The organism is Actinomadura atramentaria DSM 43919 (assembly GCF_000381885.1).
GTDB lineage: Bacteria > Actinomycetota > Actinomycetes > Streptosporangiales > Streptosporangiaceae > Spirillospora > Spirillospora atramentaria.
This window is the reverse complement of the sequence record NZ_KB907226.1, coordinates 1-57,316: the sequence shown is the minus strand read 5'-3', so window position 1 is coordinate 57,316 and position 57,316 is coordinate 1. Positions and strand designations below refer to the sequence as shown.

General features: G+C 74.6%; 53 protein-coding genes. 12 read left to right on the top strand and 41 right to left on the bottom strand.

Translation table 11 applies throughout. The features are described from left to right. Positions 1 to 1,079: 1,079 nt before the first annotated feature. Together G339_RS0130380 and dprA are read left to right on the top strand one after the other, a co-directional pair. Entirely contained in the window at positions 1,080 to 2,639 is a 1,560-nt protein-coding gene (locus G339_RS0130380; RefSeq protein WP_019634839.1) for a YifB family Mg chelatase-like AAA ATPase, read from the top strand. Further along, positions 2,636 to 3,808, top strand: a complete 1,173-nt coding sequence (dprA, locus tag G339_RS0130375) for a DNA-processing protein DprA (protein WP_019634838.1) — start codon at positions 2,636 to 2,638, stop codon at positions 3,806 to 3,808. Before G339_RS0130380 ends, dprA begins: the two co-directional genes overlap by 4 nt. A gap of 512 nt (positions 3,809 to 4,320) precedes the next feature. Here dprA and G339_RS0130370 read toward each other — a convergent pair. The 26 genes from G339_RS0130370 to G339_RS0130245 form a co-directional block, all read right to left on the bottom strand. Then, a complete protein-coding gene (locus G339_RS0130370; RefSeq protein WP_019634837.1) occupies positions 4,321 to 4,635 on the bottom strand; it encodes a DUF2469 domain-containing protein in 315 nt (104 codons plus the stop codon). Next, positions 4,632 to 5,357, bottom strand: a complete 726-nt coding sequence (locus G339_RS0130365; RefSeq protein ID WP_019634836.1) for a ribonuclease HII — start codon at positions 5,355 to 5,357, stop codon at positions 4,632 to 4,634. The genes G339_RS0130370 and G339_RS0130365 overlap by 4 nt, the downstream gene beginning before the upstream one ends. Before the next feature lie 195 nt (positions 5,358 to 5,552). After that, the gene (gene lepB / locus G339_RS35865) at positions 5,553 to 6,428 is read right to left on the bottom strand and encodes a signal peptidase I (protein ID WP_019634835.1); all 876 of its coding nucleotides are present in this window, start codon (positions 6,426 to 6,428) and stop codon (positions 5,553 to 5,555) included. 167 nt (positions 6,429 to 6,595) lie between these two features. Further along, on the bottom strand, positions 6,596 to 6,949 hold the full coding sequence (rplS, locus tag G339_RS0130355; RefSeq protein WP_019634834.1) for a 50S ribosomal protein L19: 354 nt from the start codon (positions 6,947 to 6,949) through the stop codon (positions 6,596 to 6,598). Positions 6,950 to 7,065: 116 nt separating this feature from the next. Continuing rightward, complete coding sequence (gene trmD / locus G339_RS0130350) at positions 7,066 to 7,848, bottom strand: tRNA (guanosine(37)-N1)-methyltransferase TrmD (protein ID WP_019634833.1); 783 nt, start codon at positions 7,846 to 7,848, stop codon at positions 7,066 to 7,068. A 30-nt stretch (positions 7,849 to 7,878) separates the two neighbouring features. Next, entirely contained in the window at positions 7,879 to 8,403 is a 525-nt protein-coding gene (gene rimM / locus G339_RS0130345; RefSeq protein ID WP_019634832.1) for a ribosome maturation factor RimM, read from the bottom strand. Between the two features lie 106 nt (positions 8,404 to 8,509). Then, positions 8,510 to 8,752: an RNA-binding protein gene (locus G339_RS0130340; RefSeq protein WP_019634831.1), complete on the bottom strand. Its 243-nt coding sequence runs from the start codon at positions 8,750 to 8,752 to the stop codon at positions 8,510 to 8,512. A gap of 1 nt (position 8,753) precedes the next feature. Beyond that, entirely contained in the window at positions 8,754 to 9,203 is a 450-nt protein-coding gene (rpsP, locus tag G339_RS0130335; protein WP_019634830.1) for a 30S ribosomal protein S16, read from the bottom strand. Positions 9,204 to 9,478: 275 nt separating this feature from the next. After that, complete coding sequence (gene ffh, locus G339_RS0130330) at positions 9,479 to 11,050, bottom strand: signal recognition particle protein (RefSeq protein ID WP_019634829.1); 1,572 nt, start codon at positions 11,048 to 11,050, stop codon at positions 9,479 to 9,481. A gap of 92 nt (positions 11,051 to 11,142) precedes the next feature. Next, complete coding sequence (locus tag G339_RS0130325; protein WP_019634828.1) at positions 11,143 to 13,488, bottom strand: [protein-PII] uridylyltransferase; 2,346 nt, start codon at positions 13,486 to 13,488, stop codon at positions 11,143 to 11,145. Between the two features lie 9 nt (positions 13,489 to 13,497). Then, entirely contained in the window at positions 13,498 to 13,836 is a 339-nt protein-coding gene (locus tag G339_RS0130320; RefSeq protein ID WP_019634827.1) for a P-II family nitrogen regulator, read from the bottom strand. Further along, positions 13,833 to 15,158 (bottom strand): ammonium transporter, encoded by a 1,326-nt coding sequence (locus tag G339_RS0130315; protein WP_019634826.1) that lies wholly within the window; start codon positions 15,156 to 15,158, stop codon positions 13,833 to 13,835. Before G339_RS0130315 ends, G339_RS0130320 begins: the two co-directional genes overlap by 4 nt. 336 nt (positions 15,159 to 15,494) lie before the next feature. After that, positions 15,495 to 16,658, bottom strand: coding sequence for a signal recognition particle-docking protein FtsY (ftsY, locus tag G339_RS0130310; protein ID WP_019634825.1), 1,164 nt, complete (start codon positions 16,656 to 16,658; stop codon positions 15,495 to 15,497). Positions 16,659 to 16,713: 55 nt separating this feature from the next. After that, positions 16,714 to 20,382, bottom strand: a complete 3,669-nt coding sequence (smc, locus tag G339_RS0130305; RefSeq protein WP_019634824.1) for a chromosome segregation protein SMC — start codon at positions 20,380 to 20,382, stop codon at positions 16,714 to 16,716. Between the two features lie 335 nt (positions 20,383 to 20,717). Then, complete coding sequence (locus tag G339_RS0130300) at positions 20,718 to 20,915, bottom strand: hypothetical protein (protein WP_019634823.1); 198 nt, start codon at positions 20,913 to 20,915, stop codon at positions 20,718 to 20,720. Positions 20,916 to 21,090: 175 nt separating this feature from the next. Beyond that, entirely contained in the window at positions 21,091 to 21,387 is a 297-nt protein-coding gene (locus tag G339_RS0130295) for an acylphosphatase (RefSeq protein ID WP_026341918.1), read from the bottom strand. A 1-nt stretch (position 21,388) separates the two neighbouring features. Next, a complete protein-coding gene (mutM, locus tag G339_RS0130290; RefSeq protein ID WP_019634821.1) occupies positions 21,389 to 22,273 on the bottom strand; it encodes a bifunctional DNA-formamidopyrimidine glycosylase/DNA-(apurinic or apyrimidinic site) lyase in 885 nt (294 codons plus the stop codon). Further along, positions 22,266 to 23,015 carry a ribonuclease III gene (gene rnc, locus G339_RS0130285; RefSeq protein ID WP_019634820.1) on the bottom strand — a complete coding sequence of 250 codons (750 nt, stop codon included), beginning with the start codon at positions 23,013 to 23,015 and terminating at the stop codon, positions 22,266 to 22,268. Before rnc ends, mutM begins: the two co-directional genes overlap by 8 nt. A 314-nt stretch (positions 23,016 to 23,329) precedes the next feature. Continuing rightward, on the bottom strand, positions 23,330 to 23,509 hold the full coding sequence (rpmF, locus tag G339_RS0130280; protein WP_019634819.1) for a 50S ribosomal protein L32: 180 nt from the start codon (positions 23,507 to 23,509) through the stop codon (positions 23,330 to 23,332). A gap of 1 nt (position 23,510) precedes the next feature. Further along, positions 23,511 to 24,119, bottom strand: coding sequence for a YceD family protein (locus G339_RS35860; RefSeq protein WP_019634818.1), 609 nt, complete (start codon positions 24,117 to 24,119; stop codon positions 23,511 to 23,513). A 165-nt stretch (positions 24,120 to 24,284) separates the two neighbouring features. Beyond that, entirely contained in the window at positions 24,285 to 24,761 is a 477-nt protein-coding gene (gene coaD, locus G339_RS0130270) for a pantetheine-phosphate adenylyltransferase (protein WP_026341917.1), read from the bottom strand. A 95-nt stretch (positions 24,762 to 24,856) separates the two neighbouring features. Further along, entirely contained in the window at positions 24,857 to 26,305 is a 1,449-nt protein-coding gene (locus tag G339_RS0130265; protein ID WP_019634816.1) for a penicillin-binding transpeptidase domain-containing protein, read from the bottom strand. A 63-nt stretch (positions 26,306 to 26,368) separates the two neighbouring features. Next, on the bottom strand, positions 26,369 to 26,932 hold the full coding sequence (gene rsmD / locus G339_RS0130260; protein ID WP_019634815.1) for a 16S rRNA (guanine(966)-N(2))-methyltransferase RsmD: 564 nt from the start codon (positions 26,930 to 26,932) through the stop codon (positions 26,369 to 26,371). Positions 26,933 to 27,059: 127 nt separating this feature from the next. Continuing rightward, on the bottom strand, positions 27,060 to 28,064 hold the full coding sequence (locus tag G339_RS0130255) for a HEAT repeat domain-containing protein (RefSeq protein ID WP_019634814.1): 1,005 nt from the start codon (positions 28,062 to 28,064) through the stop codon (positions 27,060 to 27,062). Positions 28,065 to 28,245: 181 nt separating this feature from the next. After that, a complete protein-coding gene (locus G339_RS0130250) occupies positions 28,246 to 31,464 on the bottom strand; it encodes a helicase-related protein (protein ID WP_019634813.1) in 3,219 nt (1,072 codons plus the stop codon). A 25-nt stretch (positions 31,465 to 31,489) separates the two neighbouring features. Further along, complete coding sequence (locus tag G339_RS0130245; RefSeq protein WP_019634812.1) at positions 31,490 to 33,100, bottom strand: DAK2 domain-containing protein; 1,611 nt, start codon at positions 33,098 to 33,100, stop codon at positions 31,490 to 31,492. A 242-nt stretch (positions 33,101 to 33,342) separates the two neighbouring features. On the opposite strand from G339_RS0130245, the gene rpmB reads away from it, so the two are divergent. Beyond that, positions 33,343 to 33,537, top strand: coding sequence for a 50S ribosomal protein L28 (gene rpmB, locus G339_RS0130240; protein ID WP_026341916.1), 195 nt, complete (start codon positions 33,343 to 33,345; stop codon positions 33,535 to 33,537). Positions 33,538 to 33,596: 59 nt separating this feature from the next. Here the strand turns inward: rpmB and G339_RS0130235 are convergent, their stop codons facing one another. The 4 genes from G339_RS0130235 to G339_RS0130220 all read right to left on the bottom strand — a co-directional run bounded on the left by G339_RS0130235 (position 33,597) and on the right by G339_RS0130220 (position 36,465). Further along, positions 33,597 to 33,848, bottom strand: coding sequence for a hypothetical protein (locus tag G339_RS0130235; RefSeq protein WP_019634810.1), 252 nt, complete (start codon positions 33,846 to 33,848; stop codon positions 33,597 to 33,599). A gap of 111 nt (positions 33,849 to 33,959) precedes the next feature. Beyond that, positions 33,960 to 34,772 carry a bifunctional hydroxymethylpyrimidine kinase/phosphomethylpyrimidine kinase gene (thiD, locus tag G339_RS0130230; RefSeq protein ID WP_019634809.1) on the bottom strand — a complete coding sequence of 271 codons (813 nt, stop codon included), beginning with the start codon at positions 34,770 to 34,772 and terminating at the stop codon, positions 33,960 to 33,962. Between the two features lie 38 nt (positions 34,773 to 34,810). After that, positions 34,811 to 35,416: a cellulose binding domain-containing protein gene (locus G339_RS0130225; RefSeq protein WP_019634808.1), complete on the bottom strand. Its 606-nt coding sequence runs from the start codon at positions 35,414 to 35,416 to the stop codon at positions 34,811 to 34,813. Positions 35,417 to 35,538: 122 nt separating this feature from the next. Continuing rightward, complete coding sequence (locus G339_RS0130220) at positions 35,539 to 36,465, bottom strand: thiamine-phosphate kinase (protein ID WP_019634807.1); 927 nt, start codon at positions 36,463 to 36,465, stop codon at positions 35,539 to 35,541. Between the two features lie 118 nt (positions 36,466 to 36,583). Between G339_RS0130220 and G339_RS0130215 the strand changes: the two genes are divergently transcribed. Beyond that, the gene (locus G339_RS0130215; protein WP_019634806.1) at positions 36,584 to 36,817 is read left to right on the top strand and encodes an Lrp/AsnC family transcriptional regulator; all 234 of its coding nucleotides are present in this window, start codon (positions 36,584 to 36,586) and stop codon (positions 36,815 to 36,817) included. A gap of 25 nt (positions 36,818 to 36,842) precedes the next feature. Beyond that, complete coding sequence (locus tag G339_RS0130210; protein ID WP_026341915.1) at positions 36,843 to 37,274, top strand: DUF3515 domain-containing protein; 432 nt, start codon at positions 36,843 to 36,845, stop codon at positions 37,272 to 37,274. Here the strand turns inward: G339_RS0130210 and G339_RS0130205 are convergent. Next, complete coding sequence (locus tag G339_RS0130205; RefSeq protein WP_019634804.1) at positions 37,271 to 37,819, bottom strand: MarR family winged helix-turn-helix transcriptional regulator; 549 nt, start codon at positions 37,817 to 37,819, stop codon at positions 37,271 to 37,273. The two genes, G339_RS0130210 and G339_RS0130205, sit on opposite strands and share 4 nt — an antisense overlap. A gap of 206 nt (positions 37,820 to 38,025) precedes the next feature. On the opposite strand from G339_RS0130205, the gene G339_RS0130200 reads away from it, so the two are divergent. The 5 genes from G339_RS0130200 (at position 38,026) to G339_RS0130180 (ending at position 42,888) form a co-directional block, all read left to right on the top strand. Beyond that, positions 38,026 to 39,096 (top strand): ABC transporter substrate-binding protein, encoded by a 1,071-nt coding sequence (locus G339_RS0130200; protein ID WP_084693501.1) that lies wholly within the window; start codon positions 38,026 to 38,028, stop codon positions 39,094 to 39,096. Positions 39,097 to 39,098: 2 nt separating this feature from the next. Further along, positions 39,099 to 39,893, top strand: a complete 795-nt coding sequence (locus G339_RS0130195) for an ABC transporter ATP-binding protein (protein WP_019634802.1) — start codon at positions 39,099 to 39,101, stop codon at positions 39,891 to 39,893. Beyond that, the gene (locus G339_RS35855) at positions 39,890 to 40,762 is read left to right on the top strand and encodes an ABC transporter permease (protein ID WP_019634801.1); all 873 of its coding nucleotides are present in this window, start codon (positions 39,890 to 39,892) and stop codon (positions 40,760 to 40,762) included. Before G339_RS0130195 ends, G339_RS35855 begins: the two co-directional genes overlap by 4 nt. Continuing rightward, a complete protein-coding gene (locus G339_RS0130185; protein ID WP_019634800.1) occupies positions 40,759 to 41,937 on the top strand; it encodes an alcohol dehydrogenase catalytic domain-containing protein in 1,179 nt (392 codons plus the stop codon). The genes G339_RS35855 and G339_RS0130185 overlap by 4 nt, the downstream gene beginning before the upstream one ends. 150 nt (positions 41,938 to 42,087) lie before the next feature. Further along, positions 42,088 to 42,888, top strand: coding sequence for a lipase family protein (locus tag G339_RS0130180; protein WP_019634799.1), 801 nt, complete (start codon positions 42,088 to 42,090; stop codon positions 42,886 to 42,888). 150 nt (positions 42,889 to 43,038) lie between these two features. On the opposite strand, the gene G339_RS0130175 is transcribed toward G339_RS0130180, so the two are convergent. From G339_RS0130175 to G339_RS0130165, 3 genes are all read right to left on the bottom strand, one after another. Further along, a complete protein-coding gene (locus G339_RS0130175) occupies positions 43,039 to 44,256 on the bottom strand; it encodes a zinc-dependent alcohol dehydrogenase (protein WP_019634798.1) in 1,218 nt (405 codons plus the stop codon). 81 nt (positions 44,257 to 44,337) lie between these two features. After that, positions 44,338 to 46,062 carry a glycoside hydrolase family 15 protein gene (locus G339_RS0130170; RefSeq protein WP_019634797.1) on the bottom strand — a complete coding sequence of 575 codons (1,725 nt, stop codon included), beginning with the start codon at positions 46,060 to 46,062 and terminating at the stop codon, positions 44,338 to 44,340. Further along, on the bottom strand, positions 46,059 to 47,081 hold the full coding sequence (locus tag G339_RS0130165; RefSeq protein WP_019634796.1) for an SDR family oxidoreductase: 1,023 nt from the start codon (positions 47,079 to 47,081) through the stop codon (positions 46,059 to 46,061). Before G339_RS0130165 ends, G339_RS0130170 begins: the two co-directional genes overlap by 4 nt. A gap of 106 nt (positions 47,082 to 47,187) precedes the next feature. Here G339_RS0130165 and G339_RS0130160 point away from each other — a divergent pair, with 106 nt between their 5' ends. Continuing rightward, complete coding sequence (locus G339_RS0130160; RefSeq protein ID WP_019634795.1) at positions 47,188 to 48,954, top strand: thiamine pyrophosphate-binding protein; 1,767 nt, start codon at positions 47,188 to 47,190, stop codon at positions 48,952 to 48,954. Positions 48,955 to 48,976: 22 nt separating this feature from the next. Here the strand turns inward: G339_RS0130160 and G339_RS0130155 are convergent, their stop codons facing one another. Both G339_RS0130155 and G339_RS0130150 read right to left on the bottom strand, forming a co-directional pair. Beyond that, entirely contained in the window at positions 48,977 to 50,062 is a 1,086-nt protein-coding gene (locus G339_RS0130155; protein ID WP_019634794.1) for an enolase C-terminal domain-like protein, read from the bottom strand. Then, complete coding sequence (locus tag G339_RS0130150) at positions 50,059 to 52,965, bottom strand: FAD-binding and (Fe-S)-binding domain-containing protein (RefSeq protein WP_019634793.1); 2,907 nt, start codon at positions 52,963 to 52,965, stop codon at positions 50,059 to 50,061. The genes G339_RS0130155 and G339_RS0130150 overlap by 4 nt, the downstream gene beginning before the upstream one ends. A 139-nt stretch (positions 52,966 to 53,104) precedes the next feature. Here G339_RS0130150 and G339_RS0130145 point away from each other — a divergent pair, with 139 nt between their 5' ends. After that, positions 53,105 to 53,464, top strand: a complete 360-nt coding sequence (locus tag G339_RS0130145) for a DUF3140 domain-containing protein (RefSeq protein WP_205625668.1) — start codon at positions 53,105 to 53,107, stop codon at positions 53,462 to 53,464. 289 nt (positions 53,465 to 53,753) lie between these two features. Here the strand turns inward: G339_RS0130145 and G339_RS35850 are convergent, their stop codons facing one another. The 5 genes from G339_RS35850 to G339_RS35840 all read right to left on the bottom strand — a co-directional run. Then, positions 53,754 to 54,431, bottom strand: coding sequence for an acetoacetate decarboxylase family protein (locus tag G339_RS35850; protein WP_019634791.1), 678 nt, complete (start codon positions 54,429 to 54,431; stop codon positions 53,754 to 53,756). A 103-nt stretch (positions 54,432 to 54,534) separates the two neighbouring features. Further along, positions 54,535 to 55,047 (bottom strand): cupin domain-containing protein, encoded by a 513-nt coding sequence (locus tag G339_RS0130135; RefSeq protein ID WP_026341913.1) that lies wholly within the window; start codon positions 55,045 to 55,047, stop codon positions 54,535 to 54,537. Positions 55,048 to 55,049: 2 nt separating this feature from the next. After that, on the bottom strand, positions 55,050 to 55,841 hold the full coding sequence (locus G339_RS0130130; protein WP_019634789.1) for an alpha/beta fold hydrolase: 792 nt from the start codon (positions 55,839 to 55,841) through the stop codon (positions 55,050 to 55,052). Further along, the gene (locus G339_RS35845; RefSeq protein ID WP_019634788.1) at positions 55,838 to 56,653 is read right to left on the bottom strand and encodes an aspartate dehydrogenase domain-containing protein; all 816 of its coding nucleotides are present in this window, start codon (positions 56,651 to 56,653) and stop codon (positions 55,838 to 55,840) included. Before G339_RS35845 ends, G339_RS0130130 begins: the two co-directional genes overlap by 4 nt. Before the next feature lie 133 nt (positions 56,654 to 56,786). Further along, a partial coding sequence (locus tag G339_RS35840) for a biotin/lipoyl-containing protein (RefSeq protein WP_033324814.1) occupies positions 56,787 to 57,316 on the bottom strand: 530 nt, incomplete at its 5' end.

Sequence of the window (57,316 nt, the reverse complement as noted above, 5' to 3'; positions counted from 1 at the left end):
ACCCACCAGACCGCCGCGAGCGCAGCGCCGGACCAGTACGACCGCGCAACCTGCGACCACGCAGCGCACGACGGCTAACCAACGCAGCGCCGAGCCAGCGCGGCCACGGCGACCAGGCCGGCCCAGGTTGGCCCAGGTTGGCGTGGCTCCGGCACCACCGCGCCGTACCGCAGCCGACTCAGCGTCAGCACTCCCGCGCACTGCGGCGACCGGACAACGCCGCGCCGGACAAGCACAGCCGCGCGGCGGCGAGCCAGCACAACGCCGGACCAACGCCGCCGCGCGCGGTGCTCGGCCGGCCCAGCGACGAACGAGCATGCCCGCGCACGCACGGAGGCGGTGGGCCGCCGGGAAGCTCTGCGGACAGGACGAGCAGCATGCCCGCGCACGCACGGAGGCGGTCCGGCGCAGCCGTGGCCGCCGGGCCGCCGGAACAGCGCGGCAACCGCCGCGCAGCCGCCGACGCCAACCGTCCCGTCCACCGACCCGGCTCGATCAGCACGATGCAGCGCAGCACGACCAGCGCGGTTAGCGCGGCGCGATGCGGTGCGGCAGCAGCCGCCGCGAGGCAGCGAACGCACACCGTCTCGTTCGTCAGTGCGGTGCGGCGCGGGCCAGTGCAGGTCGGTGCCGTCCAGGACGGCGCAGCCCGGGCAGCCCGGTGCGGGCCGAGGCGGCGCAGGGTGGGGCGGCGCGGGGTGGGGCGGCGCAGGGCGGGGGCGGTGGGTGCGGGGTGGCGGGGTCGTGCGGCGCGGATGCTCGCCGTCTCGTTCGTGCCTGGACCGATGCGGGTCGGCGCAAGTCGGCGCAAGTCGGCGCGGTGCGGGCCCGTACCGCAGGGCGCGCTCCGGGGTCGGCCCGGTCCGGCGCGAACCGGCCTGATGCGGCCCGGTACGGCCCGGTTCGGCCCGTGTGGGGCGGATCGGGGCGGTGGCTGTCGTGCGGTTGGGCGCTCGCTGGTCCGTGTGTCGGTCTGGTTCGGCGCGCGGCCGTGGCGGGGCGCTGGGCGGAAGTGCAGTGCTTTCCAGCAGTTCTTGTCCCTCGCTGGTCGCGAGGGGTCTCGATTCAAGGAGTTGTGCATGACACTCGCGAAGACCAAATCGGTCTCGCTGCTCGGTGTCGACGGTTATGTCGTGGACGTCGAGGCGGCCATCACGAGCGGCGTTCCCGGCCTCCATCTCGTCGGGCTGCCCGACACGGCGCTCAGTGAGGCTCGTGACCGCGTCCGTGCGGCGATCTACAACTCGGGCGAGGACTGGCCGAACCGCCACGTCACCGTGTCGCTCTTCCCGGCGAGCCTTCCGAAGAAGGGTTCGTTCTACGATCTCGCCATCGCCATAGCGCTGCTCGCGGCGGCGGAGGCGGTGCCGCCGCGGTCGTGCGCGGGGCTGGTCGTGATCGGTGAGCTGGGGCTCGACGGACGGGTCCGGGCCGTGCCGGGCGTGCTGCCCGCCGTCCTGGCCGCGGCGAACGCCGGGTGCCGCACGGCGGTGGTGCCGCTCGCGAACCGCGCGGAGGCGGCGCTGGTGCCGGACGTCGAGGTCATCGGCACCGCGACGCTGCGCGGGCTCCTGGCGATCCTGCGCGACGAGGCCCCGCCCGTCGAGGAGACGGACGCCGAGCCCGATCCGCCGCCCGCCGCCCACGACGGCCTCGCCGGGCGCGTGCCCGACCGCCGCGCCGTCCTGGACCTCTCGGACGTGCGAGGGCAGGCCGAAGGACGCCGCGCCCTGGAGATCAGCGCGGCGGGCGGCCACCACCTGTACTTCGCCGGACCACCCGGCTGCGGTAAGACGATGCTGGCCGAACGGCTCCCCACGCTCCTGCCGCAACTGGAGCCCGACGCGGCGCTGGAGGTGACGGCGATCCACTCCGTGGCGGGCACCCTCCCGCCCGGCCAGCCGCTCATCACGCGCCCGCCGTTCCACGCCCCGCACCACACCGCCAGCGCGGCCGCGCTGGCGGGCGGCGGCTCGGGCCGCGTCCTCAAACCAGGCGCGGTCTCCCTCGCCCACCGGGGCATTCTCTTTCTGGACGAAGCCCCGGAGTTCAGGTGGGGCGCGTTGGACGTCCTGCGGCAGCCCCTCGAAGAGGGCGAGGTCCGGATCTCGCGGGCCGAGGGAACGGCGTGCTTCCCCGCGCGGTTCACGCTGGTCCTGGCCGCCAACCCGTGCCCGTGCGCGGCGGCGACGCAGATGGACTGCTCGTGCGCGCCCTCCGCGCGTCGCAAGTACCAGTCGCGGCTCTCGGGACCGCTGCTCGACCGGGTGGACCTCAAGCTGGAGCTGGCCCCCGCCAGCCGCGCCGAACTGCGCTACGACCTGGAGTTCGCCGAACCCAGCGAGGTCGTCGCCGAACGCGTCGCCGCAGCCCGGGAACGGACGCTGAAGCGCCTGTCCGACACCCCGTGGCGGACGAACTCCGAGATCCCCGGCCCGGAGGTGCGGCGCGCCTTCACCCCGTCCGCCGCCGCGATGGGCGCGGTCGACGCCGCGCTGCAGAACGGAAGCCTCAGCGCGCGCGGCCTCGACCGGGTGCTGCGCGTCGCCTGGACCATCGCCGACCTGGCGGACCGCGACGAGCCGGACGCGGACGACATCGGCGGCGCGCTCGCCCTCTGGATGGGACGGCGATCATGAACACGAGCCACGACGATCCGACCGGCCGCGCCGCGCGAGCCGCGCTGACCGCCCTCGCCGAACCCGGAGACCGGCTGCTCAACGCCCTCATCGAGCGGGCCGGACCGCCGGGCGCGCTTGGCGCCGTCCGCTCCGGGACACTGCCGGACGGCGTCGCGCGAACGGCTGAGGACCAGCACCGCGCGCTGGCGCGGCTGGAACACTGGCGACTCCGGCTGTCCGCCGTGGACACCGACGCCGACCTGGCCGTCGCCGAGCGGCTCGGCGTCCGGCTCGTCTGCCCCGGCGACCCGGAATGGCCGACGACGCTGGACGACCTCGGCGACGAACGCCCCTACGCGCTGTGGCTGCGCGGCCCCCGCGACCTCCGCCACGGCTGCCTGCGGTCGGTGGCGATCGTCGGGGCACGCGGCGCGACGTCCTACGGGACGCGGATCGCCGCCGACCTCGCGGCCCGCCTGGCGGAGACGGACTGGACGATCGTGTCGGGCGGCGCGCTCGGCATCGACGCGGCGGCGCACCGGGGCGCGCTCGCCGCGGACGGACGGACGTTCGCCGTGCTCGCCAACGGCGTGGACGTCCCCTACCCGGCCGTCCACGAGGGCCTGTTCGCCGAGCTGGCGGGCCGGGGCCTGCTGGTGAGCGAGTCGCCGCCGGGGGCGAGCCCGCGCCGCTCGCGGTTCCTCGTGCGCAACCGCGTCATCGCCACGCTGACCCGCGGGACGGTCGTCGTGGAGGCGGCGTGGCGGAGCGGCGCGCTGAACACGGCGTCGTGGGCGCAGCGGCTGGACCGCGAGCTGATGGCCGTCCCCGGCCCGGTGGACTCGGCCGCGTCCGAGGGCTGCCACCGGCTGCTCCGCGACTCGCCGCCCGCGTTGCTGGTCACCCGGCCGGAGGAGGTCGTCGAGGCGCTCGGCAGACTGGGCGACGACCTGGCCCCGCCGCCGCGCGACCCCGTCCTGCCCCGCGACCGCCTGGACCCGGCGACGCGCGCGGTCCTGGAGGCGCTCCCCGCCCGCGGCCACGCGGGCCCCGCGCAGCTCGCCGCGACGGCCGGGATGAGCCTGGACGCGGTCAACGCGAAACTCGGGCTCCTGGCGGCGGCGGGCTTCGTAGAACGCAGTCCCGGCGGGTGGCGCCTCACGACCACAGCGCGGGGCCGCGCATGACGAACCCGATCCGCCCGCGAGAACCCCCGCCCACCAGGCACCCGGCCTAACGATCACGTTGGAAGCAAGAACGGTACGGGCCGCAGCGCGCGATGCGGCCCGCCGCCAAAGGCGAATCAACCAAGAGAAGGAGACCGGGCGCACCCGCTGAGCGAGCAGATGGGATGACGACGCAACTGCACGGCAGGTGAGTCGACGTGCGAGACAGCCTGGATGAACAGCGCGCCAACAAGCGGCCGACATGGAAGGGGAAACCGAACCAGCGCGCGACACGACTGCGGCGCGGTCTCTCGACCGGGCGCGTTGTGGGCCACCGGGGACGGACGTGTGGGGGTGACGGTAGGCGCGGTCAGGGTCTGTCTCAGAGTGCCTCAGCCGCAGCGCGAGTGCGTTGACTGGGCGGTGAAGCGAAGCCGGAGGCGAGCTTCGCCGGCCGATGCCGCGCTCGCACAGGCCCGGTGAGGCCTCGATCCGCCAGGCGAGGGCCGTGGGCCGGGACTTCGAAACACCGCCTAGTCGGCGGACGGCAGTTCGAACTCGCTCTTGGCGATCTCTTCGACGTTGACGTCCTTGAACGTCACGACACGCACGTTCTTGACGAAGCGGGCGGGCCGGTACATGTCCCAGACCCAGGCGTCCTGCATGGTGACCTCGAAGAAGACCTCGCCGTTCTCGGTGTCGCGGACCTGGAGGTCCACCGAGTTGGTGAGGTAGAACCTGCGCTCGGTCTCCACGACGTAGCTGAACAGCCCGACCACGTCCCGGTACTCGCGGTAGAGCTGGAGTTCCATCTCGGTCTCGTACTTTTCGAGATCCTCGGCGCTCACGTCCGTGCCCCTTCCGTCCGGCCACCACCGGAGACCTCCACGGCCTCCGCCCCCGAGCCCACCTCCCCATTCTTGCGCACGACCCGTCCGACGTTGACGTAGGAGAAGCGATGCTCCGGGCAAGGACCGTGCGCGTCGAGTGCCGCCGAGTGCGCGCGCGTCACATAGCCCTTGTGGACGTCGAACCCGTAGTCGGGGTAGCGCTCGTGCAGCTCGACCATGAGGCGGTCCCGGGTGACTTTCGCGATCACCGACGCCGCCGCGACGCACGCCGCCGCGCGGTCGCCCTTGATGACGGGCAGGCCGGGGACGTCGAGGCCGGGAACCCGGAACCCGTCGCTCAGAACGTAGTCGGGGCGCGTGTCCAGGGCCGCCAGCGCCCGGCGCATCCCGGTGATGTTGCAGCGGTGCAGGCCGATCCGGTCGACGTCGTGGCAGGGGATGACGACCGCGCTCCACGCCACGGCACGCCGCACGACCTCGCCGTAGATCTCCTCGCGGCGCGCGGGGGTCAGCAGCTTGGAGTCGGTGAGCCCGTCGATGACGCCCGCGCGCCCGACCGGGAGGATCGCCGCCCCGACGACGAGCGGCCCGGCGCACGCGCCCCGCCCCGCCTCGTCCACCCCGGCCACCCGCCGGAACCCGCCATGCGCGAGCGACCGTTCGAACGCGTACAGACCCGCGTCCCGGCGCGGCGTGAAACGGAGGGGGCGTTCCATCATGGTTCGCAGAGTACGTCCCCCCACGACCAATCGCCCACGCACCCACCGCACACGCCAGTGCGGCGCGCGCACCGGCTGCGGCCCGGCCGTTCAGCGCGCGCCGCGCTCAGGGACGTGCGGGGCTGCGGCGCGTGTGATGACGTCGCGCCCTGCCTCGGCGGGTGGTGAGGCAGGGCGCGGGGTCAGGAGGTGTTGTCAGGAGCGGTTCCGGCGGAAGCGCAGGCGGCGGGTCAGCAGGGTCACCGGGATCGCGCCGACCACGCCCAAGGCGACCGGCGTGGCGGGGAGAAGGGTCGACATCGCCCGGATTCCAGGCTGGTCGAAAGTCTTGGGGATGCCCAGGCCGCCCATGTGGCCGACCGGCCAGACCACCACGAACGCGCGGCCGATGACCTTGTCGACGGGGATCGCACCGCCGCCCGGGTCGCCCTGGTGCTCGCGGGAGTCCCACGACAGGGCGCGGTGGTCGCCCATGACCCAGATGTGGTCCTTGGGGACGATCTTGTCGAAGGCGGTCTCGGACGGCTTGTTGCGCTCGTGGGTCACGGGGTCGGTGAAGAGGTAGGAGTCCTCGTCGAGCGGCTTGCCGTCGACCGTGACCCGGCCCTGCGCGTCGCAGCACTTCACGCGCTGCCCCGCGACGCCGATGACGCGCTTGATGTAGTCCTTCTCGTTCGGCGCGACGCCGAACGCGGACCCGACGGCCCGCAGCACCTTCGACACCGGGTTGCCCGGCTTCGGCACGGTGGTCTCGGGGTCCCAGGAGTCGAGGCCGTTGAAGACGACGATGTCGCCGGGCTTGATGTCCCGCGTGTGGTAGACGATCTTGTTGACGAGGACGCGGTCGCCGACCCGGAGCGTGTTCTCCATCGACCCCGAGGGGATGTAGAACGCCTGGATCGCGAACGCCTTGATCACCAGGGCGAGGACGATCGCGACCACGATCAGGATCGGCAGTTCCTTCCAGAAGGAACCCTGCTTCTTCTTCGGCTTGTCCCCGGAGTCGGTGTCCTCACCGGGGGTCACGGTCTCTTCGTCTTCGGGCACCGCGCCCTCGGCCTCGGATCGCACGTCTCTCCGATCGTCCTCGTCTGTCATCAGGGCGAAAGCCTAGCGGCGCGGACGGCCGTCCACCGCGCGCATCCGCGTGTCGTCGCCGAAACGGCAACGCCCCGGGAACACGGGCGTGTTCCCGGGGCGGCGGCCGTGTCCGGCCAGCGGCGCGGCCGGAGGTACGGTCAGAAGTCGCGCTTCTCCTTGATGCGCGCGGCCTTGCCGCGCAGGTTGCGCAGGTAGTACAGCTTCGCGCGGCGGACGTCGCCGCGGATGACGACCTCGAGCTTCTCGATGTGCGGGCTGTTCAGCGGCCAGGTGCGCTCGACGCCGTACCCACCCTTGCTCACCTTGCGGACGGTGAAGGTCTCGCGGGCGCCGCCGTTCTGCCGGCGGATCACCACGCCCTCGAAGATCTGGACTCGGGTGACCTTGCCCTCGGTGATGCGCGCATGCACCTTGACCGTGTCACCGGGACGGAAGTCCGGGTGGTCGGTGCGCATCGCGGCCTTCTCGATCTCCTGGATCAGGGTGTGCATGATGTCCTCAAAAGTCGAACGCGGGCGTCGAGAGGCTCCGGGACGTGCGTGAGGTGGGGCGTCGCGCCGCGAGAGGTGGATCGTCGTCGTCCGGCGCGCTGAGCGCACGGGACGTTTCAGTGTGCCATATCTTCGCCGCCGACCGGAAAACCGGCCTCGGCGAGGACGGCCAGGTCGCGGGCGTCGAGGGCGGCGCGGTCGAGCCGGGCGAGCAGTTCGGGCCGGTGCCGCGCGGTGCGGCGCAGCGCCTCGTCGCGCCGCCAGCGGGCGATGGCGCCGTGGTTGCCCGAGAGCAGGATCTCGGGGACGGCGCGGTCCCGCCAGACGGGCGGTTTGGTGTAGACGGGGCCTTCCAGCAGCGACTCCATCGAGCCGGGCGCGAAGGAGTCGTCCACGGCGGACTCGGCGTTGCCGAGGACGCCGGGCAGCAGCCGCCCGATCGCCTCGACCATGACCAGGACCGCGACCTCGCCGCCCGCGAGGACGAAGTCGCCGAGGCTGACCTCGTCCACGCGCATCCGGGTGGACGCGTCCGCGACGACGCGCGAGTCGATGCCCTCGTAGCGTCCGCAGGCGAACAGCAGCCACGGCTCGCCCGCGAGCTCGGCGGCGGTGGCCTGCGTGAACGGACGTCCGCTCGGGGTGGGGACGACGAGCCGGGGCGTCTCGGGCCCGGGCGCGAGCGCGGCGAGCGCCTCGCCCCACGGCTCGGGCTTCATGACCATCCCTGGACCGCCGCCGTAGGGGGTGTCGTCCACGGTGCGGTGCCGGTCGTGGGTCCACTGCCGCAGGTCGTGGACGGCGACGTCGAGGATTCCGGTCCGCCGGGCCTTGCCCAGCAGGGAGATCTCCAGCGGCGCGAAGTACTCGGGGAAGATCGAGACGATGTCGAGTTTCATCGGGTTCCTAGGGCGGCCCGGCCGGGGCGGTCAGACGCCCTGGTCGTCCAGCAGGCCGGGCGGCGGGGCGACCACGAGGCGGCCCGCCCCGAGGTCGACCTCGGGGACGAGCGCGGCCACGAACGGGATCAGCGCGTCGCCGCCGCCGGTGCGGCGGACGACGAGCAGGTCCTGCCCGAAATGGCGGATCTCGGTGACGGTGCCGACGTCCTCGCCCCGGTCGGTGACGACCGCGAGCCCGATGAGGTCCTGGTCGTGGAACTCGTCGGGGTCGTCGGAGGGGGGGACGTCGGCGGGGTCGACGACGAGCCAGACGCCGCGGATCTCCTCCGCGGCGGTGCGGTCGTCGACCCCGGCGAAGCGCAGGAGCAGGCGTCCGGAGTGCCAGCGGGCGCGGTCCACCGTGAGGGGACCGGCCGCGGCCGGGTCGGTGGCGATCTCGGCGCCGGGGGCGAACCGGAGGTCCGGGTCGTCGGTCCGGACGTCGATCGTCACCTCGCCGCGGACGCCGTGCGGCCGTCCGACGCGGCCGACGACGAGCGGCTGCTCGCTCATCGGCGGCCGCCGGACGCCGGACGGCGGGCCGCCCGCCGGGGAGCGGACGGTGCCGGATCGGGGCCGCGACGCGCGCGGACGCGCCGCGGGCGCCGCGGTTCCACGGTCAGCGGACCTCGTTGACGTCGAGCAGGTCCACCCGCACGTAGCGGCCTCCGGAGAGGGCGCTCATCACGGTGCGCAGGGCCTTGGCGGTGCGCCCGCTGCGCCCGATGACCTTGCCCAGGTCATCGGGGTGGACGCGCACCTCCAGGACCCGACCGCCCCTGATGCGGCGGGCGCGGACCCGGACGTCGTCCGGGCTCTCCACGATCCCCCGCACCAGGTGCTCCAGCGCTTCTTCGAGCACGTCAGCCCTCGCCCTTGACTTCGCTGTTCTCGTCGGCGGCGGCCTCGGCCTTCTTCGGCTCGGCCTTCTTGCGGGTGCGCGTGGCGGGGGCCTCGCCCGCCTCGCCGCCGAGGGACTCCTTGACGGCGGCCTCGAACACGGCCTTCTTGTCGGCCTTCGGCTCGGCGACCCGGAGGGTGCCCTCGGCGCCCGGCTCGCCCTTGAACTTCTGCCAGTCGCCGGTGATCTTCAGCAGGTTGAGGACCGGCTCGGTCGGCTGCGCGCCGACGCCCAGCCAGTACTGCGCGCGCTCGGAATCGATCTTGATGAGCGACGGCTCCTGCTTGGGCTGGTAGAGCCCGATCTCCTCGATGGCCCGGCCGTCCCGCTTGGTGCGGGCGTCGGCGACGACGATCCGGTACTGCGGGTTCCGGATCTTCCCCAGACGCTTGAGCTTGATCTTGACTGCCACGGGTGTGGTGTTCTCCAGACTTGATACAGGGTGCCCGGTCCGCGCCAGGTGGGGAACACCGGCGACGGGCGGGCAGAGGACTCCGGCCGCACAGGACGAGAGAGGGCGCCTTGGCGGGTCCGGGGTTTCCAGCCTGCCATTCTGCCAGACGATCGGGGGTGGAAGTGCAATCGCGCGGTGACACGCGGCCACCCGGCGTGGCGGCGCGCCCGCAGACCGCCCCGAACCGCCGCTTTCCCGGCCGCGCGCCGGGGCGGGGCGCGGCCGGGACGCGGTCACTTCTTCTTGCGCCCCTGGAGTTTGCCCAGGTCGGGCATCTGGAAGCCGGGCGGGAGCTGGCCCGCGAGGCCCGGCGGGAGCTGCCCGCCGCCGAGGCCGGGCGGCAGGCCTTGCGGCGCGCCGTCGGGCAGCGCGGCGGGCTGGTCCTCGCCGCGCCCGCCGGCGGCGCGCTTGCGCGGGTCGCCGCTGCGCTGCTTGCCCTTCTTCTTGGCGGCCTTGGCCGCCTGCTTGGCCTTGCGGCGGCCGGGCGTGCCGGGCAGGCCCATGCCGCCCGCCATCTGCCGGACCATCTTCTGCGCGTCGAAGAACCGGGTGACCAGGCTGCTGACCTCGCCGACGCCGACGCCGGAGCCGCGCGCGATGCGCGCCCGCCGCGAGCCGTTGATGATCTTGGGGTTGGACCGCTCCTCGGGCGTCATCGAGCGGATGATCGCCGCGACGCGGTCGAGGTCCTTGTCGTCGATCTGGCTGATCTGGTCCCGGACCTGGCCCATGCCCGGCATCATCCCGAGCAGGTTCCCGATGGGCCCGAGCTTGCGGATCATCATCATCTGCTCGAGGAAGTCCTCAAGCGTGAAGTCCTCGCCCGAGGCGAACTTGGTCGACATCCGCTGCGCCTGCTCGGCGTCGAACGCGGTCTCGGCCTGCTCGATCAGGGTGAGGATGTCGCCCATGTCGAGGATGCGCCCGGCCATGCGGTCGGGGTGGAAGACGCTGAAGTCCTCCAGCTTCTCGCCGGTGGACGCGAACATGATCGGCCGGCCGGTGATGTGCCGGACCGACAGGGCCGCGCCGCCGCGGGCGTCGCCGTCGAGCTTGGTGAGGACGACGCCGTCGAAGCCGACGCCGTCCATGAACGCCTGCGCGGTGTTGACGGCGTCCTGGCCGACCATCGCGTCCACGACGAACAGGACCTCGTCGGGGCTGACGGCGTCGCGGATGTCGACGGCCTGCTGCATCATCTCGGCGTCGATGCCGAGGCGGCCGGCGGTGTCGATGACGACGACGTCGTGCAGGGCGCGCCGGGCGTGCTCGATCGAGCGGCGGGCCACGTCGACCGGGTCGCCGACGCCGCTGCCCGGCTCGGGCGCGAACACCGGCACCCCGGCGCGCTCCCCCACGACCTGGAGCTGCTGGACGGCGTTGGGCCGCTGGAGGTCGGCGGCGACGAGCAGCGGCGTGTGGTCCCCGGCCCTGAGCCAGCGGGCGAGCTTGCCGGCCAGGGTGGTCTTGCCCGCGCCCTGGAGGCCGGCGAGCATGATCACGGTCGGGGGGTTCTTGGCGTAGCGGATCTCGCGGGTCTCGCCGCCGAGGATCTCGATCAGTTCCTCGTTGACGATCTTGACGACCTGCTGCGCGGGGTTGAGCGCCGGGGAGGCCGCGACCTCGCGCGCGCGCTCCCTGATCCGCGCGATGAAGTCCTTGACGACGGGCAGCGCCACGTCGGCTTCCAGCAGCGCGACACGGATCTCGCGGGCCGTCGCGTTGATGTCGGCCTCGGAGAGGCGGCCCTTGCTGCGCAGCGACGAGAAGACCGTCGTCAACCGGTCGGAGAGCGTCTCGAACACGTGTCTGGACCCGTCCTTGGAAAGCTTCTGGAATCGCCCATCAGACTATCGGGTCGCGGCCGGTGGCGACCCGGCCGCGATTCCGCGCGGGCTCAGCGCAGCGCGGCCAGCACCTTCTGCCGGACGTCGGACAGGACGCCGGGGTCGGCGGGCGGCCGCCCGTCGGCGTCCACGACGTAGAAGACGTCGACGGCCTCCGCGCCGAGGGTGTCGACGCGGGCGGCGCGGACCTGCAGCCCGAACGCGCCGATGGCCTGCCCGACGCGCCACAGCAGGCCGGGCCGGTCGGGCGCGCGGACCTCGATGACGGCGGCGACGGCGGAGGCGTCCTCGACGACGGTGACGCGCGGCGGCGCGACGGGCGCGCCCGGCCGGACCCGGACGGCGGCGGCCCGCCGCTCCAGGCGGCCCGCGACGTCGAGCCGGTCCGCGAGCAGGCGGCGCAGGTCGGCCTCCAGCGCGGCCGGGTCGGGCGGGGAGCCGAACTCGGGGACGGCGGTGAAGTCCAGGACGGCCGTCCCGCCGGAGCCGCGCGGCGCTGCGGTGATGCGGGCGCTGCGCACGGCGAGCCGGTGCAGGGCGAGGACGCCCGCCGCGCGCCACAGCAGGCCGGGCCGGTCGGGGGCGGCGATCGTGACGCGGGAGCCCGCGACGCGGACGGCCGCGCCGTCGTGCCGGGCGAGCGCGAGGTGGTCGGGGGCGGGCGCGGGCGGCGGCGGGAGCGGTCCGCCCGCGAGGGCGGCGGCGGCGCGGCGGGTCAGCTCGGCGACCTGCCCGGCCTTCCACGAGCCCCAGGCGGACGGGCCGGTGGCGCGGGCGTCCGCGACGGCGAGGGCGGCGAGCAGGTCGAGCAGTTCGCGTTCGCGGCCGGGGGCGTCGCCGAGGGCGGTCAGGACGGTCTCGATCGTCGCGGGGTCGTCCAGGTCGCGGCGGGTGGCGGTGTCGGGGAGCAGCAGGTGGTGGCGGACGGCGGCGGTGAGGACGTCGACGTCGCCGGGGTCGAAGCCGAGCCGGGCGGCGATGCCGCGGGTGCGGGCGGCCCCGGTGACGGAGTGGTCGCCGGGCGCGCCCTTGCCGATGTCGTGCAGGAGCGCGCCGACGAGCAGCAGGTCGGGGCGGGCGACGTCGCGGGTGTGCGCGGCGGCCCCGGCGGCGGCCTCCACGAGGTGCCGGTCCACGGTGAAGCGGTGGAAGGGGTTGCGCTGCGGCCGGTTGCGGACGTCCGCCCAGTCGGGCAGGAGCCGGACGATGATCCCGGCCTGGTCCAGGTCCTCCCAGACGCCGATCGCGGCCGGGCCCGCGCCGAGCAGCGCGACGAGCGCGTCGCGGGCGGCGGCGGGCCAGGGCGCTTCGGGCAGCGCGGCGTGCGCGGCGAGCCGGTCGACGGTGGCGGGCGCGAGCGGGAGCCCGGCGTGCGCCGCGGCGGCGGCGACGCGCAGGACGAGCGAGGGGTCGCCGAGGTCCGCGCTCCGGGCCAGGACGACCTCGCCGTCCTGCTCGACGGCCCCGTCCCCGACCGGGCGGCGGTCGGCGGCGCGCTGGCCGCCGCCCGGTCGGCGCGGCGCGAGGAACCGGTCGACGCGGTGCCACAGGTGGTCGCCCGCGTGGACGACGACGCGGGCGGCCTCGGCGGTGGCGCGCAGGAGCCGGTCGGCGTCGCCGAGGCCGAGGGCTTCGGCGACGGCCTGCTGCTCCTGGAGGACGAGCCGGTCCGCCGACCGCCCGGTCTGCGCGTGCAGGGCGTGCCGGACGTCCAGCAGCAGGCCGTGCGCGGCGCGGACCCGCTCGCCGGGCGCGGACGCGACCCAGGACGCGGCGACGGCCCGCATGACGTCGACGTCGCGGAGGCCGCCGTGGGCCTCCTTCAGATCGGGTTCGAGGAGGAACGCGAGGTCGCCCTGGGCCGTCCAGCGCTCCCGGCACAGCACGGCGAGGTCCGCGAGGCGGGCGCGGGCGTCGGCGCGCCAGTCGGCCAGGACGGCGGCGCGCAGCTCGTCGGCCAGGGCGCGGTCCCCGGCGACGCGGCGCGCGGACAGCAGGCCGAGCGCGGCCTTGAGGTCGGCGCGGGCGACGGCGCGGGCCTCGGCGACGGTGCGGACCGAGTGGTCCAGCCGCGGGCCCGCGTCCCAGATCGGGTACCAGAGGCGGTCCGCGAGGGCGGCGACGTCGTCGCGGCGGCCGTCGTGGACCAGGACGAGGTCGAGGTCGCCGCCGGGGGTCAGTTCGCGGCGGCCGTGGCTGCCGACGGCGACGAGCGCGACCCCGGCGGGCGGCGTCCCGTCCGGGGCGAGGAGCCCGGCGAGCCAGGCGTCCAGTTCGGCGGAGCGCCCGGCCCGCGCCGCCGCGAGGGCGGCGCGGGCCGGGGCGGCGGGGTCCCCGGCGTCCGGTCCGGCCGGTGAGGGAGCCGGTCGCCCGGCCGGGCCGTGCGCGGGGACCACGCCCGCCGCCTAGAGGGCGTCCGGGCCGGTCTCGCCGGTCCGGACCCGGACGACCGTGTCCACCGGCACGGACCAGACCTTGCCGTCGCCGATCTTCTCGGTGCGGGCGGCCTTGACGATCACGTCCACGATGTCGTCGGCGTCCTCGTCGTCCACCAGGACCTCGATGCGGAGCTTGGGCACGAGGTCGACCTTGTACTCGGCGCCGCGGTAGACCTCGGTGTGGCCCTTCTGGCGGCCGTAGCCGCTGGCCTCGCTGATGGTCAGGCCCTTCACCCCGAAGGACTCCAGGGCCGCCTTGACCTCGTCGAGCTTGAACGGCTTGATGATCGCCGTGATCAGCTTCACGCTTCCGCCTCAACCTTCTTGTGCTCGCTGCTCTGCCCGCCGCCGAGGGCGGCGGCCACCGACGCGCCCGCGCCCGCGTGGACGGTGCCGAAGTCGTAGGCGGTCTCCGCGTGGGAGGCGCTGTCGATGCCGGTGATCTCGTCCTCGGCGCTGATCCGGAAGCCCATGACCAGGTCGATGACCTTCGCGATGACGTAGGTGACGACGAAGGAGTACACGATCGTCACGGCGACCGCGAGGGCCTGCTTGCCGAGCAGGTCGATGCCGCCGCCCGCGAACAGGCCCTTGGCGCCCGCCGGGTTGACGGCGGTGCTGCCGAGGAAGCCGATGAGCAGCGCGCCGACGATCCCGCCGACCATGTGGACGCCGACGACGTCGAGCGAGTCGTCGAAGCCGAGCTTGTACTTCAGGCCGACCGCGAAGGCGCACACGACGCCGGCGATGAGGCCGAGGACCAGCGCGCCGACCGGCGTGACGTAGGCGCAGGCCGGGGTGATCGCGACGAGCCCCGCGACGATGCCGGACGCGATGCCGAGCGTGGTGGACGCGCCGTCGCGGAGCTTCTCCACGACGATCCAGGCGAACCCGGCGGCGCAGGTGGCGACCAGCGTGTTGATCATCGCGACGCCCGCGATGTCGTTGGCGGCCAGCGACGACCCGGCGTTGAACCCGAACCAGCCGAACCACAGCAGACCAGCGCCGAGGAGGACGAACGGCAGGTTGTGCGGGCGCATCGGGTCCTTCGGCCAGCCGCGCCGCTTACCGAGGACGAGCGCGAGCGCGAGCGCCGCGACGCCGGCGTTGATGTGGACGACCGTGCCGCCCGCGAAGTCGAGCGCGCCGACCTTGTCCATGATCCAGCCGCCGCCCCAGACCCAGTGGGCGATGGGCGCGTAGACGACCGTGACCCAGACGAGCGAGAAGACGACCCACGCGCCGAACTTGGTACGGTCCGCCACGGCGCCGCTGATCAGCGCGACGGTGATGATCGCGAACGTCGCCTGGAAGGCCACGAACACCAGGGACGGGATTCCGGTGCCGTCATCGAGCGTGGCGGTCTTCTCCAGGCCGACCAGGCCCCAGTCCTTCAGTCCGCCGATGAACTTGTTGGCGCCGCCGCCGTCGCTGAACGCGAGGGAATAGCCGTAGAGCACCCACACCATGCCCGCGACGGCGATGCTGACGAAGCTCATCATCATCATGTTGAGGACGCTCTTGGCCCGGCTCATCCCCCCGTAGAAGAACGCGAGCCCCGGGGTCATGAGCAGGACGAGTGCGGTACTCGCCAGCATCCAGGCAGTGTTGCCGCTGTCGATTTTCATCTCGGGGGCTGTCCCTCCTCGGCCACAGGATTCTGATGGTTCAGAGACTCCGGCCTGGCGGTTTCGTCCCGAGTGCGCCGATGTTTCGGCAGTGTGAAACCACACCGCTTCGTGTTTCCAGGGCGTTTCCAACCCCTCACCACTCAGACTGACATGAAGGCGACATCATCAGTCATCGGCGGTGTCAGGCCCCGCTCCCCCGTCCCCCGCTGACAAAGAACGCCCCGCCCGCGCGGGATGCGCGGGCGGGGCGTCAAGAGCGCGGAGGATGCACCGCAGCGAAGCGAGGACGCTTCCCGCGCCGCGGGGGCGGGGAGTCGTCCCCCCGCAAGCGACTCAGTCCCCCAGGATCGCGTCCACGAACGCCTCCGGCTCGAACGGCGCGAGGTCGTCGGCCCCCTCGCCGAGGCCGACGAGCTTCACCGGCACGCCCAGCTCCCGCTGCACCTGCACGACGATGCCGCCCTTGGCGGTGCCGTCGAGTTTCGTCAGGACGACGCCCGTGACATTGACGACCTCCGCGAACACGCGCGCCTGCTGCATCCCGTTCTGGCCGGTGGTGGCGTCCAGGACGAGCAGGATCTCGTCGATCTGGCTCTGCTTCTCGATGACCCGCTTGACCTTGCCCAGCTCGTCCATCAGGCCGGTCTTGGTGTGCAGGCGGCCCGCGGTGTCGACGATGACCGTGTCGATCTTGTCGTCCACGCCCTTCTTGACGGCGTCGAACGCGACGCTGGCCGGGTCCGCGCCCTCCTCGCGGCGGACGACCGGCGCGCCCACCCGCGACCCCCACGTCTCCAACTGGTCGGCGGCGGCGGCGCGGAAGGTGTCGGCCGCGCCGAGCAGCACGGTGCGGCCGTCCCCGACGAGCACGCGCGCCAGCTTCCCGCAGGTGGTGGTCTTGCCGGTGCCGTTGACGCCGACGACGAGCACGACCGACGGCCGCGTCCCGTGCGGGGCGGTGTGCAGCGAGCGGTCCAGGTCGGGGCCGATCTGCTTGACCAGCTCCTCGCGCAGCAGCGCGCGGACCTCGTCGGGGGTGCGGGTGCCGAGCACCTGAACGCGGGTGCGCAGGTCCTCGGTGACCTGGCGGGCGACGGACACGCCCATGTCCGCGCCGATCAGGGTGTCCTCGATCTCCTCCCACGCCTCGTCGTCCAGCGTGTCGCGGGACAGCAGGCCGAGCAGGGCCTTGCCGAACGTGCCCTGCGAGCGGGCGAGGCGGGCGCGGAGCCGGACCAGCCGCCCCGCGCCGGGCGGCGGCTTCTCGATCTCGGGCGCGGGCCGGGCCGCCGGGACGGGCGGCGCGCGCTCGGCGGGCGGGGCCTCCGGTTCGACCGTCCCGGCCGCCGCGTCGGCGCGGGTCGCCCCCGCCTCCGGCCGTGGCGCCGGTTCGGCGGGCGGCCGCGGCGCGCGGCGGCGGCCGGGGCGCAGGAACAGGACGCCGCCGACGACGAGGAGCAGCACGGCGAGCACGGCGATGAGGATCACGTATTCCATAGCGTCCCCCAGTTTCCCAGACGGTCCGCGCTGCCCCGAACAGGCCCGGCGCGGCTCATTCGGCGTCGGGGTCGCGCAGGCGCTGGCTGATCACCTGCGTGACGCCGTCGCCGCGCATCGACACGCCGTAGAGCGCGTCGGCGCCCTCCATCGTCCGCTTCTGGTGCGTGATGACGATGAGCTGGGACGACTCGCGCAGTTCCTCGAACACCGTGATGAGGCGCTGGGTGTTGGTGTCGTCCAGGGCGGCCTCGACCTCGTCCAGCACGTAGAACGGGGACGGCCGCGCCTTGAACACCGCGACGAGGAACGCGATGGCGACCAGCGACCGCTCGCCGCCCGACAGCAGCGACAGCCGCTTGACCTTCTTGCCGGGCGGCCGCGCCGACACCTCGACGCCGGTGGTGAGCATGTCGTCGGGCTCGGTCAGCGACAGGCTGCCCTCGCCGCCGGGGAACAGCCGCGCGAAGATCCGCCCGAACTCGCGCTCGGTGTCGCCGTAGGCGGCGGCGAACACCTGCTGGACGCGGTCGTCGACCTCCTTGACGACGTTCATCAGGTCGCGGCGCGTCTTCTTGAGGTCTTCGAGCTGCGTGGTGAGGAACGCGTGCCGTTCCTCCAGCGCCGCGAACTCTTCGAGCGCGAGCGGGTTGACCTTGCCGAGCTGGGTGAGCTGCCGTTCGGCGGTCTTGGCGCGCTTCTCCTGGACGGCCCGGTCGTAGGGCGCGGGCGCGGCGTCCTCGGCGGCCTCGGGTCCGGGCGGGACGGGCTGGTCGGGGCCGTACTCGCCGACGAGCGCGTCGACCTCCAGCCCGAACTCCTCCAGCGCCCGCTGCTCGTACTGCTCCAGCCGCAGCCGCTGCTCGGCGCGCGCGACCTCGCTGCCGTGCGCGACGTTGACGAGCCGTTCCAGCGAGCTCGACAGCTCCCGCACCTGCCCGCGCACGACCTTCAGCTCGGCGTCCCGCGCGGCGCGGGTCCGCTCGGCCTCCTCGCGGCGCGCCACCGCCTCGGCCAGCGACCGCTCGATGTGGTCCAGCGCGGTCTGCGCGCCGCGCTGCACGGCGAGCGCGACCTTGGCCTGCCGTTCGCGGCGCTCCCGGCGCTGCGCCGCGCGCGCCCGCTCCTCCCGCTCGCGGCGCGCCCCGCGCTCCAGCGCGTCGGCGCGGCCCGCGATGGCGCGGACGCGTTCCTCGGCGGTGCGGACGGCCAGCCGCGCCTCCATCTCGGCGGAGCGCAGCTCGCGGCAGCGGCCGTCCAGCTCGTCGCGGACGGCGGTGTCCTCGCCCGCGTCGCCCGCGACCTCGGCCGCCTCCTCCGCTTCGGCGAGGCGGACGGCCAGTTCCTCGGCGGCCTCGGTGTCGGCGGCGAGCGCGTCGGCGGCGGCGTCCAGCGCCTTGGACAGCCGCTCGGCCTCGCCGGACGCGGCGCGGGCGTCGGCCTCAAGCCGCGCGGCGCGGCGCGCCTCCTGCGCGGCCTCGGCCTCGGCGGCGCGGACCCGCGCGCGGACCCGGTCGAGGTCGCCCTGCGCCTGGTTGACCGCCGTCTGCGCCTGGCCGGTCGCGGCCTGGGCGGCGTCGAGGTCGCTCTGGGCGCGCTGCTCGGCGTCGAGGGCCGCGGCGAGCGCGTCGGCGCTGGCCTCGGCGGCGGTCTGCGCGGCGGCCAGGTCGGCGGCGGCCTCGTCCAGCGTCGCGCGCATCTGCAGCAGGCCCTGCGCGCCGCCCGCCGCGCCGCCCTGCGCCCAGTGCGCGCCGACGAGGTCGCCGTCGCGGGTGACGGCGCGCAGCTCGGGCGCGCGGCGGACCAGCGCGGCGGCGGCCGCGACGTCGTCGGCGACGGCGACGTCCCCGACGAGGTGCTCCAGCGCGGGCCGGACGCCGTCCGGGACGGTCACCGCGTCGAGGACGTAGTCGGCGTCCGGCACGCGCGGCGCGGGCACGGCCGTCCCGCCGCCGACGAGCAGTCCGGCGCGGCCCGCGTCGCGCGAGCGCAGCAGCTCCAGCGCGGCCTCGGCGGTGTCGAGCGACCCGACGGCCAGCGCCTCGGCCGCGCCGCCGAGCGCCGCCGCGACCGCCGCCTCGTACCCGGGCCGGACGGTCAGCAGCGACGCGACCGTGCCGAGCACGCCCGGCAGCGTCCCGTCGCCCGCCGCCGCCAGCAGCGCCTCGCCGCCGTCCGCGGCGCCGGCCAGCGTCAGGTTCAGCGCCTCGATGCGGGCCTGGAGCGCGGTGACGCGCTGCTGCGCGGCCTGGTCGGCGGTGCGGGCGGCGGTGACGGCCGCGCGCGCGTCCTTCACCCGCGTCCGGGGGCCGTCCACCGCCGCGCGCGCCGCCTCGGCGGCGTCCTTCGCGGTCGCCAGCGCCTCCTGGACGGCTTCGTGCTCGGCGGCCAGCTCCGGGTCCGCGACGACCTCGGCCTCGAACGCGGCGAACTCCTCGCGCGCGACCTCGGCGCGCCGCTCGGCCTCCGCGCGGGCCTCGCGCAGCCGGCCGATCTCGGCCTGCCCCGCCTGCGCCTTGCTGCGCAGCGCCTCGACGCGGCCGCGCAGCCGGGCCAGGTCCTCGCGGCGGTCGGCGGCGGCGCGCGCGGCGGCCTGGAGGCGGCGTTCCTCGCCGGCCAGCGCCTCTTCCGCTCCGGACCGTTCCCGGACGGCCTCTTCGAGCCCGTCCTGCGCGGACTCGAGCGCCGCCTGCTGCATCTCCTCCTGCTCGCGGACGGCGGCGGCCTCGCGCTCCATCTCGTCCGGGTCGCGTCCGCGCCGCTCGTCGCCCGCCGCCTCGACCGCGCCCCGGTGCCGCTCGGCGGCGAGGTCCGCGACGCCGCGCAGCCGCTCGCGCAGCGCCGACAGCTTGAACCAGGTGTCCTGCACGGCCGCGAGCCGGGGCGCCTCGGCGACCTCCTGCTCCTCCAGCATCGCCTCGCGCTCCTGCGCCTCGGCCAGCGCGCGCTCGGTCTCGGTGCGGCGCTCGCGGACGCGTTCCTCGTCGGCGGTCTCCTGGTCGAGGCGGGTGCGCAGGGTGACCAGGTCGTCGGCGAGCAGCCGGGCGCGGGCGTCGCGCAGGTCGGCCTGGATGACGGCGGCGCGCCGGGCGATCTCGGCCTGCCGCCCGAGCGGCTTGAGCTGGCGGCGCAGCTCGCCGGTCAGGTCGGTGACGCGGTTGAGGTTGGCCTGCATCGCGTCGAGCTTGCGGAGCGCCTTCTCCTTGCGCTTGCGGTGCTTGAGGACGCCCGCCGCCTCCTCGATGACCGCGCGGCGGCCCTCGGGCCCGGCGTGCAGGACGCGGTCGAGCTGGCCCTGCCCGATGATGACGTGCATCTCGCGGCCGATGCCGGAGTCCGACAGCAGCTCCTGGATGTCCAGCAGGCGGCACGAGTCGCCGTTGATGGCGTACTCGCTCTGCCCCGACCGGAACATCAGGCGGCTGATCGTCACCTCGGAGTAGTCGATCGGGAGGGCGCCGTCGGAGTTGTCGATGGTGAGGACGACCTCGGCGCGGCCGAGCGGCGCGCGGTTGGCCGTCCCGGCGAAGATGACGTCCTCCATCTTGCCGCCGCGCAGCGACTTGGCGCCCTGCTCGCCCATGACCCAGGCGAGGGCGTCCACGACATTGGACTTGCCGGACCCGTTCGGGCCGACGACGGCGGTGATGCCCGGCTCGAAGCGCAGCGTGGTGGAGGACGCGAAGGACTTGAACCCGCGCAGCGTCAGCGTCTTCAGATACACGGCGGCCCCTGCCCTCCCCTGCCGGCGGTCCCCCGGGCGCGGTGCGCGGCCCGCCGGAGACCCGAGGAACGATACCGGCCGCGACCGCCGCCGACCGGCATCCTCGGGACGGACCCGGCGCGCCCGCGCCACGATCCCCCCGACGGGGGACGGACCGGAACGAACCGGGGCAATCGGGGACGATCAACGCGCCGGACGCCGCGGGCGGGCGGATTCACCGGTCCGCCGCCCGAACGGGTCTCCGGCGTGACCGAAAACACATTCAGGGCAGGGCAAAACAAAAGGGACGCCCACGGTGGCGTCCCTGTCGTTGTTGTTCTCGAAGTGGACGCCGATCAGGTCAGCGCCGGTTCACGGTCCTTCACCGCGAGCGACATCACGTCGTCGTCCGCCGCCGTCGCGAGCGCGTCGTTCTCCTCCTGAAGCCGTACCAGTTCGGCTTCCAGATCACGTACGCGCTGCTGAAGGCGCCGCATCTCCGCGACCATCCGGGGGTCGGGACCGCCGACGTGGCCGAGTAGAGCCTTCGCCATGACTAAGGGTCCTCCACGCTGAGTAACCAGCAGGAATCGCGCCCGAAGAAGAGTTGCCGGTGCGCGTTTCATCTAGAGTCGCACCGGCGAGCGCCCTGGTCAAGATGGACATCACGGGCCGGTAACAACCTGTCTTCTCTAGTTTAGCATGCGCAAACCGGGTGTCCTTACCCGATCACCTCTCCACGAAACCGCGCAGGCCCCCGCGCGGCGGGGACCAGCGGGCCGCCGCGCCGTCCGCGCGGCCCGGCCGCCCGGGCGCGTCCGGCGCGTCCAGCAGCGCGAACAGCGCCGCGCACGCTTCGCGCCGGCCCTCCGCCACGACCTCGACGCGGCCGTCCCGCAGATTCGACGCGCTGCCGACCAGTCCGAGCTCCAGCGCGCGCGAGCGCACCCACCAGCGGAAGCCGACGCCCTGCACCGCCCCGCGCACCCAGGCGGTGAGGCGCACGGGCTCCTGGGACTCGTCCACCTCAGAACACCCCCCGGCGCGGCCGGGGCTGGCAGACCGGGCAACTGAACGACGACCGGTTCATGAACGCGTCCCGGCGGATCGGCGCGCCGCACCGGCGGCACGGCTCGCCCTCGCGCCCGTAGACCTCCAGCGCCCGCGCGAAATAGCCGCTCTCGCCGTTCACGTTGACGTACAGGCTGTCGAACGACGTGCCGCCCGCGGCCAGCGCCTCGGTCATGACCTCGCGCGCGCCCGCCAGGACGCGCGCGGCCTCGGCGCGGCGGAGCGTCTCGGTCGGCCGCGCCCAGTGCAGCTTCGCGCGCCACAGCGCCTCGTCGGCGTAGATGTTCCCGACGCCGCTGATCAGCGACTGGTCGAGCAGCGCGCGCTTCACACCGGTGCGGCGGGCGAGCATCCGGCGGACGAACTCCTCGTCGTCGAACGCGTCCTCCAGCGGGTCCGGCGCGATGTGCCGGATCGGCTCGGGGACCGCGCCGTGCGGCCCGTCCACCAGGTCCGCGACGAGCAGGTGCCCGAACGTCCGCTGGTCCACGAACCGCAGGTCCAGCCCGCCGTCGCCGAACGACAGCCGCACCCGCAGGTGCTTCTCCCGCGCGCGCTCCGGATCGCCGACCAGGAGCTGCCCGCTCATCCCCAGGTGCGCCAGCAGCGCCTCTCCCGGCGCGCCCGCCGGCTCGGTGAGCAGCGGCAGCCACAGGTACTTGCCGCGCCGCCGCACGGCCGCGACCTCCGCGCCCGCGAGCCGCCCCGCGAAGTCCCCCGCGCCCTCGGTGTGGCGGCGCACCGCGCGCGGGTGCAGGACCTCGGCGGCCGCGATCGTCCGCCGGGCCGTCCAACGCTCCAGCCCGCGCCGGACGACCTCGACCTCGGGCAGCTCAGGCATCGGCCGCGGGCGCGTCCGGCGCGGCGGCGCGGCGGACGGCCTCCTCGCGGATCGCGTTCCAGGCCGCCTCGGCCGCGTGCTGCTCGGCCTCCTTCTTGCTGCGGCCCTCGCCCGCGCCGTACGTCTCGCCGCCGACGCGCACGGACGCGCGGAACGTCTTCTGGTGGTCGGGGCCGCTCTCGGTGACGTGGTACTCGGGCACGCCCAGTTCCTCGACGGCCGTCAGCTCCTGCAGCGAGGTCTTCCAGTCCAGGCCCGCGCCGAGCCCCGCCGAGCGGGCGATGAGCGCGTCGAACAGGCGGTGGACGAGCGCGGCGGCCTCGTCCAGGCCCCGGTCCACGTACACCGCGCCGATCAGCGCCTCCAGCGTGTCGGCGAGGATCGACGCCTTGTCGCGTCCGCCGGTGCCCTCCTCGCCGCGGCCGAGGCGGATGTGCGCGCCCACGCCGAGGGCCCGCGCGACGCCCGCGAGCGCGCGCATGTTGACGACGGCGGCGCGGAGCTTGGCGAGCTGCCCCTCGGGCAGGTCGGGGTGGCCGCGGAACAGCGTGTCGGTGACGACCAGGCCGAGGACGGAGTCGCCGAGGAACTCCAGCCGCTCGTTGGTCGGCAGGCCGCCGTTCTCGTAGGCGTAGCTGCGGTGCGTCAGCGCGCGGTCCAGCAGCTCCGGGGTCACCACGACGCCGAGCGCGCGGGTGAGTTCCCCGGTGTCGGCGGCGTGGCCTGGCTTCTTGGCGCTCACGGGCCCTCCTCACGAGGCCGGGCGACCGCAACGCGCGGTCGCCGGTGCGGCGCGTGACGAGGGGGAGCCCGGCGGCCCGGGAGGGTCCGCGGAGACGAGGTGCGCGCCGGTGGCTCGGGGCCGCCCGGCGTGTACCACGGCTCCGGGCGCGGTACCCGGGGGAACGGCCCGGCACCGGCGTCACCCGCCGATGGTGGCACCGGACGGCGGAAGCCGCCCGGATCGGGCGCGGTCACCGCGGGCGACCGCGCCCCGGCATCCGAAGGGCGGCCGGCGCGCGTTGCGCGGGACCGCCCCCGGGATGCGCGGACGCGTCAGGACGACGGGGAGACGACCTGACGGCGGTCGTAGGTGCCGCACGTGGCGCACGCCGTGTGCGGCAGCTTCTGGTCGCGGCACGTCGGGCACTCGACGAGTGTCGGCCGGGCGGCCTTCCACTGCGAGCGCCGGTGCCGCGTGTTGCTGCGGGACTTCTTCCGCTTGGGGACGGCCACCTCAGCCCTCCTGCTTTCCTTCTCGTGGGTCGAATGGTCCGCGAGGGCGTTCGCCCCCGCTCCCCCCGGAGGAGGAGCCCGGCGCTGCGTTCGGCGCGAGGCCGCCGCCGGTCAGGTCCTTGAGCGCCGCCCATCGGGGGTCGGCGACATCGTGGTGGTGGTCGGGCCCGACGTCGGCGAGCCGTACACCGCACTCCGCGCACAGGCCGGGGCAGTCGTCCCGGCAGAGCGGCGACAGCGGCAGCGCGAGCACCACCGCGTCCCGGAGCACCGGTTCGAGGTCGATCAGGTCGTCCTCGAGCCGGAGTTCGTCGTCCTCGGCGTTCCCGCCGGAGCGGGTGTCAGAATAGACGAAGAGTTCCTGGAAGTCCGCCTCGAACGCCGAGGAGATCGGGTCCAGGCAGCGGGCGCACTCGCCTTCCAGGGGCACCCGCGCCGTGCCGCTGACCAGCACGCCCTCCAGCACCGCCTCCAGCAGCAGGTCGAGTTCGATCTGCGCGCCCGCGGGCACGCCGACCATCTCGACGCCGAAGTCCGCGGGCGCGGGGACGCGCAGCGTCTCGCGCCGCGACGTGCCCGGCTGCCGGCCGAGGGTCCGCGTGTCGAGCACGAGCGGGGCACCTGGATCGAGGCGGGACAGCGGAGACTCCTGCGCTTGGCGGGACGCCGCGACCGCGGACGCCCGGAGATGAGGCATGACGAAGGGCGGCCGTCGTTGCGGCCGGTACACCAGGGTAACCGACCCGGCGGACCGCACCCAACTCGCGGCGCGCCGCTACTCCTGGAGGCGCGCGGCCAGCCGCTCGTGGACCATCTCCGGGATGAGGCCCGTCACGTCGCCCTTGTACTTGACGATCTCCTTCATGAGGCTGGAGGAGAGGTAGGAGTAGAGCGGGTTGGTGGACATGAACATGGTCTCCACGCCCGCCATGCGGTGGTTCATCTGCGCCATCTGCAGCTCGTACTCGTAGTCGCTGACCGCGCGCAGGCCCTTGACGATGACGGGGATGTCGTTCTGCCGGCAGAAGTCGACCAGTAGACCGTGCCAGGTGTCGATGCGGATGTTGCCGTACTCCCGGGTGACTTCCCGGAGCATGTCGACGCGCTCGTCGATGGTGAAGAGGCTCTTCTTCGTCTTGTTGATCAGAACGGCGACGACCACCTCGTCGAAGAGGCGTGAGGCCCGGCTGATGATGTCGAGGTGTCCATTGGTCACGGGGTCGAAGGACCCGGGACAAACGACGCGGCGCACGCGGTGGCTCCATCCTGGCGGCTCTGCCTTCGTGCAGGTGAGGACCCTGCGGCGCGACGGTACCAAATCCGGATCATGCCGCTTTCACCCGGGTTTCAGTCCTTCAGGGACGCCAGGACGCGCGCCGCGATCTTGCCCGACTCGAGGCCGTAGCCGTCCGCCTCGGTCATCACCGCGACGGCGTACTTCGGCCTGCTCCCCGATTCGAACCCGATGAACCAGCGGTCGTTGTAGGCGACGCCGTCGATGTCGGCGGTGCCGGTCTTGCCGCCGCCGACGCGGCTGCCCTGGAGCTGCTTGCCGGTGCCGGTCCGGACGACCTCGCGCATCATCGCGCGCATCGCGTCGGCCTGGTCGGACGTGAGGGGGCGGGCCATCCGGTGCGGCCGCGCGGACTCGACCGTGCTCCCGTCGCCGCCGCGCAGCTTGTCGACAAGGTAGGGCTGCATGACCTCGCCGTCGTTGATCGTCGCGGCGGCGACCAGGGCCATCTGCAGCGGCGTCGCGACCGTGCTGCCCTGCCCGATCGAGCCGAGGGCGCTCAGCGACGGCTGGTCGGTGCGGGGGAACGAGCTGGGCGCGGCCGACATGCCCTTCTCGATGTCGATGCGCTGGTAGAAGCCGTACTTGGCGGCCTGGTCCGCGATGGCGCCGTTCCCCGGGCTCTCCGCGCCCATCCGCGCGAACGTCGTGTTGCAGGACTGCGCGTAGGCGTCCAGGAGCGGGATCGCGGGCCGGTCGCACAGGCCGCCGATGTCGCCCTCGTCGTTGTTGATGGGCTGGCCCGCGCCCGGCGGGCGGTAGCTGCGGCCCGTCCCGACCTGCGTGGCGGTCGTCGCGCCGCCCGCCAGGTCGGCGGCGGACACGATCGTCTTGAACGTCGAGCCGGGCGGGAAGACCTCGCCGGTCGCCTTGTCCAGCATCGGCTTGAGCGGCGCGGCGTTCAGGCGGCGGAACGCCTGGTCGGCCTGTTTGGCGTTCAGCGTGGAGACGTCGTTGGCGTCGAAGGACGGGTAGGACGCGAGCGTGCGGATCGCGCCCGTCGAGGCGTCGATCACCACCGCCGCCGCCCGCCGGGCGCCGCTGGCGCGCAGCGCGGCGTAGGCGGCGCGCTGGGCGCGCGGGTCGATCGTGGTCTCCACCGTGCCGCCCGGGACGTGGTGGCCGAGCAGCCTGTCCACCAGGCTCGTCGTGGCCAGGCGCGCGTCCGTGCCGTCGAGGATGCGGTTCTCCGCGCCCTCGACGCCGCTCTGCGAGTACAGCGAGAAGTAGCCGGTGATCGGCGAGAAGACCGCGCTGTCGACGTATTTGCGCTGGTAGCGCTTGTCCCCCACCTTCACCGAGTACGCCAGGCGCTCGCCGCCCGCCGTGATCGGGCCCCGGTCCAGCGTCGTGCGGCCCGCGAACTGGCGCGCGTTGTTCGGATCGTCGCGCAGCGCCTGCGCCTGGAACCCCTGCACGTACGTGACGTTCGCGAGCAGGGCCAGCGCCAGCAGCAGCGCGATGATCCAGACGCGGCCCAAGGCCTTGTCGATGCCGAGCATGACCGACTCCGTCCCCCCGGAACACGGTGATCACACATGATCATCACGTTCGGGGGCCGGACGTCAATCCGTGGCGCGCCCGTACCAGAAGACCGCCTCGCCGTACCGGCGGTCGCGCTCGGCCTCGAAACCGTCCGGCCACGCCAGCGCGGGGCCGCGCGCGGACCGCTCGACGGCGACCAGCGCGCCGCCCGCCAGCCAGCCGCCGTCGCGCAGCGCGGCGAGCAGGTCGAGAACGGCGGCGTCGGCCAGCGCGTACGGGGGGTCGGCGAAGACCAGGTCGTAGGGCGCGGCCGGGGGGCGGCGCACGACGCGCTCCACGCGGTCCGCGACGACGTCCGCGCCGGGCAGGCCGAGCGCCGCCGCGTTCTGCCGGACGACCTTCACCGCGCGCGGATGCGACTCGACCAGCAGCGCGTGCGCCGCGCCGCGCGACAGCGCCTCCAGGCCGACCGCGCCGGACCCGGCGAACAGGTCCGCGACGCGCAGGCCGTCCAGCGGGCCGAGCAGGGCGCCGATCGTGGCGAACAGCCCTTCGCGGGCGCGGTCGCTGGTGGGGCGGGTGTCCCGGCCGGGCGGGACGGCCAGCCGCCGTCCGCCCGCCGTGCCCGCGATGACCCTGCTCATGCCCCTCAGTATGGGCCAGCGGTGAGGGCGGGCGAGGCGTCCCCACCCCAGGGCGCCCCGCCCGCCGCTCGCCGGTCCCGGACCCGCGGGGTCCGGGACGTCGCGGCGCCCGCTCGCGCGGGCCTGGTCAGGCCAGCGCCCAGCGGGCCTGCGTGCGGACCCCGGGGTCGGGGTCGCCCAGGGTCTCGGTCAGCGCCGTGACCGCGTCGGGGATCTCGCCCGCCCACTGCTCCAGCGACTGGACGGCGGCGCGGCGGACGTCCACGATCCCGTCGCGCAGGGCGCGGCGCAGCGCGGGGACGGCGACGTCGGGGTCCGCGGAGCCGAGCGCGAGGACGGCGCGGCGGCGGACCTGCCAGCTCCGGTGCGCGGTCGCCGCGACGACGCGGACGTCCAGCGGCTCGGGGACGCCGAGCCCGGCGGACGCGTCGAGCGCGGCCATCCGCACGACCGGGTCGTGGTCGTCGAGCAGGTGGCCGAGGGCGTCGAGCGCGCCCACGGCGATACCGGGCGCGGGGTCGCCGGGGACCGGTTCGGCGAGCCGGGCGAGGCCGTCCGCGACGGCGACGCGGACGGCGCGGGACGGGTCGTCGGCGGCCTGCGCGGTCTCGTCGGCGGCGCGCAGCGCGACGAGACCGATGACGGCCTGGACGCGGATCTGGACCTCGTCGTCCTGGAGGCCCTGCGCGTACAGCTCGGCGGCCGCGCCGACGAGCTTGGCCAGCACCGTCGCGGCGGCGGCGCGCGCCTGCGCGTCGGGGGCGCGGTGGACGGCGCGGTGCAGCGCGGCGACGCCGTCCGCTCCGAGGGACACTTCGGCGAGGCCGTGCAGCAGCCGGGCGGCGAGGCGGCGGACGTCGCGGTCCTCGTCCGACAGCGCGCGGGCGAGCGCGTCGCCGGTGGCGCGGTCGCCCGGCTCGCCGCCGCGGCGGACGGCGCGGCCGAGGACGCGCAGCGCGGCGGCGCGGACCTCGGGCTCGGGGTCGGCCAGGTACGGGGCGAGTTCGGCGCCGTCGGGCGCTTCGAGGCGGTGCAGGTCGATGACCCGGTCGAGCAGGCCGGGGGAACGGGTCTCCCGCGCGCGGTGGGCGCGGCGCGGGCGGGCGGTGCGGGTGCGGTCGGTGAGCGTCATGGCGGTGGCCTCCGGGGAACCGTCGGAATCTCGTCGTGGGAACGGGATCAGCGACGGGAACACAGCGCGCTCGCCTGCCGCCGGAGGTCCACGTGGCGGCGGACGGTCAGGAGCTCGTTCGGGGTCACGTCCCCTATCGTGACGCACGGCCCGGCTATAGTCAACTTATCAAGTAGGAAATCTAGGTCTTTTCGAGGAACTCGGCGCGCTCCTCGTCCAGCAGCGTCGCCAGCTCCGCCGCCAGCGCCGGATGCCGCGCCAGCTCCGGGTCGTCGGCCACCAGCGCCGCCGCCGCGTCGCGCGCCGCCGTGACGACCTTCTCGTCGGCCAGCAGGGTCAGCAGCCGCAGGCTCCGCGCCCGGCCCGCCTGCGCCGCGCCGAGCACGTCGCCCTCGCGGCGCTGCTCCAGGTCCAGCCGGGACAGCTTGAAGCCGTCGGTCGTCGAGGCGACCGCGTCCAGCCGCTCGCGCGCCCGGCTCCCCGGCTCGGCGTCGGTGACCAGCAGGCACAGGCCCGGCAGGCCGCCGCGGCCGACCCGGCCGCGGAGCTGGTGGAGCTGGGAGACGCCGAACCGGTCGGCGTCCATGATGACCATGACGGTCGCGTTGGGGACGTCCACGCCGACCTCGATCACCGTCGTCGCGAGCAGGACGTCCAGCTCGCCCGCCGTGAAGCGGGCCATCACCGCGTCCTTCTCGTCCGGCGCGAGCCTGCCGTGCAGGACGCCGATCCGCAGGCCCGGCAGCAGGTCGGCCAGGCGGGGCTCCAGGTCGGAGATGCCGAGCGGGGCGCGCCGCGCGCCCTCCTCGTCGACCGGGACGGCGTCGGTCTCCTCGCCCTCCCCGATGCGCGGGCACACGATGTAGACCTGCCGACCGCCGCGCGCCTCCTCGGCGATGCGCTCCCAGACGCGCGTCAGGAACTGCGGCTTCTCCGGCGGCACGACGACGGTCTGGATTCCCGCGCGGCCCGCCGGGAGCTGGCCGAGGACGGACGTCTCCAGGTCGCCGAAGACGGTCATCGCGACGGTCCGCGGAATCGGCGTCGCCGTCATGACGAGCACGTGCGGGCGGCCCGCCCCGGCCTTGCCGCGCAGCGCGTCCCGCTGCTCGACGCCGAACCGGTGCTGCTCGTCCACCACGACGAGCCCGAGGTCGGCGAACGACACCTGGTCCTGCAGCAGCGCGTGCGTCCCGACGACGATGCCCGCGCCGCCGGACGCGACCTCCAGCAGCGCCGCCCGCCGCGCCTTCGCCCCCAGCGACCCGGTGAGCAGCGCGACCCGCGTCGCGTGCTCCTCCCCGCCGATCTGCCCGGCCTGCCCCAACCCGCCGAGCATCTCCCGGATCGACCGGTAGTGCTGCTGCGCGAGCACCTCCGTCGGCGCGAGCAGCGCCGCCTGCCCACCCCCGTCCACCACCTGCAACATCGCCCGCAACGCGACGATCGTGTTGTGCGTGGGCGTCCAGCCGTCGGTCACGTACTGCCGGTCGGGGTGGGCGACCGAGATGCACCGGACGGGTTTGCGCCCGACGTGCTCGATGGCGCGGATCGCCTTGCGGCGGCGCTCGTACTTCGTGCGCGGCCGCAGCCGGTCCGCCTTGCGCGCCAGCCGGAACGGGCGGACGGAGTTCGGCAGGGCGACGCTCGTCATCCAGTACCGCGCGCCCATCTTCACGACCGGGCGACAGCGCGCGTACCCGCCGAGGGACCGGGTGAGCCACGCGACGTCCTCCGCCAGCCGCCGCGACGCCGAGACGAAACTGACGTCGCGGCCTTCCGCGCGGAGCGTGCCGTCGGTGTCCATCAACCCCTGAAGGAGCGCTTCGCGGTCTTTCGCGGGGGCGGCGAGGTAGGACGGCGGGACGAACTTGTCGTGGGCGCCGAGACCGTAGACACCGATCTCGCGGAGCGCCGCGAGCAGGGGGTTCCCCGCCCCGCGCCGCTCGCCCAGGATCGACCAGTCCAGCGGGCGGGACTCCGAGCGGCGCAGCACGCAGCCCGGCGGCAGGAGGTTCGCGACGGCCGCCACGATCTCCTCGTCCGCGCTCGACACCGTGACGCGCCCGTACTTCAGGCAGCCGTCCCCCAGGAGGACGCCGAGCAGGTACGGCGGGACGGGACGGCCACCGCGGTCGTCGAGTTCGGGAGCCTCGACGAGCGGCAGGTACCACTTGCTCCCGCCGTTCGCGCGCAGCAGGTCCGCCCGCAGCTCGCGGGTCGTCAGGATCTTCAGCGGGCTTCCCCGGTGCCAGCCGGTGTCGGTCTTGACGGGCCACAGGTGCTCGTCGTCGCACTCGACGGACGTGCCATCGGAGAGCGCCAGTGCGTACACGTCCCGCTCGCCCTGCGGGAACACGCCCGTGACGACCGTGACCTCGCCGGACGGCGTGACGACCTCCTGCCCGACGCGCATCTCGCCCATCGGCCGGAAACCCTCCGGCGTCAGCACGAGCGCGTCCAGCGGCTGGGCCTTGCCCGCTCCGACGTCGCCCTGGAGGAGGCGGTGCATGGGGTGGGAGCGGGAGAGGTCGGCGGAGATCTCGGTGCCCACCTGGCGCTGGCCGCCGGTCAGGGTGAAGGGGAGGCGGGTGTCGAAGGCGTCCAGGAGGCCGCCGGGGACCGGGGGGCGCGGGGTCGCGGGGAGGGCGGCGGCGGCTCGGCGGCGTTGGGCCAGGGCCACCTGGACCACGAACGCCTCGTCCCATTTGAGGCGGGCGCGGGCTCGGGAGAGCTGGTCCCAGTCCTTCGGGCGGTGGATGCCCTCGTAGGCGTCGCGCAGGGGGATCAGGCCGCGTTCGGCGAGGATGCCGGCGGGCATCGGATCGGGGCCGAGGTCGGCGCGGTCCAGGGCGACCTCGACGGACTTGCCGATGGTCTCGATGTCGAGGCCCTTGGTGGACGGGTAGATCGGGATGATCTCGTCCGCCCACTCCTGCGCCGCCGCCTCCCCCGCGCGGTCCGGGACGACCTTGTACTGCGGGTGCGCGAGCTGGCGGCGGGGTCGGCCGCCGCGCGGCCGGTAGGTGCTGATCTTGCCCGCGAACAGGCCGCGCGTGCCGGGGGCCAGGTCCTTCTCGGGCCGGTAGGAGCCGCGGCGGCCGAAGAAGCTCAGCGACAGCTCGCCGGTGCCGTCGGTGACGGTGATCTCCAGGACGTAGCCGGGGCTGCGGGTCAGCGTGCGGCCCTGCACCTTCACGACCTCGGCCATGACCGTGACGTGGTCGTCGTCGCGCAGCTCGGCGAGCGGCGTCAGCTCGCCCCGGTGCGCGTAGCGGCGCGGGTAGTGGTGCAGCAGATCCCCGAGGGTGTGCAGGTCGAGGCCCTTGGCCAGCACCTTCGCGGTCTTGTCGCCGAGCACCTTGTGCAGCGGCTCGTCGAGGTTCGGCACGGGGTCCATTCAAGCCCATGCCGGGGACACCGGCTCATTCCACGCCGATGAGGAGCGGATAGAGGACCTGGCCGCCGTCGTAGACGCCGACCTCGACGTCGGGGTGCTGCTCGCGCAGGTACTTCTCGACGGACGCGACGAGGGCGTCGTCGGCGTGCGCGCCGCCGATGAGCGTGACCAGCTCGCCGCCGCCCGACAGCAGCCGGTCCAGGACGCGGCGCGCCGCCGGGAGCTGGCCGGACTCGATCAGCGCGACGTCGCCGTCGATGAGCCCGAGGACGTCGCCGGGCCGGCACAGGCCCGCGCTGGTCACCGCCTCCTGCGCGGCGACCTGGAGGTGGGCGAAGCGGGTCGCGCCCGCCGCGCGGGTCATCGCGATGACGTCCTCGCCGAAGCGGCGCAGCGGGTCGTGGACGGCGAGGGCCGCGATGCCCTGCACGGACGCCTTCGTGGGGACGACGGCGATGCGCGCCCCGGCGTCGCGGGCGCGTTCGGCGGCGGCCTCGGCGAGGGCGAGGACCTCCGGCTCGTTGGGCAGGACGGCGACCTCGTCGCCCGCCGCCAGGATCGCCTCGGCGAGGACGGCCAGCGGCGGGACCGCGCCGGGCTCGCGGCGGACGACGCGCGCGCCGCAGCTCTCGAACAGGGCGGCCAGTCCCCCGGCGGCGGTGACGGCGACGACGGCGCGGCCGCTGTGCGGGCGGTCGTCCTCGTCGGGCGGCGGGGCGTGCAGCGAGGTGACGCGGATGCGGTGCGGGCGGCCCGCCGCCAGGCCCGCCTCGATCGCGGCCCCGGCGTCGTCCACGTGGACGTGGACGTTCCACAGGCCGTCGCCGCCGACGACGACGAGGGAGTCCCCGAGGCCGTCGAGGGTCTCGCGGAGGCGCGGGACGGCGGCGTCGGCGGCGTCGAGCAGGTACATGACCTCGTAGCCGGGGCCGCGCGGCGCGGGCGGCGCCGGTTCGGCGGCGGGCGCGGCGGGGAGGCGGCCGGGGACCTCGTAGCGCTCGGGGTACTCGTCGGTGACGACGGCGGCGAGGGCGTCCAGGACGACGCAGAGCCCGGCCGCGCCCGCGTCCACGACGCCCGCGGCCGCGAGGACGTCGAGCTGCGCGGGGGTGGCGCGCAGCGCCTCGCGCGCGCCCCCGGCGGCGGCGCGGACGACGGCGGGCAGCCGGGCGGGCGGCGGGGTCGCGGCGGCGGCCGTCGCGGCGGCCGCGAGGACGCTGAGGATCGTCCCGTCCACCGGGTGCTCGACGGAGCGGCGGGCGAGCCCGGCGGCGTGCGCGAGGGCGGCGACCAGGCCCGCGCCGTCCGCGGGCCCGTCGGCCAGGCGGTCGGCCAGGCCGCGCAGGACCTGGCTGAGGATGACGCCGGAGTTGCCCCGCGCGCCGAGCAGCGCGCCGCGCGCGAGCGCCCGCCAGACCTCGGCGGCGGGCGCGCCGGGCGGCGCGCCCGCGACGGCGTCGGCCGCGCCGAGGGCGGTGAAGTGCAGGTTGGTGCCGGTGTCGCCGTCCGGGACGGGGAAGACGTTGAGGGCGTCCAGGTCGTGCCGGACGCCGCCGAGGGCGTCGGCGGCGAGCCGGCACCAGCGCCGCACCGCCGCCCCGTCGAGAAGGTCGAGACCGCCGAGCCCGTCGTCCACGCCCGCTCCCCTCACGTCGCCGCGCCCGCGATGGGCTCGCGTACCCCGGCGTCCTTCTCTGTACCGCGCGGGACGGGGTGTTGGGAACGGCTCGCGCCGATTCGCGTCCCGGACCCGCGGTCGGCTAGTCTGGCCTTTGCCTCGCGTGAGGCGAAGTTCAGCGAGCGCTCCGGCCGCCCCCTTCCCGGGTCCGGCTCTGCGGGGCGCTCCGTTTCAGCACCGACACCCACTTGGAGTTTCCCGTGGCTTCCGTTTGCGACGTCTGCGGCAAGGGACCCGGTTTCGGCATGCGCGTCTCCCACTCGCACCGCCGCACCCCGCGCCGCTGGAACCCCAACATCCAGCGCGTGCGCGCCGTCGTGAACGGCGGGACCAAGCGCATCAACGCCTGCACGTCGTGCATCAAGGCGGGCAAGGTCGTCAAGCCGACCGTCTAGGCGTCCCCCGACGTTCGACCGGCCCCGCGGCTGTGCCGCCGGGCCGGTCTTTCGCGTTCTCAGCGGGCGGTGACGTCGGAGACGAGCCGGACGCCGGGCGCGTCGCGGACGGGCTGCGGGGTGACCTTGGCGGGCGCGGGCCCGCTGCCCCGGCCGAGGCCCGCGTCGCGGGCGAGCAGGGCGAAGACGGTGGCGCAGCCGATCAGCAGCACGGCCAGGACGATCGCGGCGATCCGCGTCGAGCGCGTCGAGGCGGGGCGCTCCGCGGGCTCGGGTTCGGGGGCGCCGCCGCGTCCGAGTACTGCCGCCACTCCGGCACCCGCCTTCCCGGCCGGTCCGTCCGGCCCGGGGGCATCATGGCATGGATCGGGAGGTTACCGGCGGGGTCCGTCGTCCGGTGAGCGCGGCCGGCCCGGCACCGCTCACCGGGGTGAGCGGTCGCCGCGCAGCCGCCAGCCGTGGTCGACGGGGCCGATGCCCGCGCCGAGCGGGAAGCCCGCCGCGATGGCGCCGGTGACGTACTCCTTGGCGCGGGCGACGGCGTCCGGGACGTCCGCGCCGAGCGCCAGGTGGGACGCGATGGCGGAGGCGAGCGTGCAGCCGGTGCCGTGGGTGTGGCGGTTGTCGTGGCGGGGCGCGGTGAAGCGGTGCTCGCGCTCGCCGTCGAACAGCAGGTCGGCGGGCTCGCCGGGCAGGTGGCCGCCCTTGACGAGGACGGCCCGGGGGCCGAGGGCCAGGACGGCCTCGGCGGCTCCGCGCAGCCCGGACTCGTCCACGACCTTGACGCCGGTGAGCTGCTCGACCTCCCACAGGTTCGGGGTGACGAGCGTCGCGACGGGCAGCAGGACCGAGCGGACGGCGTCCACGGCGGCGGGCTGGAGCAGCGCGTCCCCGTGCTTGGAGACCCCGACGGGGTCGACGACGACGGGCGCTTCGACGCCGTCGAGGCGTTCCGCGACCGTCTCGACCAGCGCGGCGGACGCCAGCATCCCGGTCTTGACGGCGTGGACGCCGATGTCGCCGAGCACCGAGTCGAGCTGCGCGCGGACGGCCTCGGGCGGCAGCTCCCAGTAGCCCTGCACGCCCACGGAGTTCTGCGCGGTGACGGCGGCGACGACGCTCATGCCGTGGACGCCGAGCGCGAGCATGGTCTTCAGGTCGGCCTGGATTCCGGCGCCGCCGCCGGAGTCCGAGCCCGCGACGGTGAGGACGAGCGGCGGGGCGGTCTGGGGCATGGCACCCACCTTACGGGCGTCCGGGCGGAATGCCCGACTCAGGCCCGGGTGCAGGCGACCCGGTTGATCACGCACGCCGAGGGGCCGGCGGCCTTCCCCGACGCGCGGAAGACGACCTTCACCGACTCCCCCGGCTCCAGCGCGGGCGAGCCCTTCGGGCTGCGGACCCAGCCGCGCCGCCCGGTCTCCACGACCTCCGCGCCCGTCGCCGACAGGACGCGCGCGTGCGGGATGACGAACGCCAGCGACCAGCGCGCGACGGGCTCGGCGCCCCGGTTGGCGACGGTGACGCTGGCGGTGAACCCGGCCGTCCGCCGCTCGACGAGGCGGAACGCGACGGTCAGCCCGCCCTGTTTCCCGTGCCGTGAGACCTGGCTGTCGCGGACGCCCTCGGCGTGCGGCTCGCGGGCGGGCGCGGCGAAGTTGAGGGAGATCTGCTGGGTGCTGAACGCGTAGGAGACGACGCCGATCGCGACGACCAGCGCGAAGATCGGGAGCAGCGGGACGGGGACGCGCAGCCGCCGCTTCGCCGGGGCGGGCGCGGGGTCGGCCGGGCCGGTCACCGGGGTGCCCGGGCCGGGGAGGCCGCCGACGCCGGACGCCGGTTCGTCATCCGGCTCCTGGAGTCTGGTGTGTCGTCCCATCCCGTCCCTCTTCGATCAGAGGATGTATACCAAAGCGTCCTCAACCGTGCCTACCGGTTGGGGAATCGCGCGCGCCGCCGTGCTGTCCGCCGTATACCCCCGTCGATGTCCCGTTATCTGCGCTATTCAGCGAAATGATCCCATCCCCCGGCCGCCACCGGACGCCCGTCCACCAGCACGCCCGGCTCCCCCGCCGCGACGCGGCCGACGACCGTCCACGACGCGGGCGCGCGGCCGGGCGGGAACGTGGCGGCGAACCCGTGGTCCTCGCCGCCGGTCAGGACGTGCCGCAGCCCGTCCGGGCCGAGGTCGGGCGGGACGGGCAGCGCCGCCGCGTCGAGCTCCACCCGGACGCCGGACGCGGCCGCGATGTGCCCGAGGTCGGCGGCCAGGCCGTCGCTGACGTCGACGAGGGACGTCGCGCCCGCCGCCCGCGCCTCCGCGCCCGCCGCATAGGGCGGCCGGGGCCGCCGGTGCGCGTCGAGCAGCGCGGCCGGGCCGGTCGCGCCGCGCCGCAGCAGTTCCAGCCCGGCGGCGGAGCGGCCGAGTTCGCCGCGGACGGCGACGAGGTCGCCCGGCCGGGCCCCGGCGCGGGTGAGCGGGGGCGCGCCGCGCAGGTCGCCGAGCGCGGTGATCGCGAGCGTGACGGCGGGCGCGCGCACGACGTCGCCGCCCGCGACGGACGCGCCCGCGGCCGCGCACTCGGCGGCGAGCCCGTCGTACAGCTCCTCGACCCAGGCGACCGGCGTCTCGGGCGGCAGCGCCAGTCCGACGAGCAGCGCGGTCGGGGCCGCGCCCATCGCGACGACGTCCGCGAGGTTCTGCGCGGCGGCCTTGCGGCCGATGTCAGCGGGGCCGGACCAGTCGCGGCGGAAGTGGCGGCCCTCGACCAGCAGGTCCGTGGTGGCGACGACCCGGCCGTCCGGGGCGGCGACGACCGCCGCGTCGTCGCCCGGTCCGAGCGGGACGGCCGGTCCCGGCGGGAGCCGCCGCGTCAGCCGTCTGATCAGCGCGAACTCGCCCAGCGACCCGACCGCGCCCGTCGACACCCGCCCGCCCCCCGCCTCCGCACCGGTAACAGAACCCCCGCGACCCGGGGGTCGACAGCGGCGCTCAACACGATACGGTGACCGCTCGACGGCATTTTCTCCGCCCGGGGAGGACGTGATGGTGCGGGCCTACATCCTCATCCAGACCGAGGTGGGCAAGGCGGCCGAGGTCGCCGACCAGATCTCCGGAGTCGCGGGCGTCACGAAGGCGGAGGACGTGACCGGCCCCTATGACGTGATCGTGCGAGCGGAGGCCCGTGATGTGGACGAACTGGGCAGGCTCGTCGTCGCGCGCATCCAGCGGATCGAGGGCATCACGCGCACTCTCACCTGCCCGATCGTCCGCGTCTGAGCGCGCGTTCCGGGCCGCCGCGGCGCTGGCCGCGGCCGCCGCGGTACTCGTCGGCTGCGGGGAGGGCTCGGTGCGGGTCGCCGCGCCGACGCCGGACGCGGCCACGGCCCGGCTGTGCCGGGGGCTGCGGCTTCCGGCGACCGTCCACGGGCAGCACGCCCGGGACGTCTCCCCCGACTCGCCGCTGACGGCGGCGTGGGGCTCGCCCGCCATCGCGCTGCGCTGCGGGGTGCCGCTCCCGGCGGGGCTGCGGCCGACGTCGCAGCTCCAGACCGTCAACGGCGTCGACTGGTTCGGCGTCCCGGAGGACCGGCCGGTCACCTGGACGGCGGTGGGCCGCCAGGCGTACGTCGAGGTGACGATCCCGCCGAAGTACGCGCCGCCCGGCGACGTCCTCATCGAGCTGGGCGACGAGATCACCAAGACGATCCCCGCCAAGCCCGAAGGCCAGATCTAACCGCGGGCTCTCGGGACGCGGCGGCGGCGGGTGCGCGGCCGGTCGGCGGCGGCCGTCATCGCGCGTTCCAGCAGTACCAGCGCGTCGGTGATCTGGGTGCGCTGCTCGGGCGTGAGGCCGTCGAGCAGTTCTTCCTCGTTGGCCAGGTGCAGCGGGAACAGGGTGTCGATCAGCTCCAGCCCGGCGTCGGTCAGCTCGGCGAACATGACGCGGCGGTCGCTGGGGTGGGCGGTGCGGCAGATCAGGCCGGCGCGCTCCAGGCTGTCGAGGCGCCCGGTCATCGCGCCGCTGGACAGCAGCGAGGACTCGGCCAGTTCCGAGGGCGTCTTGCGGTAGGGCGGGCCGCCGCGCCGCAGGTTGGCGAGGACGTCGAACGCCTTGGGCGTCAGGCCGTGCTCGCCGAGGTAGGACTCCAGCTCGTGCCGGGACATCTCGGCCACCCGGCGCAGCCTGCCGAAGATCCCGACCGGGGAGGGGTCCAGGTCGGGGCGCTCGCGCCGCCAGTCGTCGAGGGCCTTCTCGACCGTGTCCATCGCACCGTCCATCGCGCAGTTCTCCAGGGGCTGGTCCGTCGCGCGGAAGACTAGCGCGAGCGAGATACCTTGACACAAGTAATTCGGAATTAAGATACTTTAAACTAAGCGAACATGCGGACGTCGCCCCGGCGGCGGACCGCGGACCGGACGGCGGGACCTGCGACGCGGCACGGCCGCGTACAGCACCGCCCGTACAAGCTCTCAACGAGGTCACGATGAACACACCCCTCGCAATGCTCCGCAAGCGCCGCCGGACGGTCCTGCCGGGAGTCGCGATCGTCCTCACGGCGGCGCTCGCCCTGAGCGCGTGCGGCGGTTCCGACGACGACACGTCCGCCGGCGGCCTCACCAAGGTGAACGTCCGGACGGACGTCTTCTTCACCGGCTCGGTCCTGCCCCTGATCGCGGGCGTCGACCAGGGCATCTACAAGAAGCACGGTCTCGACGTCACCCTCAACGCGGGCAAGGGCTCCACGACCACGCTGCAGACCGTCGCCAACGGCTCCGACGACATCGGCTACGCCGACGGGAGCGCGCTCGTGCAGGCCGCGGGCAAGGGCGTGCCGGTCCAGATGGTGGCCGGGATGGTCCAGCGGTCGCCGCTGGCGATCTTCACCCGGTCGGACTCGGGCATCCGCACCGCCAAGGACCTCGCGGGCAAGACCGCCGGGTTCACCGCCGGGTCCGCCGCCGAGACGGTGTTCCCCGCGTTCGCCAAGGCCAGCGGGCTCGACCCGGACTCGGTCAAGCTCAACAAGGTCGACGTGCCGACGCGCGACAGCCTGTTCGTCCAGGGCAAGACCCAGTTCACCTTCGGCCTGCTGAACGTCACCGAGCCGAACATGAAGGTCAAGTGCAACTGCGACCTGAGCGTGCTCAGCTACGCGGACGCGGGTCTGGACGTCCTCAGCTCCGGGATCGTGACGTCCGACAAGTACGCCAAGGAGCACCCGGAGACCGTCAAGAAGTTCCTCGCCGCGACCGCCGAGGCGGTGCAGGCCGCGAACTCCAACACGGACGCGGCCGTCGAGTCGTTCTTCAAGTTCGTCAAGACCAGCACGCTGTCCAAGCCGGTCGTGAAGCAGCAGTGGGAGGCGTCGGCCAAGCTGCTGACCACCGACCGCACCAAGGACCAGCCGTTCGGCTGCACGTCCGAGCAGGACTGGAACAGCACGATCAAGGTCATGGAGCAGTACGGCGGCGTCGCGGGCGGCAAGCTCAAGCCCGCCGACGTGGCCAGCAACAAGTTCCTGACCGGCTGCACCGACACCCTCGGGAACGCGTGATTATGGCGGCGACCACCACTCCCTTCGTCGAGTTCGACCGGTTCACCAAGTCGTTCGACACCGGCGGCAGCGTCGTCACGGCCGTGAACGAGATGTCGTTCCAGTTGGAGCGCGGCGAGTTCCTGGCGATCGTCGGGCCGTCCGGCTGCGGCAAGAGCACCCTGCTCATGGCGCTCGCCGGGCTGACGCAGCCGACGTCCGGGCAGGTCCGGGTCGACGGGACGCCGATCCTCGCGCCGTACACCGACGCGGGCATCGTCTTCCAGAACGCCGAGCTGCTGCCCTGGCGGACCGCGCTGCAGAACGTGCTGCTGCAGGCCGAGGTCCGCAAGGCCCCCAAGGCCGAGTCGGAGGCGCGCGCCCGCGAACTGCTCGCGTCCGTCGGGCTGAAGGGCTTCGAGGGCCGCTACCCCGACGAGCTGTCCGGCGGAATGCAGCAGCGCGTGTCCCTGTGCCGCGCCCTGCTGCACGATCCCGACATCCTCGTCATGGACGAGCCGTTCGGCGCGCTGGACGCCCTCACCCGCGACCAGATCCAGATCGACCTGCAGCGGCTCTGGATGGAGCGCCGCAAGACGGTCGTGTTCGTCACCCACAGCATCGACGAGGCCGTGTTCCTCGCCGACCGCGTCCTGGTGTTCTCGCCCCGGCCCGCGCGCATCGCCGCCGAGTTCCGCGTCCCGCTGGCGCGGCCCCGGCACCTGTCGGCGCGCGCCGGACGCGAGTTCGGCGACCTGGTCGGCGAGATCCGGGGCGTCTTCGAGACCCTCGGCGTCCTGTCGGAAGGAGAGCGGTGAGCACCGTGCAGCAGGAGACCGTGCAGCAGGAGAAGGCGGCGACCGGCGCGGCGCACGCGGCGCCCGCCCGGCGGCGCAGGAGGTTCCTGGAGACGCGGTGGGCGGACTGGCTGCTGCCGCTCGCGCTCGTCGTCGTGATCGTCGCGGTGTGGCAGGCGGTCTGCGTGTGGGGCGGGCTGGAGGAGTACGTCCTGCCCAAGCCGTGGGACGTCGTCCACAAGATGTTCGCCGACCTCGACACCTACGCCGACCAGTCGGTGCCGACGATCGTCGCGATCTTCGCCGGGTTCGCGCTGGCGATCGTCGTCGCGCTGCCGATCGCCGTCGCGATGGTCTACAGCGAGGTCGTGCGGCGGGCCGTCTACCCGCTGCTGATCATCGCGCAGGTCGTCCCGAAGGTGGCCATCGCGCCGCTGTTCATCATCTGGTTCGGGTTCGGGCAGCTCCCCAAGGTGCTCATGGTGGCGCTGATCTGCTTCTTCCCCGTGGTGATCGACTCGCTCGTCGGGTTCAAGGCCGCGCGGCCGGAGAGCCTGATGCTGGTGCGGTCGATGGGCGCGAACCGGTGGCAGGCGTTCTGGAAGGTCCGCTGGCCGTGGGCGCTGCCGAGCATCTTCGCGGGCATCAAGGTCGGGATCACGCTCGCCGTCGTCGGCGCGGTCGTCGCCGAGTTCGTCGGCGCGGACAAGGGCCTCGGCGTACTGCTGATCACGGCGCGCGGCGACATGGACAGCCTGACGGTGTTCGCGTCGATCGGGTGGCTGACGGTCATCGGGTTCGTGCTGTTCCTGCTGGTCGAGGTGCTGGAGCGGGTTCTGGTGCCGGGGCGCAGGAGCGGGCGGTCCTTCGAAGCGTCCGGGTCGCTGTGACCGGGACGCAGCGGGCCGTGGTCCTCGCCGGGCCGGGACGGGCCGAACTCGGCACGGCCCCGGCCCCGGCGCTGGACGTCCGGCCCGCGCCGGGCGTCCTGCCGCGCCGCTGCGGCCACGGCGTCATCGTGGAGACGCTGGCGACGTGCGTGTGCGGGTCCGACCAGCACACGCTGCACGACCCGAACGCGACGCCGGGCATGGTGCTCGGGCACGAGCTGACCGGCGTCGTCGTCGAGACGGGCCGGGACGTCGAGCGGGTGAAGGTCGGGGACGTCGTCGCGGTGCCGTTCAACGTCGCCTGCGGGCGGTGCGCGAACTGCCGCGCGGGCCTGACCGGGCACTGCCTCACGGCGAACCCGGCACGGCCCGGCGCGACGTACGGGATGGGCGACGGGTTCGGCGGCTGGGCGGGTCTGCAGGCCGAGCGGTCGCTGGTGCCGTACGCGGACTTCAACCTGTACGTCTTCGCCGATCCGGACGCCGCGCGGGAGCGGCTGCTGGACGTGGCGCTGCTCGGGGACGTCCTGCCGACCGGCTACCACGCGGCGCTCGGCGCGCGCGTCGGCGCGGGCTCGACGGTCTACATCGCCGGGGCCGGGCCGGTCGGCCTGGCGTGCGCGGCGGCGTGCCGGCTGCTGGGGGCGGCGCTGGTCGTCCTCGGGGACTTCAACGCGGAACGGCTCGCGCACGCGGCGCGCGCCGGGTTCGCGACCGTCGACCTCTCGGCGGGCGACCTGCCCGACATGATCGCGGAGCTGGCGGGGACGCCGCTGGTGGACGCGGGCATCGACTGCGTCGGCGTGTCCGACGCGGCGCTGGCCGCCGGGCGCGAGTCGGGCCGGACGCCGGTCGCGGCGGCGCTGGACGCGGTCATCGGCGTCGTCCGGCACGGCGGGGCCGTCGCGGTGCCGGGCGTGTACCCGGCGGGCGCGCCGGGCGCGCGGCCCCCGGTCGGCGTGTGGCTCGGCGGGCTGTGGTCGCGGGCGATCACGCTGACGGCGGGCGCGACCCCGGCGCGGCGGCACATGGACGTCCTCGCGACGGCCGTGCTGCGCGGCGGGCTGGACGCGGCGTCGGTCGTCGCCGCGACGGCGGTTCCGCTGGACGAGGCGGCCGACGCCTACGCGCGGTTCGGCGCGGGCGAGGGACGCAAGTTCGTCCTCACGCCCTAGTGCTCGGGTGCCGCGCGGCACGGCCCCGTCCCCGCGCGGCACCCGTCCCGACCTCGGGCGGGCGAGCGGGTTGTGTCCTCGCAGGCAGGCTCGTCCGCTCTCACGCTTCGTAGTTTGGAAGGACGTAACGTCACCTCCCCGGAGGGCGTCATGTCCGAGATCGTGTTCGATCACGCGGTCCGCGAGCTGAGCACCGCGCACGCGCGATGCCTGGCGGCGGCGGCGAAACTGGCCTACGCGGGACCGGACGCGGTCCGCGCGCAGGCGGCCCGGTGGGGCTTCGACGACGTCCGCACGTTCTGCGTCCGGCACGGCGACGAGTTCCCGCTGCCGGACACGCAGGGTTTCTCGGCCGCGTGCGACCGGATGGTCGTCGTCGCGTTCCGGGGCACCGAACCGGACCAGTTGCGCGACTGGCTGTCGGACGGCGAGGCGCTGCTGATCCCGCACGCGTCCGGGCGCGGTCGCGTCCACCAGGGCTTCCACCTGGCGCTCGACGCGGTGTGGCCGCAGGTCGCGGACGCCGTCGCCGCGCCGGGCCGGACGGTCTGGTTCACCGGCCACAGCCTCGGCGGCGCGCTGGCGGTGCTCGCCGCCGCGCGGCTGTACTTCGCCGACCCGTGCCGGAGCGCGGACGGCGTCTGCACGTTCGGCCAGCCCCGCGCCTGCGACGCGGCCCTCGCGGACGCCTACGACGAGGCCCTGCGCGGCCGCACGCACCGCTTCGTCAACAACAACGACCTCGTCGCGCGACTCCCGCCGGACCCCTTCTACCGCCACGTGGCCGAGGAGAAGTACATCGACGCGGACGGCCGCCTCCTTCCGAAACCCCCGTCGCTCCTGGCCCGGCTGGCCGACGAACTCGAAGGCCACCTCCAGCGCTTCCCGTCCCTGACCGACGCCCTCGACGACCACGGCATCGACCGCTACCTGGCCTCTTTCGGCGCCTGAACCGGACGGGGTTCCACCACGCGCCGCCGCCCGTTCCGCTGCCAAGATCTCGATAGCTGCAGCGCCCCCTGGCGGATCACGGTCTCCGACGACGGCGTGCCCGACGCCGGGCGGTGAGGCGCGGCGGGTGCGCGCCCCACGGCTCGGCGGTCAGCCGGCGACTTCGAGGGTGACCTTCGTCCAGCCGGGTTCGCGGCGGTCGAAGGCCTCGAAGGCGTCGACGGCGTTCGGCAGGGGCTCCTGCTGGGTGATGATCGACGTCGGGTCGGCCGCGCCCGTGGCGATGCGGGACAGCAGGCCCGGGACGTAGCGGCGGTGGTTGCAGTTGCCCGCCTGCACGGTGAGGTTGCGGTTCATGACCGTGCCGATCGGGAAGCGGTCGAAGTTCGGCGGGTAGACGCCGACGACGCCGATCGTCCCGGCCTTGGCGACGGCGTCCACGGCCCAGCGCAGCGCCTGGCTCGGCCCGTCGCCCGGCACCCACAGGTCGCCCTCGGGGTTGGCGTCGGGCGCGGTCTCCTGGACCTCGTCGTCGAAGAGGTCGGCGATGGGGCCGCCCTCGCGGTCGGCGGCGGGTCCGCCGGACGGCCGCTGCGCGTCCACGCCGACCGCCTCGATGACGCGGTCCGCGCCGATGCCGCCGGTCAGGTCCTTCACGACCGCGACCGGGTCCTCGGCGTTGAAGTCGATCGCCTCGGCGTTCTGGAGCTTGGCGGTCTCCAGCCGGTCGGCGTCGCCGTCCACGATGAGGACGCGGCCCGCGCCCTGGATGCGCGCCGACAGCGCCGCGAGCTGCCCGACCGGGCCCGCGCCGAGGACCAGCACCACGTCGCCGGGCGACACGTCCGCCAGCCGCGCCCCGAACCAGGCGGTGGGGAAGATGTCGCTGACCATCAGCGCCTGCTCGTCGCTGACGCCGGACGGGATCGGCACGAGGTTGGTGTGCGCGTACGGGACGCGCGCGTACTCGGCCTGCAGCCCGTCGAACGGGCCGGTGGAGACGGGGCCGCCGTAAAAGGACGTCCCGGCGTCGCGGCCCTGCGGGTTCACGACGTCGCACTGCGCGTAGTACCCGGCGCGGCAGTACACGCACCGGCCGCAGCCGAGCGTGGACGGGATCACGACGCGGTCCCCGACCGCGAGATTGCGCACGTCCGGGCCCAGTTCCTCCACGACGCCGACGGCCTCGTGCCCGAGGATCGTGCCCGGCCGCATCCCCGGCATGGTGCCCCGCACGAAGTGCAGATCCGTGCCGCAGATCGCGCTGCCGGTGATCCGGACGGTGGCGTCCGCGGGTTCCTGCAACTTGGGCTCGGGGACGTCCTCCAACCGGATGTCGCCGACGCCCTGCCAGATCACGGCCTTCATCTCGTCGTCCTCCCGTAGTGGCTGTTCGGATTCGCCCGCCCCTTGCCAGTGGCGCGGGGGCTGACACATGCCCGGGCGGGATCAGCCGGGGCCGAGGCGCGCGGCGGCCTGGAGCAGGAACGCGTGGACGAAGCCCTGCGGAAGGTTCGCGCGGAGCTGCCGCTGCGCGACGTCGTACTCCTCGGTGAACAGGCCGGTCGTGCCGCAGCCGGAGCGGACGCGCTCGAACCGGGCGCGGGCGGCGGCGGTGTCGCCCGCGCGGTGCTCGGCGAGGGCGAGCAGGAATCCGCAGAGCATGAACGCGCCCTCGGCGTCGCCGAGGGGCCGGTCCCCGACGCGGTACCGGTACACGAAGCCCTCGTCGGTGAGGCCGTCGCGGACGGCGCGGACGGTCGCGGCGGTGCGCGGGTCGTCGGGCGGGACGGCGTCGCGGACGAGCGGGACGAGCAGGGCCGCGTCGGCGCGGTCGTCGCCGGGCGCGCGCCGCCAGCCGCCGCCGGGGCGGGCGCCGGTGCGGCGCGTCCGGTCCAGGATCGCGGCGGCGAGCCCGTCCCAGGTGCCGCGCTCGTCGGGCGCGGCGAACGCGGCGGCGGCCGCGCGCAGGCCGCCGACGCAGACGAGCCGGGAGTGCGTCCACAGCGCGGGCCGGGTCTCCCAGATGCCCGCGTCGGGCTCCTCCCAGCGGCGCGCGACGGCCGCGACGGCGACGCGCGCGGCGCGGGCGGCGTCGTCGGTGAGCCGCCCGGCGGCCGCGGCCGTGGCGAACAGGTGCAGCGCCTCCCCGAGCGCGTCGAGCTGGAACTGCCCGGCGGCGTGGTTGCCGACGACGACGTCGGAGCCGGGGTAGCCGGGCAGGTCCAGGCGGCGTTCGGCGGGGACCGGGTCGCCGTGGACGGTGTAGGCGGGCGCGAGGCGGTCGCCGTCCGCGAGGACGCGTTCGGCGACGAACGCGACGGCGGCGTCGAGCAGGTCGGGGCGCGCGCCGTGCGCGGCGACGGCCTCGCCCGCGTAGCACTGGTCGCGGATCCACGCGTACCGGTAGTCGTAGTCGCGGCCCGCGCCGGTGCGTTCGGGCAGCGAGGTGGTCGCGGCGGCGGCCATGCCGCCGGACGCGGCGGTGAGGCCGGTCAGGACGGCGTAGGCGAGGCGCGCGTCGGCGGGCGCGGCGGTGTCGGCGCAGTCGGGGACGGCGCGCCGCCAGTCGGCCTCGGTCGCCGCCCACAGCGCGCGGGGGTCGGGCGGCGCGGCGTCGGGCGCGGTGCCGAGTTCGAGGACGAGGTCGTGTTCGGCGCCTTCGCGCAGTTCGACGACCGCTTCGAGCCCGCCGTTCGCGGACGCGTGCGCGGCTCCGGTGAAGCGCAGGTGCAGATCGCCGCAGCGACCCGTCCACACGCCGTCCGCGCACGTCAGGCCGGTGAGGGGGCGCGCGCCGAACTCGGCGCGCGGGTCGAGCCGGACGCGGACGGCCGCCGCCCCCCGCACGGCCCGGACGCGCCGCAGCAGCACCAGCCGGTCGGGCGCGGCGGGCCGCGCGAGCGCCTCCCGGCACTCCACGACGCCGCCGGACGTCACCCAGCGCCGCCGGAAAATCAGCGTCCCGTCCTCGTAGGCGCCGCCCCAGACGCGCCAGGGGTCGGCGGGCGCGACCCGGTAGTCGCCCCCGCCGCCGAGCAGGCCGGCGAAGACGGCGGGCGACTCCCACGACGGGACGCACCCGAACGCGCAGTCGCCGTCCGGGCCGGTGAGGACGCCGCGCTCCCCGTCCGCGAGCACGGTGTACTCGCGCAGGGCGTAGGGCCCGTTCACCGGCGGCGGTCGCGCGCCAGCGCCGCGCCGGCGAGCCCGGCCGCGCCCATCGCCCCGGCGGCGAGCAGCCCGCGGTGCTCGGACGCCCAGCGCTGGAGGCTGCGCGGGTGCGCGCGGTCGTCGAAGTCGCCGTGCGCGCCGAAGTCGCGTCCGCCGGACCCGTCGGCGGGCCGCCACAGGTTGTCGGGCGCGTCGGGGTCGCGCGGGCGGCCGGTCTGCTGCGAGCCGAAGCCGGTGCGGGCGAGGTAGCGGTCGAGCAGGCCGGGCGCGATCCGGTTGCCGAGGATCGTGCCGACCGTGCTGCCGCCGACCCAGTACTCGCGGCGGCGCGGACGGTCGGCGGCGCGCAGGAGCGCGCGGGCGGCGACCTCGGGCTGGTAGATCGGCGGGACGGGCTGCGCGTGGTCGGGCAGCCGGTTCTCCACCCAGTCGAACTGCGGGGTGTTCACGGCGGGCAGGTGAACGATCGTGGTCCGGACCCGCGTCCCGTAGTGCAGCAGCTCCGTCCGCAGCGACTCGTGCAGGCCCTGGATCGCGTGCTTGGCCCCGCAGTACGCCGACTGGAGCGGGATGCCGCGCCGCGCGAGCGCCGATCCGGTCTGGACGATCGTGCCGTGGTCGCGGGGCAGCATGTGGTCGAGCGCGGCGCGCGTGCCGTACACGAAGCCGAGGTAGGTGACCTCGGTGACGCGGCGGAACTCGTCGGGGTCGATCTCGGTGAACGGCGCGAACACCGAGGTGAACGCGACGTTCACCCACACGTCGAGGGGGCCGAGTTCGCGGACGGCGCGGTCGGCGGCGGCGCTGACCTGCTCCCAGTCCGACACGTCGGTGGGGATCGGGAGCGCCCGGCCGCCCGCGTCGCGGATCTCGCGCGCGGCCGCGTCCAGTCCCGTCGTGCCGCGCGCGAGGAGCGCGACCCGGTCGCCGCGTTCGCCGAACATGCGCGCGGTCGCGCGTCCGACGCCGCCGCTGGCACCGGTCACGACGACGACGCGGGGTGCCTTCCGCCGTCCCATCTGCTCCGCCTCTCCTGCCGTCCGGACATGGTCCGGGCGGCCTACCCGGACGTCCTCCCGGCTAACGGCCCGTGTCAGCGGCGATTTCCCGGGCACGGGGGGACACATGGGGAAAATCGCATCGGAATCGCTGATCGAACGGCTCATCGACTGGAACGTCGACACGATCTTCGGGCTCCCCGGAGACGGCATCAACGGGATCATGGAGGGGCTGCGGCGGCACCGCGACCGCATCCGGTTCGTGCTGGTCCGGCACGAGGAGGCCGCCGCGTTCATGGCGACGGGGTACGCCAAGGCGACCGGAAGGCTCGGCGTGTGCCTGGCGACGTCCGGGCCGGGAGCGGTCCACCTGCTCAACGGGCTCTACGACGCCAAGCTCGACCACACGCCCGTCCTCGCCATCACCGGGATGCAGGAGACGTCCGTGCTCGGCACCGGCTACCAGCAGGAGGTCCACACCGAGCACCTGTACGAGGACGTCGCCGAGTACAACCTCGTCGTGGACAACCCGGCCCAGCTCCCCGGCGTGGTGGACATCGCGATCCGGACGGCCATCGCGCGGCGCGGCGTCGCGCACCTCAGCCTGCCCAATGACATCCAGGTCGCGGACGCGGACGCGGACCCGTACCAGCACGTCGCCCCGGCCCGGCCGCCCGCGACCGCGCCGGTCTACCTCCAGCCGCCCGGCCTGCCGCGCGAGGCGGACCTGCGGGCGGCGGCGGACGTCCTCAACGCCGGGAACAAGGTCGCGATGCTCGTCGGCGTCGGCGCGCTGCACGCCCGCGACGAGGTCCTGGCGGTCGCGGAGGCGCTGGGCGCGCCGGTCATCAAGACGCTCCCCGGCAAGGCGGTCATCCCCGACGACTCCCCGTACGCGGTCGGCGGCATCGGCCTGCTCGGCACGAAGCCGGGCGAGGAGCTGATCGAGGACTGCGACACGCTGTTCATGGTCGGGACGAACTTCCCGTACACCCAGCACCTGCCGGAGCCGGGCAAGGTCCGCGTCGTGCAGATCGAGGCCGATCCGTCGCGCGCGGGCGCGCGGATGCCGACCGAGGTGCCCGTCATCGGCGACGCCAAGGAGGGGCTGGCCGCGCTGCTGCCGCTCCTGCACCGCAAGAAGAAGCGGTCGCATCTGGAGAAGTACCAGAAGGCGATGGGCAAGTGGCGCAAGCAGATGGACGCGCTGGAGAACGGCAAGCGCAAGCCCATCGCGCCCCAGTACGTCATGGGCGTCATCGACGAGCTGGCCGAGGAGGACGCGATCCTCACCTGCGACAGCGGCACGATCGCGACGTGGGCGGCGCGGCACTGGACGATCCGCGGCGACCGCGGCTTCTACCTGTCGGGCAACCTCGCGACGATGGCGCCCGGCCTGCCGTACTCCATCGCGATCCAGCACGCGTTCCCGGGCCGCCAGGTCATCGCGTACGTCGGGGACGGCGGGTTCTCGATGCTGATGGCCGACTTCCTGACGGCCGCGACGAACAACCTGCCGATCAAGGTGATCATCAACAACAACAGCTCGCTCGGGCAGATCCTGTGGGAGCAGATGGTCCTCGGCTACCCCGAGTACGGCGTGCGGTACCCGACCGACCCGGTGTCGGACTTCTCGGGCTGGGCGCGGTCGTGCGGGGCGTGCGGGCTCAAGGTCACCGATCCGCGGGACGTGGAGAAGGCGGTCCTGGAGGCGTTCAACCACGACGGGCCCGCGCTGGTGGACATCCAGGTGGACCCGGACGAGCCGCCGATGCCCGGCAAGATCGAGTACGACCAGGCGAAGAAGTTCGCGAAGGCGTTCGCCAAGGGCCAGCCGCGCCGCGCGTCGATCGCGACGACGCTGGCCAAGGACAAGATCCAGCAGTTCAAGTGAGCGGTCGCGGTGCCGGGCGCGGTCAGCGCGTCCGGTACCGCTCGGCGTCGGCGCCGCGCAGCCGCAGGCCGTGGCCGGGCGCGTCGGCGCGGGGCCGGACCTCGCCGTCCGCGACGGTCAGCGCGCCGTCGAACAGCAGGCCCTCGACGCGCTCGTGGTCGTGGAACCACTCGATGTGCCGCGCGTTGGGCAGCGCGGCGAGGACGGCGGCGTGCAGGTTCGGCGCGCAGTGCGCGGACAGCTCGCGGTTGCGGGCGCGGGCGAGCGCGCCGACGCGCAGGAACTCGGTGACGCCGCCGACACGGGTGACGTCGGCCTGCGGGGCGTCGATCGCGTCCAGCAGCCGCTCGAAGTAGGGCAGGTCGTAGCCGTACTCCCCCGCCGCGACCGGGCAGTCGACGGCGGCGCGGACCCGGCGCAGGCCGTCCAGGTCGTCGGACGAGACGGGTTCCTCGAACCAGCCGAGCGGCGGCGCCTCGGCGGCGACGCGGATCGCGGCGGGCGCGTCGTAGGCGCCGTTGGCGTCGGCGTACAGCTCGGCGCGGCCCGCGAGCACGTCGGCGGCGAGGCGGAGCCGTTCCAGATCTCGGTCCTGCCGGGTGCCGCGCGCCTCGCCGATCTTGATCTTGACGGCCGTCATGCCGCGGGCCAGCCAGCCTTCGAGCTGGGCGCGCGTGCGGGCGTCGTCGTAGGTGGTGAAGCCGCCGGAGCCGTAGACGCGGACGGACGCGTCCGGGTCCGCGCCGAGCAGCCGGTGCAGCGGCACGTCGAGCAGCCGCGCGTGCAGGTCCCAGAGCGCGCAGTCCACGGCGGACAGCGCCATCGCGCCGATTCCGGGGCGGCCCGCGTTGCGCAGGGCGCGGCACATCGCCTCGTGGGACGCGGCGGTCGCGAGCGCGTCGCGGCCGGTGACCTCCGCCGCGAGCAGGTCGTCCACGATCGCGGCGCAGGCGGCGGGGCCGTACGTCCAGCCGATGCCGGTCTCGCCGCCGGCCTCGGCGGTGACGAGGACGAGCGTCGTCTCCGTCCAGGAGAGCGTGCCGTCCGCCTCGGGCGCGTCGGTCGGGACCGTGTACGCGGCGGACGTCAGCGCCGTCACGGGCGTCACATCAGCTCCCGGAGCAGTTCGGCGAGGTGGCGCGGGGCGGCGTCGGTGCCCGCCTCGATCTGCGTGCGGCAGGAGAAGCCGTCCGCCAGGACCTCGGTGCCCGGGTCGGCGCCGCGGACGGCGGGCCACAGGCCGAGTTCGGCCGCGCCGACCGACACGTCGTAGTGGCCGCGCTCGAAGCCGAAGTTCCCGGCGAGGCCGCAGCAGCCCACGTCGAGGACGTCCGCGTCCACCCCGGCGCGGGCGAGCAGCTCCCGGTCGGCGTCGAAGCCCATGATCGCGTGGTGGTGGCAGTGCGGCTGGGCGAGGGCCTTGATCTTCTCGCCGCCGCTCACCGGGACGTCGTGGGCGTTGAGCAGTTCCGCGAGCGTCTTCGTCCGGTCGCGGAGCAGCCGGATCGTCTCGGCCTCCTCGCCGTCGCTGATCAGGTCGGGCGCGTCGGAGCGGAACACCGCCGCGCAGCTCGGTTCGAGGACGACGATCTCCTCGCCCGCGCGCAGCCGGGGCGCGAGCGCCCGCGCGGTGCGGCGCAGGACGCGGTCGGCGACGTCGAGCTGGCCGGTGGAGATCCAGGTGAGGCCGCAGCACAGGCCGCTCGTCGCGGTCCCCAGCGGTGACGGCTGCGGCGGTGATTCCACCCGGAACCCGGCCTTCTCCAGCACTTCGACGGCGGCTTTCCCCGACTCGGGGTGGAAGTTGTCGGTGAACGTGTCCGGCCACAGGACGACCGGGCCGCGCCAGCCCGTCCCGGCGGGCTCGCGGTCGCGGAACCAGTCCGCGAACCGCCGCCGGGCGAAGTGCGGCAGGTCGCGGCGGCGGTCCACGCCGCCCGCCGCCTTCACCAGCCGCGCCAGGCCCGGCGCGTGCGCGAGCGTGTTCGCGGCGCGCGGCGCCGCGGCGGCCAGGCCCGCCCACAGCGGCAGCCAGCCCATCGCGTAGTGCGCGGCGGGCCGGACGCGCCCCGCGTAGTGGTGCGACAGGAACTCGGCCTTGTAGGTGGCCATGTCCACGCCGACCGGGCAGTCCTGCTTGCAGCCCTTGCAGGCCAGGCAGAGGTCCAGGGCGTCCGCGACGTCGTCGGAGCGCCAGCCGTCCCGGATGACCTCCCCGCGCATCATCTCGTTCAGCAGCCGCGCGCGGCCGCGCGTCGCGTGCTTCTCCTCGCCGGTGACGCGGTAGCTCGGGCACATCACGCCGCCCGAGGACGTCCGGCAGTTCCCGATCCCGACGCAGCGCTCGGCGGCGTGCGCGAACCGGTGGTGGTCGTGCGGGTAGTCGAAATGGGTGGCGGGTTCGGCCGGGTGGTAGCCGCGCCGGTCGAGGTTCTGGGTGATGCCCTCGGGTTTCGACTTCCGCCCGGGCGTGCTGACCTTGCCGGGGTTCATGCGGTCGTCCGGGTCGAAGACGGCCTTGAAGCGGCCGAACAGGTCGACCATGTCGTCGCCGAACATGAGCGGCAGGAGTTCGGCCCGGGACTGGCCGTCGCCGTGCTCGCCCGACAGCGAACCGCCGTGGTCCACGACGAGCTGCGCCGCGCGGCGGACGAAGTCGCGGTACTTCGCGACCCCGGCGTCGTCGGAAAGGTCGAAGGGGATGCGGGTGTGGACGCAGCCCTGCCCGAAATGCCCGTACAGGGAGACGGGCGCGTAACCGAACCCGTCCACCAGCTTCCGGAAGTCGCGCAGGTAGTCGCCGAGCCGGTCGGGCGGGACGGCCGCGTCCTCCCAGCCCTCGTGCGTGTCCGGCTCGCCGGGCGGATAGGCGGTCGCGCCCAGGCCCGCCTCGCGGACCTTCCACAGCTTCTCCTCGCTGCCCGGATCGTCCTGGTACTGGACGCGCGGCGAGTGGTCCGACAGCGCGAGCGCCTTGAGCAGGTCGTCGGCGCGGCGGTCGGCCTCGTCCTGCGACTTCCCGCCGAAGCGGACCATCAGCCAGCCCGAACCCTTGGGGAGCTGGTGGCGGACGTCCGTGCTCATCAGGTGGTCCGCGCGGGCCAGCTCCACCAGCTCGTTGTCCAGGCCCTCCAGCGCCAGCGGCTCGTGCTCGGCGACGGCCGGGACGGCGTCGGCGGCGGTCGCGATGTCGTCGTAGCCGAGGACGACGAGCGTGCGCGCGGCGGGGCGCTCGAAGACGCGGATCTCCGCGCGCAGGACCGTGACCAGCGTCCCCTCGGAGCCGACGAGGGCGCGCGCGACGTTGAAGCCCTTCTCCGGCAGCAGCTCGTCCAGGCTGTAGCCGGAGACGCGCCGCGGGATGTTCGGATAGCGCGTGCGCAGGAGGGCCATGCCGTCGTCGCGGAGTTCCCGCAGGTCGCGGTAGATCTCGGCGCGGCGGCCGCCCTCGCCCAGGACGCGGGCGTACTCGGCGTCGTCGGTCGGGCCGACCCACGTCCGGACGCCGTCGTAGGTCAGGATCTCCAGGCGCAGCACCGAGGCGGTCATGCGGCCGTACGCCTGCGCGGTCGCGCCGCACGAGTCGTTGCCGATCATTCCGCCGATCGTGCAGGTCGCGTGCGTGGACGGGCGCGGGCCGACGGTCAGGCCGTGCGGCTCCAGCGCGGCGTTGAGGTCGTCCAGGCACGCGCCGGGCTCGACGATCGCCGTGTTCGCCTCCTGGTCCAGCTCCACCAGGCGCGTGCAGTACTTCGACCAGTCGAGGACGACGGCCGTGTTGCAGCACTGCCCGGCCAGGCTCGTCCCGCCGCCGCGCGAAAGCACCGGGACGCCCTGCTCCCGGCACACCGCCACCGCCTCCGCACCGGCGTCGACCGTCCTCGGGACCACCACCCCCACCGGCGGCCACCGGTAGTTCGACGCGTCGTGGGCGTACATCGCCCGCGATCCCGCGTCGAACCGCACCTCCCCGTCCACCCTCGCCCGCAGCGCGCGCTCCAGCGTCTCCATATCGGCGCGCTTACCCCGACATCTTCGAGTGAACCGGGCATCCGTTGGGGAAAGGCGCCGCCAAGAGTCTTTGGCCCGCGCCCGGCACTGCGCGGGCGCAGACCGGGAACAGGTGGAGAAGCCGGACAAGGAGGCCATCGTGAAGGACCGGATCGCCCCGGACGTCGAGGAGCTGTGGGACGTGTTCCACGCCGAGGTCAACATGACGTCGGAGGAGCTGCGGGAGTGGCTGCTCACCGAAGCCTCGGGCACCGACGCGCTCCCCGCCGAGCCCGACTCCGGCGTCCCCGACCTCGGCCGCCACGTCGCCCTGATCCTGCGCAAGCGCAAGATGGACCTCACCGACGAGGACGCCGAGGTCATGCGCGACGTCGTCGCCCGCGTCCAGGACCTGCGCGCCAACCCGCCCGGCCGCGGCGCGGCCAACGAGCACTGGCGCCACTCCCTGATGGACCTGGGCCACGACCCCCTGAAACCGGAACCCCACAACGACGAGTGACTCCCTCCCGTCCAAGCCGCCGCTGCTCTGCCACGCGCCGCCACCGCGCGCATGGCAGCGCAGCGGCGTTTCCGCCCAATGCCTTCCCGCAGCGCCGCGCACACGCCCCAGCGACTGGCGCGCCCATGCTGCCGCGCGCCCACAAAGCCCGGCGCGCGTTGAACGTCCGCCGCGCGCCCGCGTTGTCGCGCTGGTGCGCTCGCGTGGAGTCCGAGCGCAACACCCGCACGGCCGCGAGCCGCCAGGCGAGCGGCCGGGCGGCCGTATCGGGTGGGCGGGGCGCGTTCGGTCAGAGGGGGCGGGGTTCTTCGAAGGAGCCCCGCATGTTCTCGATCCACATGGTCGACGCCGGGCGCTTCGGGAGGCCGAGCGACGCGAGTTCGGCGGCCAGCGGATGGTCGCCGAGGGACAGCGCCACGCCCGACCCGTCGCCGAAACCGACGCCCGTCCCGCCCTGGGTGAAGGACGTCGCGTGCGGGCGGCCGTCGCGGAGCGTGTAGGACGCCATCGGCGTCGGGGGCAGTTCGCCGTCGCCGCCGCGCGGGACGGCGATGTCGAGGGCGCGGACGCCGTCCATCGTCAGCGTCCAGCGCGACGTGGTCGGGGTCTGCTCGACGTCGATGCGCTCGACGGTCTTGGGATAACCCCAGATCCGGTTCCCCGCGACGCAGGTGAACTCCCGATCCACCGGCAGGTGGGTGATGAAGGTGCCGTCCGGCCCGCCGTTCTCCGGGCGGACGAACAGGATCGTCCCGATCTCGCGGTAGTCGCCCAGGTCGTTGTCGCGGTAGTCGATCAGCGCCAGGACGAACTGGGTGCGGCCCGGCGCTGTCTCGGTCACCGCGAAGCCGGGCGGGGCCAGGCGGCGCGCGGCGTCGGCGGCCACGTCGTAGAACACCGTGGCCGCCGACGCGTCGCGGACCCGCACGGGCAGGGTGACGGCCGTGCCGAGGACGTCGTACGTCATCGCTCCTCCGGTTCAGCGGGGCTGACCCAGAGGCTAACGCCGCAACCAAGCAAGCGCTAGGCAACAAGGGGAGCGCCCGGCCGGGCGCTCCCCCGGCCCGGCCTCAGTCGCGCGTGACCCCGTGCATCGGAGACGTCTCCGGGTACGTCGGGAGCTGCGGCTTCTGCGTGCCGATGATCACGCAGAACAGCGCGTCGGTGTCCCCGACGTTCTTCAGGCTGCGCGGCACCCCCGCCGGAACCCGGATCAGGTCGCGGTAGCCGAGGACGCGGCTGGCGGTCTTGGTGCCGTCCTCCACGTCGTGGACGGTGACCTCGAGCTGGCCCTCCAGCACGAAGAACGCCTCTTCGACGTCGTGGTGGGTGTGCTCGGGCCCCTCGCCGCCCACGGGCAGCCGCATGTTGGAGAAGGTGAACCCGCCGGACGGCAGAATCCGCGAGTCGCCCTCGTGGTTCCCGGTCGCGCCGGACCCGACGTAGCGGATCTGCGCGCGCCGGAACTGCTCGCCCGCCTTGGCCTGGAAGGCCAGGGTGTCCCAGTCCTCCCGGCGGCTCTCGCGGCTCGCGATGCACGAGTCGATCAGGGCGTCGAGGTCGGAGAAGTCAACGTTCGACACGGTCACTCCTTGCTGTGGTGGGAGGTGAGGAAATCCGCGACGGCCGCCGCGAACGCGGCGGGCCGCTCCTGGTTGGCCAGGTGTCCGGCGCCGGGGATCTCGGCGTACCGCGCGCCGGGGATTCCGGCGGCGAGGCGGCGGCTCTCGGCGGGCGGGCAGACGACGTCGGCGGAGCCGACGACGACGAGGGTGGGCACGGCGACCTCGCCGAGGCGCGGCCCGTGGTCGGTGTCGGCCATCGCGCGCGCGGCGTGGCCGTAGCCGGGCAGCCGGATCGCGGCGCGCATGGCGTCGGCGACGGCCTCGACGGCCTCGGGCGGCGCGGCGGCCGACAGGAGCCGGGGCGCGCGCCGCCGCGCGAAGTCGGCGGGGTCGGACGCGGCGAGTTCCGCGCCCCGCGCGCGCATCGCCGCGCCGCCGTCCGGCGAGGCCCCGGAGCCGCGCGTCGAGTCCGCGAGGACGAGCGCGGTCACCCGGTCGGGGTGCCGCAGCGCGAGCCGGGTCGCGATGACGCCGCCGAACGACACGCCGAGCACCAGGGAACGTTCCAGTCCCAGCGCGTCCAGGACTCCGGCGGCCGCGTCGGCGTACCCGTCCATGCCGGGCGCGGCGGGCGGGTCGGCGGACGCGGCGTAGCCGGGCGCGTCCCAGGCGATGATCCGCAGCCGGTCGGACAGTTCGCGCGCGAGTCCCGCGAACGCGGCCGAGCTGGACCCGATGCCGTGCAGGCACAGGACGGGCGGCAGGTCGCCGCCGGTGTCCGCGACGGCGATTCCGGAGGGCAGGACGTTCACACGAACCTCCAGCCGGACGCGGGGACGCGGTCCGCGACGGCCCGCAGCACCGCGTGCCCGACGAGCCCGCTCGTCGCGGGGTTGTCCGGATCGGGCAGGTTGCCGAGGTCGAACCGATAGGCCCCGGCGGGCGCGGCGAACTCCACGACGTGCCGGGTCAGCGGCGTGCCGGGGTCCGCGACGAGGCGGACGCGGACGCGGTCCCAGTCGCCCGCCGCGAGCGCGAGCGTCGCGGCGACGTTGGCGTTGCGCGGGAAGCGGACGGCGGCCTCGCGGGCGGGCCCGTCGAACACGGTGACCGGGGCGTCCCCCGGCGTCGCGTCCGTGAGCCGTCCCGCGAGACCGGCGTCCATCCACGGCTGGACGAGGGACGCGGACCGCTTCGTCGAGGTCAGCGTCACGTTCGCCAGCGGGCCCGAGCGGGCGGCGGCGCGGACGACGTCGAGGCCGCCGAGCGCGCCCTGGCTGAGCAGGAGCGTCCCGGGGCCCGCGTGGTCGAGGGCCTTGGCGAGGTCGTCGTCGGCGAGCGCGCCGACCGAGACGGCGAGCAGGTCGCGGCCCGCGGCGAGGACGGCCGGGCCGTGCTCGCGCAGCGCGTCCTGCCCGGCGGCCTCGACGACGAGGTCGGCGGCGGCGGTCAGCGCGGCCAGGTCGCGCACGCGCGCCGGGACGGGCCGGCAGCCGCGCACCAGCACCCCGGCGAGCACCGCGCCGGGGACCTCCCCGGCGGCCAGCGCCCCGGCGACGCGCGCGCCGATCGCCCCGTGCCCGATGACGCCGACGCGCAGCGGCGCCGTGCGGTCGTCCTCCACACCGCCCCCTTTAGCTTGGCTCCAAGATATCCTAACCCAAGGTATCAACTGCCTTCGACCTGAGATTTCCCGAACCAAGGTATCTGGGCAAGCGAAAACGCCCCCGGCCGGTCCGGCCGGGGGCGCCGCGGGGTCAGTCCCGGATCTCGCAGACGGTCGCGCCGCCCGCGACGGTGTCGCCGACGCCCGCGCTCAGGCCGGTGACCGTCCCGGCCTTGTGGGCGGTGAGCGGCTGCTCCATCTTCATCGCTTCGAGGACGACGATGGTGTCGCCCGCCGCGACGGTCGCGCCGTCCGCCACGACGAGCTTGACGATCGTCCCCTGCATCGGGCTGACCAGCGCGTCCCCGGACGGCCGCGCCGCGCCGGGCCCGCCGCGCCGCCGCCCCCGCGCCGCGACGGCGCCCGCGAGCACCGCCTCCCCCACCTGCGGCGCTCCGGAGGCGACGGCCGTCAGCGCGGTCGGCAGGACGACCTCGACGCGCCGCCCGCCGACCTGGACGGTGATCCGCTCGGTCGCGGGCGGCTCCGCGGCCGGCCCGGCGATCCCCTCGTAGGGCGGAATCCGGTTGTCGTACTCGGTTTCGATCCACCGGGTGTGGACGGTGAAGGGAGAGTCGTCGGCCGGGACGAACGCGGGGTCGTTCAGGACGGCGCGGTGGA

Bases quoted from the DNA above. Each gene is read 5' to 3' on its own strand.
- ftsY (WP_019634825.1), bottom strand. From the start codon at position 16,658: ATGGAATACGTGATCCTCATCGCCGTGCTCGCCGTGCTGCTCCTCGTC.
- trmD (WP_019634833.1), bottom strand. From the start codon at position 7,848: ATGAAACTCGACATCGTCTCGATCTTCCCCGAGTACTTCGCGCCGCTG.
- rplS (WP_019634834.1), bottom strand. From the start codon at position 6,949: ATGCACACCCTGATCCAGGAGATCGAGAAGGCCGCGATGCGCACCGAC.
- G339_RS0130365 (WP_019634836.1), bottom strand. From the start codon at position 5,357: ATGATGGAACGCCCCCTCCGTTTCACGCCGCGCCGGGACGCGGGTCTG.
- mutM (WP_019634821.1), bottom strand. From the start codon at position 22,273: ATGCCTGAGCTGCCCGAGGTCGAGGTCGTCCGGCGCGGGCTGGAGCGT.
- rsmD (WP_019634815.1), bottom strand. From the start codon at position 26,932: ATGAGCAGGGTCATCGCGGGCACGGCGGGCGGACGGCGGCTGGCCGTC.
- G339_RS0130225 (WP_019634808.1), bottom strand. From the start codon at position 35,416: ATGGGACGACACACCAGACTCCAGGAGCCGGATGACGAACCGGCGTCC.
- G339_RS0130215 (WP_019634806.1), top strand. From the start codon at position 36,584: ATGGTGCGGGCCTACATCCTCATCCAGACCGAGGTGGGCAAGGCGGCC.
- G339_RS35850 (WP_019634791.1), bottom strand. From the start codon at position 54,431: ATGACGTACGACGTCCTCGGCACGGCCGTCACCCTGCCCGTGCGGGTC.
- dprA (WP_019634838.1), top strand. From the start codon at position 2,636: ATGAACACGAGCCACGACGATCCGACCGGCCGCGCCGCGCGAGCCGCG.
- G339_RS0130255 (WP_019634814.1), bottom strand. From the start codon at position 28,064: ATGACGCTCACCGACCGCACCCGCACCGCCCGCCCGCGCCGCGCCCAC.
- G339_RS0130195 (WP_019634802.1), top strand. From the start codon at position 39,099: ATGGCGGCGACCACCACTCCCTTCGTCGAGTTCGACCGGTTCACCAAG.
- G339_RS0130250 (WP_019634813.1), bottom strand. From the start codon at position 31,464: ATGGACCCCGTGCCGAACCTCGACGAGCCGCTGCACAAGGTGCTCGGC.
- G339_RS0130180 (WP_019634799.1), top strand. From the start codon at position 42,088: ATGTCCGAGATCGTGTTCGATCACGCGGTCCGCGAGCTGAGCACCGCG.
- rimM (WP_019634832.1), bottom strand. From the start codon at position 8,403: ATGAGCGAGCAGCCGCTCGTCGTCGGCCGCGTCGGACGGCCGCACGGC.
- G339_RS0130200 (WP_084693501.1), top strand. From the start codon at position 38,026: ATGAACACACCCCTCGCAATGCTCCGCAAGCGCCGCCGGACGGTCCTG.
- G339_RS0130380 (WP_019634839.1), top strand. From the start codon at position 1,080: ATGACACTCGCGAAGACCAAATCGGTCTCGCTGCTCGGTGTCGACGGT.
- G339_RS0130150 (WP_019634793.1), bottom strand. From the start codon at position 52,965: ATGGAGACGCTGGAGCGCGCGCTGCGGGCGAGGGTGGACGGGGAGGTG.
- G339_RS0130315 (WP_019634826.1), bottom strand. From the start codon at position 15,158: ATGAAAATCGACAGCGGCAACACTGCCTGGATGCTGGCGAGTACCGCA.
- G339_RS0130205 (WP_019634804.1), bottom strand. From the start codon at position 37,819: ATGGACGGTGCGATGGACACGGTCGAGAAGGCCCTCGACGACTGGCGG.
- G339_RS0130265 (WP_019634816.1), bottom strand. From the start codon at position 26,305: ATGCTCGGCATCGACAAGGCCTTGGGCCGCGTCTGGATCATCGCGCTG.
- G339_RS0130160 (WP_019634795.1), top strand. From the start codon at position 47,188: ATGGGGAAAATCGCATCGGAATCGCTGATCGAACGGCTCATCGACTGG.
- thiD (WP_019634809.1), bottom strand. From the start codon at position 34,772: ATGCCCCAGACCGCCCCGCCGCTCGTCCTCACCGTCGCGGGCTCGGAC.
- G339_RS0130300 (WP_019634823.1), bottom strand. From the start codon at position 20,915: ATGGCGAAGGCTCTACTCGGCCACGTCGGCGGTCCCGACCCCCGGATG.
- G339_RS0130175 (WP_019634798.1), bottom strand. From the start codon at position 44,256: ATGAAGGCCGTGATCTGGCAGGGCGTCGGCGACATCCGGTTGGAGGAC.
- G339_RS0130165 (WP_019634796.1), bottom strand. From the start codon at position 47,081: ATGGGACGGCGGAAGGCACCCCGCGTCGTCGTCGTGACCGGTGCCAGC.